This window comes from Halobacillus litoralis (assembly GCF_009856445.1).
In the GTDB taxonomy this organism is placed as follows: domain Bacteria; phylum Bacillota; class Bacilli; order Bacillales; family Halobacillaceae; genus Halobacillus; species Halobacillus litoralis.
Genome location: NZ_WMFA01000003.1, coordinates 230686 through 287125, shown reverse-complemented (window position 1 = coordinate 287125; position 56440 = coordinate 230686). Strand labels below are relative to the sequence as shown.

60 protein-coding genes and 1 pseudogene (2 of these 61 running past the window's edge) are annotated in these 56440 nt (G+C 43.8%); 21 read left to right on the top strand and 40 right to left on the bottom strand.

The annotated features are described in order from the left end of the window. The 3 genes from GLW00_RS11845 to GLW00_RS11835 all read right to left on the bottom strand — a co-directional run. Window positions 1-619 carry the 5' portion of a YfkD family protein gene (locus tag GLW00_RS11845; RefSeq protein ID WP_160914294.1) on the bottom strand. Its footprint begins 176 nt before the window's first position, so the window shows 619 of its 795 coding nt (coding positions 1-619); its start codon is at window positions 617-619; its stop codon lies beyond the left edge, outside the window. Between the two features lie 62 nt (window positions 620-681). Beyond that, window positions 682-1293 carry a YczE/YyaS/YitT family protein gene (locus GLW00_RS11840; RefSeq protein WP_160914292.1) on the bottom strand — a complete coding sequence of 204 codons (612 nt, stop codon included), beginning with the start codon at window positions 1291-1293 and terminating at the stop codon, window positions 682-684. A 720-nt stretch (window positions 1294-2013) separates the two neighbouring features. Then, a complete protein-coding gene (locus GLW00_RS11835) occupies window positions 2014-2406 on the bottom strand; it encodes an OsmC family protein (RefSeq protein WP_160914330.1) in 393 nt (130 codons plus the stop codon). 153 nt (window positions 2407-2559) lie between these two features. On the opposite strand from GLW00_RS11835, the gene GLW00_RS11830 reads away from it, so the two are divergent. Further along, window positions 2560-3732: an MFS transporter gene (locus tag GLW00_RS11830; RefSeq protein WP_160914290.1), complete on the top strand. Its 1173-nt coding sequence runs from the start codon at window positions 2560-2562 to the stop codon at window positions 3730-3732. A 69-nt stretch (window positions 3733-3801) separates the two neighbouring features. Here GLW00_RS11830 and GLW00_RS11825 read toward each other — a convergent pair whose 3' ends face one another. The 6 genes from GLW00_RS11825 to GLW00_RS11800 form a co-directional block, all read right to left on the bottom strand. Continuing rightward, window positions 3802-4854, bottom strand: a complete 1053-nt coding sequence (locus GLW00_RS11825) for a metal ABC transporter solute-binding protein, Zn/Mn family (RefSeq protein WP_160914288.1) — start codon at window positions 4852-4854, stop codon at window positions 3802-3804. 137 nt (window positions 4855-4991) lie between these two features. After that, window positions 4992-5402, bottom strand: a complete 411-nt coding sequence (locus GLW00_RS11820; protein WP_160914286.1) for a Fur family transcriptional regulator — start codon at window positions 5400-5402, stop codon at window positions 4992-4994. Further along, window positions 5402-6256, bottom strand: coding sequence for a metal ABC transporter permease (locus GLW00_RS11815; protein ID WP_160914285.1), 855 nt, complete (start codon window positions 6254-6256; stop codon window positions 5402-5404). The genes GLW00_RS11820 and GLW00_RS11815 overlap by 1 nt, the downstream gene beginning before the upstream one ends. Then, window positions 6249-7034 (bottom strand): metal ABC transporter ATP-binding protein, encoded by a 786-nt coding sequence (locus GLW00_RS11810; RefSeq protein WP_160914283.1) that lies wholly within the window; start codon window positions 7032-7034, stop codon window positions 6249-6251. The genes GLW00_RS11815 and GLW00_RS11810 overlap by 8 nt, the downstream gene beginning before the upstream one ends. A gap of 357 nt (window positions 7035-7391) precedes the next feature. Continuing rightward, window positions 7392-8084, bottom strand: a complete 693-nt coding sequence (locus GLW00_RS11805) for an amino acid ABC transporter permease (protein ID WP_160914281.1) — start codon at window positions 8082-8084, stop codon at window positions 7392-7394. 10 nt (window positions 8085-8094) lie between these two features. Continuing rightward, entirely contained in the window at window positions 8095-8976 is an 882-nt protein-coding gene (locus GLW00_RS11800) for a transporter substrate-binding domain-containing protein (protein ID WP_160914279.1), read from the bottom strand. 234 nt (window positions 8977-9210) lie between these two features. Here GLW00_RS11800 and GLW00_RS11795 point away from each other — a divergent pair, with 234 nt between their 5' ends. After that, on the top strand, window positions 9211-11121 hold the full coding sequence (locus GLW00_RS11795; protein WP_160914277.1) for a heavy metal translocating P-type ATPase: 1911 nt from the start codon (window positions 9211-9213) through the stop codon (window positions 11119-11121). A 40-nt stretch (window positions 11122-11161) separates the two neighbouring features. Here the strand turns inward: GLW00_RS11795 and GLW00_RS11790 are convergent, their stop codons facing one another. From GLW00_RS11790 to GLW00_RS11780, 3 genes are read right to left on the bottom strand one after another with little or no spacing between them, the layout of a single operon-like run. Beyond that, entirely contained in the window at window positions 11162-11992 is an 831-nt protein-coding gene (locus GLW00_RS11790; protein ID WP_160914275.1) for a YihY/virulence factor BrkB family protein, read from the bottom strand. A gap of 22 nt (window positions 11993-12014) precedes the next feature. Then, window positions 12015-12344, bottom strand: a complete 330-nt coding sequence (locus GLW00_RS11785) for a YtxH domain-containing protein (protein WP_160914274.1) — start codon at window positions 12342-12344, stop codon at window positions 12015-12017. Continuing rightward, window positions 12331-12822, bottom strand: a complete 492-nt coding sequence (locus tag GLW00_RS11780; RefSeq protein ID WP_160914272.1) for a low molecular weight protein-tyrosine-phosphatase — start codon at window positions 12820-12822, stop codon at window positions 12331-12333. Before GLW00_RS11780 ends, GLW00_RS11785 begins: the two co-directional genes overlap by 14 nt. A 225-nt stretch (window positions 12823-13047) precedes the next feature. On the opposite strand from GLW00_RS11780, the gene GLW00_RS11775 reads away from it, so the two are divergent. Next, a complete protein-coding gene (locus tag GLW00_RS11775; protein ID WP_160914270.1) occupies window positions 13048-14439 on the top strand; it encodes an alanine/glycine:cation symporter family protein in 1392 nt (463 codons plus the stop codon). 588 nt (window positions 14440-15027) lie between these two features. Here the strand turns inward: GLW00_RS11775 and GLW00_RS11770 are convergent. Genes GLW00_RS11770 through GLW00_RS11750 form a run of 5 tightly spaced genes read right to left on the bottom strand, consistent with a single transcriptional unit; the run spans window position 15028 to window position 17976 of the window. Next, entirely contained in the window at window positions 15028-15693 is a 666-nt protein-coding gene (locus GLW00_RS11770) for an SOS response-associated peptidase (RefSeq protein WP_160914268.1), read from the bottom strand. 57 nt (window positions 15694-15750) lie between these two features. After that, a complete protein-coding gene (locus tag GLW00_RS11765) occupies window positions 15751-16122 on the bottom strand; it encodes a DnaJ family domain-containing protein (RefSeq protein ID WP_160914266.1) in 372 nt (123 codons plus the stop codon). Between the two features lie 11 nt (window positions 16123-16133). Next, window positions 16134-16586, bottom strand: coding sequence for a nucleoside deaminase (locus tag GLW00_RS11760; protein ID WP_160914264.1), 453 nt, complete (start codon window positions 16584-16586; stop codon window positions 16134-16136). Window positions 16587-16601: 15 nt separating this feature from the next. Then, entirely contained in the window at window positions 16602-17243 is a 642-nt protein-coding gene (locus tag GLW00_RS11755) for an MOSC domain-containing protein (protein WP_160914262.1), read from the bottom strand. After that, window positions 17233-17976: a YkgJ family cysteine cluster protein gene (locus tag GLW00_RS11750; RefSeq protein ID WP_160914260.1), complete on the bottom strand. Its 744-nt coding sequence runs from the start codon at window positions 17974-17976 to the stop codon at window positions 17233-17235. The genes GLW00_RS11755 and GLW00_RS11750 overlap by 11 nt, the downstream gene beginning before the upstream one ends. Window positions 17977-18139: 163 nt before the next feature. Between GLW00_RS11750 and mreBH the strand changes: the two genes are divergently transcribed. The 4 genes from mreBH (at window position 18140) to GLW00_RS11730 (ending at window position 21343) form a co-directional block, all read left to right on the top strand. After that, complete coding sequence (gene mreBH / locus GLW00_RS11745; RefSeq protein WP_160914258.1) at window positions 18140-19147, top strand: rod-share determining protein MreBH; 1008 nt, start codon at window positions 18140-18142, stop codon at window positions 19145-19147. Between the two features lie 549 nt (window positions 19148-19696). Then, on the top strand, window positions 19697-20002 hold the full coding sequence (locus GLW00_RS11740) for a hypothetical protein (protein ID WP_160914256.1): 306 nt from the start codon (window positions 19697-19699) through the stop codon (window positions 20000-20002). 27 nt (window positions 20003-20029) lie between these two features. Next, on the top strand, window positions 20030-20401 hold the full coding sequence (locus GLW00_RS11735; RefSeq protein ID WP_160914255.1) for a DUF1428 family protein: 372 nt from the start codon (window positions 20030-20032) through the stop codon (window positions 20399-20401). Window positions 20402-20422: 21 nt separating this feature from the next. Beyond that, window positions 20423-21343, top strand: coding sequence for a ketopantoate reductase family protein (locus GLW00_RS11730; protein ID WP_160914253.1), 921 nt, complete (start codon window positions 20423-20425; stop codon window positions 21341-21343). 40 nt (window positions 21344-21383) lie between these two features. Here GLW00_RS11730 and GLW00_RS11725 read toward each other — a convergent pair whose 3' ends face one another. Beyond that, the gene (locus GLW00_RS11725; RefSeq protein WP_335808469.1) at window positions 21384-21965 is read right to left on the bottom strand and encodes a M15 family metallopeptidase; all 582 of its coding nucleotides are present in this window, start codon (window positions 21963-21965) and stop codon (window positions 21384-21386) included. Between the two features lie 132 nt (window positions 21966-22097). Here GLW00_RS11725 and GLW00_RS11720 point away from each other — a divergent pair, with 132 nt between their 5' ends. After that, window positions 22098-22838 carry a hypothetical protein gene (locus GLW00_RS11720; protein WP_335808468.1) on the top strand — a complete coding sequence of 247 codons (741 nt, stop codon included), beginning with the start codon at window positions 22098-22100 and terminating at the stop codon, window positions 22836-22838. 758 nt (window positions 22839-23596) lie between these two features. On the opposite strand, the gene iadA is transcribed toward GLW00_RS11720, so the two are convergent. Together iadA and yfcC are read right to left on the bottom strand one after the other, a co-directional pair. Further along, window positions 23597-24763 carry a beta-aspartyl-peptidase gene (iadA, locus tag GLW00_RS11715; RefSeq protein WP_160914251.1) on the bottom strand — a complete coding sequence of 389 codons (1167 nt, stop codon included), beginning with the start codon at window positions 24761-24763 and terminating at the stop codon, window positions 23597-23599. Between the two features lie 27 nt (window positions 24764-24790). Next, complete coding sequence (yfcC, locus tag GLW00_RS11710) at window positions 24791-26287, bottom strand: putative basic amino acid antiporter YfcC (RefSeq protein ID WP_160914249.1); 1497 nt, start codon at window positions 26285-26287, stop codon at window positions 24791-24793. Between the two features lie 163 nt (window positions 26288-26450). On the opposite strand from yfcC, the gene GLW00_RS11705 reads away from it, so the two are divergent. From GLW00_RS11705 to GLW00_RS11685, 5 genes are all read left to right on the top strand, one after another. After that, window positions 26451-28469, top strand: a complete 2019-nt coding sequence (locus GLW00_RS11705; RefSeq protein WP_160914247.1) for a sigma 54-interacting transcriptional regulator — start codon at window positions 26451-26453, stop codon at window positions 28467-28469. A gap of 60 nt (window positions 28470-28529) precedes the next feature. Then, window positions 28530-29171 (top strand): hypothetical protein, encoded by a 642-nt coding sequence (locus tag GLW00_RS11700; protein ID WP_237417488.1) that lies wholly within the window; start codon window positions 28530-28532, stop codon window positions 29169-29171. Window positions 29172-29283: 112 nt separating this feature from the next. After that, window positions 29284-29475, top strand: a complete 192-nt coding sequence (locus GLW00_RS11695; RefSeq protein WP_160914246.1) for a hypothetical protein — start codon at window positions 29284-29286, stop codon at window positions 29473-29475. A 21-nt stretch (window positions 29476-29496) separates the two neighbouring features. After that, entirely contained in the window at window positions 29497-30492 is a 996-nt protein-coding gene (locus GLW00_RS11690; RefSeq protein WP_160914244.1) for an NADPH:quinone oxidoreductase family protein, read from the top strand. A 427-nt stretch (window positions 30493-30919) separates the two neighbouring features. Beyond that, window positions 30920-31318: a hypothetical protein gene (locus tag GLW00_RS11685; RefSeq protein WP_160914242.1), complete on the top strand. Its 399-nt coding sequence runs from the start codon at window positions 30920-30922 to the stop codon at window positions 31316-31318. Window positions 31319-31396: 78 nt separating this feature from the next. Here the strand turns inward: GLW00_RS11685 and GLW00_RS11680 are convergent, their stop codons facing one another. The 3 genes from GLW00_RS11680 to GLW00_RS11670 form a co-directional block, all read right to left on the bottom strand. Further along, a complete protein-coding gene (locus GLW00_RS11680) occupies window positions 31397-31591 on the bottom strand; it encodes a YwbE family protein (RefSeq protein ID WP_160914240.1) in 195 nt (64 codons plus the stop codon). A gap of 728 nt (window positions 31592-32319) precedes the next feature. Continuing rightward, window positions 32320-32532 carry a DUF2188 domain-containing protein gene (locus GLW00_RS20680; RefSeq protein ID WP_160914238.1) on the bottom strand — a complete coding sequence of 71 codons (213 nt, stop codon included), beginning with the start codon at window positions 32530-32532 and terminating at the stop codon, window positions 32320-32322. A gap of 62 nt (window positions 32533-32594) precedes the next feature. After that, window positions 32595-33062, bottom strand: coding sequence for a DUF2188 domain-containing protein (locus tag GLW00_RS11670; protein WP_160914236.1), 468 nt, complete (start codon window positions 33060-33062; stop codon window positions 32595-32597). A gap of 255 nt (window positions 33063-33317) precedes the next feature. Here GLW00_RS11670 and pxpB point away from each other — a divergent pair, with 255 nt between their 5' ends. From pxpB to GLW00_RS11645, 5 genes and pseudogenes are all read left to right on the top strand, one after another. Next, a complete protein-coding gene (pxpB, locus tag GLW00_RS11665; RefSeq protein WP_237417487.1) occupies window positions 33318-34031 on the top strand; it encodes a 5-oxoprolinase subunit PxpB in 714 nt (237 codons plus the stop codon). Next, window positions 34028-35029: a 5-oxoprolinase subunit C family protein gene (locus tag GLW00_RS11660; protein ID WP_160914232.1), complete on the top strand. Its 1002-nt coding sequence runs from the start codon at window positions 34028-34030 to the stop codon at window positions 35027-35029. The genes pxpB and GLW00_RS11660 overlap by 4 nt, the downstream gene beginning before the upstream one ends. 12 nt (window positions 35030-35041) lie before the next feature. Beyond that, complete coding sequence (locus tag GLW00_RS11655; RefSeq protein ID WP_160914230.1) at window positions 35042-35815, top strand: LamB/YcsF family protein; 774 nt, start codon at window positions 35042-35044, stop codon at window positions 35813-35815. A gap of 51 nt (window positions 35816-35866) precedes the next feature. After that, a pseudogene (locus GLW00_RS11650) lies at window positions 35867-37057 on the top strand (NRAMP family divalent metal transporter). A 696-nt stretch (window positions 37058-37753) separates the two neighbouring features. After that, a complete protein-coding gene (locus GLW00_RS11645; protein ID WP_160914228.1) occupies window positions 37754-38416 on the top strand; it encodes an O-methyltransferase in 663 nt (220 codons plus the stop codon). Window positions 38417-38440: 24 nt separating this feature from the next. On the opposite strand, the gene GLW00_RS11640 is transcribed toward GLW00_RS11645, so the two are convergent. From GLW00_RS11640 to GLW00_RS11585, 12 genes are all read right to left on the bottom strand, one after another. After that, window positions 38441-39271 (bottom strand): protein phosphatase 2C domain-containing protein, encoded by an 831-nt coding sequence (locus GLW00_RS11640; RefSeq protein WP_160914227.1) that lies wholly within the window; start codon window positions 39269-39271, stop codon window positions 38441-38443. Beyond that, the gene (locus tag GLW00_RS11635) at window positions 39268-39825 is read right to left on the bottom strand and encodes a GNAT family N-acetyltransferase (RefSeq protein WP_160914225.1); all 558 of its coding nucleotides are present in this window, start codon (window positions 39823-39825) and stop codon (window positions 39268-39270) included. Before GLW00_RS11635 ends, GLW00_RS11640 begins: the two co-directional genes overlap by 4 nt. Before the next feature lie 103 nt (window positions 39826-39928). Next, window positions 39929-40903: a quinone oxidoreductase family protein gene (locus tag GLW00_RS11630; protein ID WP_160914223.1), complete on the bottom strand. Its 975-nt coding sequence runs from the start codon at window positions 40901-40903 to the stop codon at window positions 39929-39931. Window positions 40904-40914: 11 nt separating this feature from the next. Continuing rightward, entirely contained in the window at window positions 40915-41700 is a 786-nt protein-coding gene (locus tag GLW00_RS11625; protein ID WP_160914220.1) for an enoyl-CoA hydratase/isomerase family protein, read from the bottom strand. Window positions 41701-41717: 17 nt separating this feature from the next. Then, entirely contained in the window at window positions 41718-43478 is a 1761-nt protein-coding gene (locus tag GLW00_RS11620; protein WP_160914218.1) for an acyl-CoA dehydrogenase FadE, read from the bottom strand. Further along, window positions 43459-44202 carry a 2-phosphosulfolactate phosphatase gene (locus GLW00_RS11615; RefSeq protein WP_160914217.1) on the bottom strand — a complete coding sequence of 248 codons (744 nt, stop codon included), beginning with the start codon at window positions 44200-44202 and terminating at the stop codon, window positions 43459-43461. The genes GLW00_RS11620 and GLW00_RS11615 overlap by 20 nt, the downstream gene beginning before the upstream one ends. 1 nt (window position 44203) lies before the next feature. Next, on the bottom strand, window positions 44204-45265 hold the full coding sequence (locus GLW00_RS11610) for a phosphotransferase family protein (protein ID WP_160914215.1): 1062 nt from the start codon (window positions 45263-45265) through the stop codon (window positions 44204-44206). Between the two features lie 11 nt (window positions 45266-45276). Further along, window positions 45277-45675: an acyl-CoA thioesterase gene (locus GLW00_RS11605; protein WP_160914213.1), complete on the bottom strand. Its 399-nt coding sequence runs from the start codon at window positions 45673-45675 to the stop codon at window positions 45277-45279. Window positions 45676-45687: 12 nt separating this feature from the next. Then, on the bottom strand, window positions 45688-46560 hold the full coding sequence (locus GLW00_RS11600; protein WP_160914211.1) for a 3-hydroxyacyl-CoA dehydrogenase family protein: 873 nt from the start codon (window positions 46558-46560) through the stop codon (window positions 45688-45690). After that, window positions 46550-47128, bottom strand: a complete 579-nt coding sequence (locus tag GLW00_RS11595; RefSeq protein ID WP_160914209.1) for a TetR/AcrR family transcriptional regulator — start codon at window positions 47126-47128, stop codon at window positions 46550-46552. Before GLW00_RS11595 ends, GLW00_RS11600 begins: the two co-directional genes overlap by 11 nt. A gap of 29 nt (window positions 47129-47157) precedes the next feature. Continuing rightward, complete coding sequence (locus GLW00_RS11590) at window positions 47158-47937, bottom strand: SDR family oxidoreductase (RefSeq protein ID WP_160914207.1); 780 nt, start codon at window positions 47935-47937, stop codon at window positions 47158-47160. Window positions 47938-47941: 4 nt separating this feature from the next. After that, window positions 47942-49153 carry an acyl-CoA dehydrogenase gene (locus GLW00_RS11585; RefSeq protein ID WP_160914206.1) on the bottom strand — a complete coding sequence of 404 codons (1212 nt, stop codon included), beginning with the start codon at window positions 49151-49153 and terminating at the stop codon, window positions 47942-47944. A gap of 1052 nt (window positions 49154-50205) precedes the next feature. On the opposite strand from GLW00_RS11585, the gene GLW00_RS11580 reads away from it, so the two are divergent. Next, complete coding sequence (locus GLW00_RS11580; RefSeq protein WP_160914204.1) at window positions 50206-50766, top strand: CotY/CotZ family spore coat protein; 561 nt, start codon at window positions 50206-50208, stop codon at window positions 50764-50766. A 39-nt stretch (window positions 50767-50805) separates the two neighbouring features. On the opposite strand, the gene GLW00_RS11575 is transcribed toward GLW00_RS11580, so the two are convergent. Next, a complete protein-coding gene (locus tag GLW00_RS11575) occupies window positions 50806-51285 on the bottom strand; it encodes a hypothetical protein (protein ID WP_160914202.1) in 480 nt (159 codons plus the stop codon). A 4-nt stretch (window positions 51286-51289) separates the two neighbouring features. Beyond that, window positions 51290-51751, bottom strand: coding sequence for a DinB family protein (locus tag GLW00_RS11570; RefSeq protein WP_160914200.1), 462 nt, complete (start codon window positions 51749-51751; stop codon window positions 51290-51292). Between the two features lie 152 nt (window positions 51752-51903). Here GLW00_RS11570 and GLW00_RS11565 point away from each other — a divergent pair, with 152 nt between their 5' ends. After that, window positions 51904-52740: an STAS domain-containing protein gene (locus tag GLW00_RS11565; RefSeq protein ID WP_160914198.1), complete on the top strand. Its 837-nt coding sequence runs from the start codon at window positions 51904-51906 to the stop codon at window positions 52738-52740. Here GLW00_RS11565 and GLW00_RS11560 read toward each other — a convergent pair. After that, window positions 52737-53534 carry a nucleotidyltransferase domain-containing protein gene (locus GLW00_RS11560; RefSeq protein WP_160914196.1) on the bottom strand — a complete coding sequence of 266 codons (798 nt, stop codon included), beginning with the start codon at window positions 53532-53534 and terminating at the stop codon, window positions 52737-52739. The two genes, GLW00_RS11565 and GLW00_RS11560, sit on opposite strands and share 4 nt — an antisense overlap. Before the next feature lie 71 nt (window positions 53535-53605). Here GLW00_RS11560 and GLW00_RS11555 point away from each other — a divergent pair, with 71 nt between their 5' ends. Next, entirely contained in the window at window positions 53606-54559 is a 954-nt protein-coding gene (locus GLW00_RS11555; RefSeq protein ID WP_160914194.1) for a nuclease-related domain-containing protein, read from the top strand. Between the two features lie 171 nt (window positions 54560-54730). On the opposite strand, the gene GLW00_RS11550 is transcribed toward GLW00_RS11555, so the two are convergent. Together GLW00_RS11550 and proB are read right to left on the bottom strand one after the other, a co-directional pair. After that, window positions 54731-55990: a glutamate-5-semialdehyde dehydrogenase gene (locus GLW00_RS11550; RefSeq protein ID WP_160914192.1), complete on the bottom strand. Its 1260-nt coding sequence runs from the start codon at window positions 55988-55990 to the stop codon at window positions 54731-54733. A gap of 20 nt (window positions 55991-56010) precedes the next feature. Then, window positions 56011-56440, bottom strand: partial view of a glutamate 5-kinase gene (proB, locus tag GLW00_RS11545; protein WP_160914190.1) — the 3' portion only. It continues 701 nt past the right edge of the window; 430 of the gene's 1131 nt are visible here — the last part of the coding sequence; the start codon falls outside the window, past its right edge — the gene reads right to left on this strand; it ends in the stop codon at window positions 56011-56013.

The following is a 56440-nucleotide window of genomic DNA, read 5'->3' as shown; positions in this document are numbered from 1 at the left end:
TACCCACTTTGTTCGTTGGTACACCATAGGTATTATTTTGCTTCGTCCCTTTACCAATAACGGTATTGAATGAAAGTGGAAGCTTTGTGTTCTTTTGTGCTTCCAGAAGAATAAGCTTCATCATTTGGTCGCTGTGACTAATTCTTGAAGTTAGCCCACCTTTGATCTGCTTTTCTTCTTTTTGGACATAACTCAGCTTTTCTGTCTGCTTTCCACCATGGTTGCTGTATTCATTCGTATTGATCTCCTGGTATTCCCAATTGATATTCGTCTCTTTGGATTCATAAGCAAGCGGCCATCGGCCTAAAAAAATCTCACCTCTGTAACCAATAGCGAACGGAGATGGTTTCAATGATGTTTCATTCAACATCTCAATCAACTGCGGATTCGTCACTCGAATATCCGTATCTTCCATCAATTCTTTCGTGATTTCTTCCTCTTCCAGCAATTCTTGATCATCTGTCGAATTCGGATACGTGTTGTCCTTAGATATGTTCAGCACATGATTCGGAATCGCACTTTCTTTTTCTGCTTTCTTATTTTCAGCTGATATCGATCCAGCACTGATGAACATGAAGATCCCAATAAATATGATCAGTCCTAACCATTTTCTTTTCACATCATGGGCCACCTTTCTTTTTTTCTATTTTGTGAAAAATGGCCCGGACTATACACAGGGAATCAAGAAAGCATCTTGTTCATAACGTGATTCGCCTTCCCATCGAAAAACTGAATGAAAGGTCCGATCAGGACAATAATAATCACGGTACCGATTCCAATCGGTCCTCCCAGGACTAAAGCAAGCACAAGTGCAAAGACTTCTGTCAACGTTTTTGCCGTTCTTAAACTGAAGCCGAACCTCTTCTGCAAAGCAACCATGAAGCCATCAATAGGGTTCAGAGAAAACTTCGGCTGTAAGTATAAAGAAACTCCAAAAGCAATGATTGCAATCCCGCCAACCAGCACCGTCAATTGAATCCAAAAAGATGCGAGACCGAAAGTATCGAAAACCGATAACATCCAAAAATCAATGAATTGTCCAATGACAAAGATGGTGATAACCGCCAATAAATCCGGCTTTTCCTTGGCAATGATAGCGTTTGTAAAAATCAGCATAGCCCCGATAATAATGACCCAGCTCCCCACAGTAAAACCAATGGTCTCAGACAGGCCGACATTAACAGCATCCCAAGCGCCAGCGCCGAGATCTGATTTGATTGTTAAGGTGATCCCAAGGGAAATGATGATTAACCCGATCAAATAAAAGAAAGCTTTAACAAAAATATTCCTCATTCCATCTCTCTCCTCTTTCTTGTATGTATGGCCAGACAAAATTGTTGGCACTTCAACATTTATTTCACTATATGGCAGGTTTCTTGAGGACTCAGTTTCGAGACTTTTGTGTGGTTCTAGGAGCTCCGGGAAAAGGTTCGCTTTCCATGGGGCGGGCGGTGAGCTTCCTCAGGCTACGCCTTCCGGGGTCTCACCTGTCCCACACGTCCCATAGGAGTCTCACCGTTTCCCTCCGCCCCTTTGCCATGGAATAGATTCTCGAAACCAACACTAAAAGGGCAGCTTTTATGATTTTGATAGGTGGATTATAGAACCCCTGCACTTATAAGTAAGGTTCTAATCCTTCTCACCTAGGCAAGCGTAAAGGGCTTTGTATCAAGTATTTACGTTTTCTAAACGTCCATTGGGTAGAGTTTAGATCATCCTCTTCCCATAACCATACGAGCTGATTTTTTAAGTAGTGGTTTCGAGATACTTATATGGCAAAGGGGCGGAGGGGAATGGCGAGACTCCTGCGGGAAAAGAGTGCTTAGTGAGACCCCACAGGACGCAGTCCGAGGAGGCTCACCGCGCTCCCGCGGAAAGCGAGCTATTCCCCTCCGCCCCATCCACTCAACAAAAGTCTCGAAACTGAGTCTTCCACAAACGGGAGCTTATACGCAATAGAATAAAGCACAAAAAAAGAGCGCTTATCCAAATTCAGGATAAGGCTCTTTCATTTTACTTGCTTAATTGAATGCACTCAAGCGTTTCTTCAACTTCTATACTATTTTGAACCGATTGAACCATAGAACAATTTTTCTGGGAGATCTCCAGATTCTTTAACAACTTGTCCTGGTTCAAGTGATACCCTTTAATAACATAATGAAGATAGATCTTTTCAATACGATTGGCCTCATCAGGATTCCTCTCTACCTCAGCCGTCACTTTAATATCTTCATAATCCGTGCGTTGTTTATCTAAAATCTTCCTGAAAACTCCGATGCTGCAACCCGCAATCGATGCAACCATAAGCTGATATGGGCGGAAACCGAACGTCTCATCACCTGAAATGTTCATTTGACCGTACTCAAATGACGTGCGTACACCGTTTTCCTTTAAATAAAAGTCCATCATTCATTCACTCCTTTGACAATATGCTGCGCCTTTAGTTTTATAATAACCGTTTTCAGTAAGGAAATAACCTTCTTATGAGAAAGAAAAACTTGTCCCCTCCTATTGATTTCTTATACGATAAGGAAGTATGAAAAAAGGGGGCCGTCAGTTATGGTATCCAAACAAACACGATTCTGGATTTTGATAGGTCTTGTAACCATATCAGGATTTTCCCAGGGGATGCTCCTTCCATTGATTGCTGTTATCCTTGAACAGAACGGCATTTCTTCCTCTATTAATGGATTGCATGCTACCGGGCTTTACATAGGTATTTTACTTTCTTCTCCATTCATGGAAAGACCTCTGCAACGTATTGGTTATAAACCAATGATTATGGTAGGAGGGGCTCTGGTTGTTGTGTCTCTTGCCTTATTTCCATTCTGGCAGGCGCTATGGTTCTGGTTCATTTTAAGAGTCACCATTGGAATCGGTGACCAAATCCTTCACTTTGGAACTCAAACGTGGATCACAGCTACAGCTGAAAAACACAACCGTGGCAGAAGCATCGCTTATTACGGCCTGTTTTTTAGTGTCGGCTTTACGCTTGGACCGCTGATGACCAACTTATTGGCATTTGGTATCTATGTACCATTCATCATTTCCTCATCCTTAAGTTTTATCGTCTGGTTATTCATGATTTGGGTGAGAAATGAAACACCTGAAAAAGAACATACCACAGCCTATGGAACGAGTTCAATCAAAAGGTTTGCTAAAGCCATTCGTCTGGCCTGGGTTGCTTTTTTGCCACCTCTTGCCTATGGATTTCTGGAAGCAACCCTTCATGGAATCTTTCCTGTGTACGGGATGAGGATTGGACATGATGTTAACTTATTATCCTTAATCATTCCGTGTTTTGCTGCAGCCAGTTTATTTTCTCAAATTCCTTTGGGCGCATTAAGTGATCGGATTGGAAGAAAAAAAGTCATCTTAACCGTCGTAGCTGGGGGAATCGTCGCCTTCCTTGCGGCTGCTCTCTTTGAAAACTCTGTGGTCGCTCTCTTCGCCACTTTCGCATTAGGCGGTTTATTTGTGGGTTCCTTGTTCTCTTTAGGCATTTCATTTATGACAGACTTACTTCCAAAAAACCTTCTTCCTGCTGGAAACATATTATGCGGAATGGCATTTAGTGTCGGAAGTATTCTAGGTCCTTTCTTGTCTGGTTTTTTCTTGGATCTTTGGCCAAATCTATCGTTTTTCTACGTCATCGTCACTCTTTTGATCTTCGTTTTTACAGCTACTCTTTACAAAAAAGATCCAGGTGCACCTTCACTGCAAGAAGCTTGAGCTTTTCCTTGGAACGAAAGGATGAAGAGCAGATATAAAAAAGCTGTGGACATGTTGTCCACAGCTTTTTTATTTTGAAAGAGCTTGTGTCAGTACATCAAGGTTTTGTTCCATTAAGCTGAAGTAATCTTCATCGTTTTTAACATTTTCTTTCGTTAAAACAGACAAGTTGTGAAAACGGAGCGCTTCTGCTCCGATTTCATTTTGGATCACTTCTGAAACTTTCGGAGTGATGTTCTGTTCAAAAACCACGTATTCAAGATTGTTTGACTCGGCAACTTGAACGATATTTTCAAGGTCTTTTTGAGAGGGCTCATTTGTCGGACTTAGGCCTGAAACAGCAATCTGCTCTATGCCGTAAGCCTCTTCCCAATAACCATAGGCTGCATGGGAAACAATAATTTTACTTTTAGCTTTAGATTCTACACGCTCATGAAATGCCTGATCTAAATCCATCAGTTTCGCTTGAAGTTCTTCATAGTTTTCTTCATAAAGTCCTTCTTCTTCTGGATTCATTTCAATCAACTGATTTTTGATTCCCTCTGCCATTTGTACAGCACGTACAGGATCCAACCAAACGTGAGGGTCTTTTTCACCGTGGCCGTGGCCGTCATGGGAATCTTCTCCTTTGGCATGTTCATCTTCTTCATGACCATGTTCATCTTCTCCATGTGCATGCTCATCTTCACCGTGATGATCTTCTCCCTCGGCACCTTCTCCATGATTATGAACATGTTCTTTCAAGTCAAGGTCCCCTGCTGCTTCCAGGATTTCTACACCCTCTGGCTGAATTGATTCAGAAATTTTCTTTGCGTAACCTTCTAAACCAGCCCCATTATAAACAAAGAGATCCGCTTCTGCCATCTTCACCATTTCCTTGGTCGTCGGCTCATAAGTGTGTGCGTCTGAACCCGGAGGCAAAATGGATTGTACGTTGACTGTCTCTCCACCTATTTGTTCAGTAAAAAACTGTAAAGGATAAACCGTAGTATAAACGTTTAGTTCTCCGTTATCGTCACCTGTTTTTTCATTACCCTGCTCGGTTGCCGTCTCTTCATTTCCACAAGCAGTAATCAATAAAATGGTAAGTATAAAAGATAACATGATTGCTAGTTTCTTCATTCGTCGACCTCCTCGTCTTTCCAAACAGATTATATCGTAACCATTACACTTTGTAAACAGTAACCATTACTTTTTGATAAGCGCAAAAAAAGATACCCGCGTTAAGACGCAGGTTCTTTTTCAAACCAAGGCATAAATCAGTTACATTGCGGACATTTGCCGTATATTTCGAACTTGTGGTTTTCAACATCATATCCATTCAGGTTCTCATTAATACTATCCATCGGGCAGAATTCAATCGATTTCGTTTTTCCACATGTGGTGCAAATGAAGTGATGGTGATGGCCATGTGTATCACACCCTAAACGAAAATGCTTTTCTCCGCCAAGCTCTGTAGCTTCTAAAATATCAACGTCTGTCAGCATATAAAGATTTCGATAGATCGTATCATAACTCACACCAGGAAAATGGTTCTGTATTTCCTTAAGAATTTCTTTCGCTGCAATATACTGGTCTTGTTTCACAAAAATCTCTAAAATACGTTCTCTTTGCTTCGTTCTTTTATATCCTTTTTCCTTTAGTCTCTGCAAAGCTGTTTCTACATTCATTATGCTTCACCCTTTATCCATTGTTGAGCTCGGACTCGTTTGTAAAGAATCGACATAATTAAAATCAAAATGGCTGTCACGACAATCGTTCCACCTGGAGGTACACTAAGATGATAGGACGAAAAGAGACCGATCAGGACAGAGGTTTCCCCAAAAGCGATGGATAGACCAATCGTCTGCTTGAAACTCTTTGCAATCCGGATCGCTGAAGCCACTGGTAAAGTCATCAAAGCTGATACAAGTAAAATCCCAACTACCTGCATAGAGGACGCGATGACCAGTGCAACCATGACGATAAACAGCAAATGAATCCATCTTCCATTTACCCCAGACACAGAGGCGTGTTCCTCGTCGAACGACAGCACGAAAAGTTCCTTATAAAACAGAATGACAATAAGAATAACAATGGAAGTAATCACCAGCACGGTCCACATACTATCACGGCTGACAGCTGTTACACTTCCGAATAAATAGCTAAATAAGTCCGTATTAAATCCATCTGCAAGAGAAATGAGAATCACACCGACACCGATCCCACCGGAAAGAATAATAGGAATGGCAAGTTCTTCATAGTGTTTATACACCTTTCGAAGACGCTCAATCAATATCGCTCCGAACACGGAAAAGGCCATCCCCATGTAAATCGGATTCCATTCATTGACAGCCGTCACTCTTTTTTCAAGCAGCAAACTTGCAGCAATCCCGGTTAACGTAATGTGGGATAAGGCATCAGCAATTAACGACAGGCGTCTGACCACAATGAACACTCCCAATAAAGGAGCAACGATACCGATTAATATTCCTGTTATAGCGGCATTTTGTAAGAATTCATATTGTAGAAAACTATCAATCATTGTGGGTCACCTCATGATGTGTGTGATTATGGGTCAGCTGCTGGACGGAATGACCATAGAGCTGGTTGAGGTCCTCTTCACTAAATTCCTTATAATCTTCTGAAGCACCGTGGAAATGGACCGTTTTATTCATACAAATGACGTGCGATGCATGATCGGTAATGGTCCCGATATCATGAGTGACCATCAAGAGGGTGATTCCCTGCTCTTTATTCAGTTTACCAAGCAAATCATAAAACTCTGTGACGTGCTTCGCATCTACCCCGACCGTCGGTTCATCCAGAATTAATAAGGAGGGGTCACTCACTAAGGCCCTTGCAATAAACACCCGCTGCTGCTGCCCTCCGGACAATTCTCCGATATTAGAGTAGGCGTATTCCTCCATTTCTACGACTCTCAATGCTTCCAATGCTTTCTCTTTATGTTTTTTATTAAAGAATTTAAATGCTCCAATTCGGGAGACCAGCCCGGTCTTTACAACTTCAATCACCGTCGCAGGAAAACCAGAATTGAAACTGTTAGCTTTTTGTGAGACAAATCCAATCTCCTGCCAATCCTGATAGTGCTTCAAAGTCTGACCGAATAAGCGAATGGAACCATGATCCGGCTTAACAAGACCCAGCATCAATTTAATTAATGTGGACTTACCTGAACCATTCGGGCCGACAAGACCGAGGAACTGGCCTGATTGAATGTCCAAGTTTACGTCTTTAACGACCCATTCTCTATCATATTTAAAAGATACATTTTCTAACTTTACTATTGTTTCATTTCCCATGGTCAATCCCTCTCGAAATAATAATCATTACGAATTAAATTATAATGGATATGTACGTCAAAGTAAAAACGTCTGTATTATAGCCTTCCCTTTTTGAAACATATGTTAATCAATAATCGTTACGATTTAAATGCACAAGGACCATCATAAAGGAGGAAGCGTTCCGAATCAAGACTATTTTTCAGTTCCGTCCACGGTGGTAGATTTCTCCTTTACATTAATTAATAAGAATGGTCCCGGGCATGAGCTTACTAACGTTCTTGCCTGACACCTGTTCACGTTCCACAGCTGCCAAATATGAAAAAATACGGAAAGACAAAAAAACCAGAGCTGAATGAAAAGCTCTGGCTACATGGTTTATAGATATCGGTTGTGACGCTTCTCCAAATAATCTTGAAGAGCGGAAAAAATCATAGTAAGCGGCCAATACACAAGGGCTGCTGTAATATACATCGTCATTGAATCGACCGTACGTCCTGCTGCAATTTGTGCTTTGTTCAAAATCTCAGGAACAGAAATCATGGCAGCAAGCGATGTGGCTTTCAGCAAATCAAGAAAGACATTCCCAAGAGGCGGGATGGCAATTCTCGTTGCCTGCGGCATGATAATTCTCCTTATCGCCTGCCAATACGTAAATCCCAGAGCACGGGATGATTCCCATTGACCATTCGGAACACTGTTCAAAGAAGCTCGATTGATTTCTGCTATATAGGCTGCACTGTTTGTTCCAAATCCGATGATGGCAGCAACGGTTGCCGGCATTTTAATGCCTACAACAGGAAGACCGAAATACAAAACGAATAAATACACGAGGATCGGTGTGCCTCGCATGAAAGATATATAAAATCGGGCAGGCCATCTCAGCCAGACACGGTCCGATCCTCTCGCAAGGGCTAAAAAGAAGCCCAGAATGAGCCCTACCACCATACCACTTAAAGCAACAAGCAAGGTTAAAGGCACACCTTCAAGAATGAAAGGAAGATTCGCCCAGGCGCGCTCTGCGTTAAAAAGCTTCTCGATTTGAATTTCGTTTATTTCGATACCTAACATAAGGATCTCCTTACAGTTCTAGTCCTTCGATTTCACGGATATCCGCTTCTGGTTTTTTAGAAGCATCCTTGCCACCGAAGAACTCTTCAGAAAGCTTCGTAAGGGTTCCATCTTCATGCATTTCCTGCAATACGGCATCGATTTCTTTCTTCATTTCGGAGGCATCATTCGGCATAACAATAGCGGAGTTCGTCGGATGGAACTTCAAGTCCGGGTGTAGTTGAACTTCGATATTAGGCAGTGCTTTTAATGCAAGAGACTGTAAGTAGTAATCATTGATGATGAAGTCTGTATTTCCGTTTTCCACATCACGCAAATAAACATCATTGGTTACATTACCGTATGTTTTCGTCTCAGCACCAAAGTGTTCAGCGATTTGGGAGAACACCGTAGTCGCTCCACCACCATGTGTTTTTCCTTCGAGGTCCTCCAATTTTTCAATCCCGGATAAGTCAGACTCACGGACAATCATTGTGGAATAAGAATACTTATATGGTTCACTAAACGTAAACTGTTCTTGACGGGCTTTTGTTACTTCCATGTCGTTAATCACGGCATCTATACGGCCACTGTTGATGGCAGAAAGTAATCCATCGACTCCGTATTCTTCAAATTTCAACTCAAGACCGAGACGGTCAGCTACTTCTCTCATAATTTCTACGTCATATCCAGTCATCTCATCAGATTCTTCTGGATAATAAGAAGCTGGGAAAAGCGTACCGGAAGTACCGACAACAATCTCCCCTTTTTCCTGAATTTCGCTCCATTTGCTATCGGAAGCTTCTTCGCTCCCATTGCTATCTGAACCGCTCTCTCCGTCCTCACTGGAACCACAAGCAGCGAGGAATGCAGCAAGAATAAGCATAAGTATAAATAAAAGACCTTTGCGCATTCGTTATTTCCACCTTCCATATGTTTTTTGCACCTGTCTAATATAGCAACTTGACACCTGTAATATCAACTGCCTGAATCCTTTTTTACATATTCCATTATTTCCACTTGTATAATCACCCTTTCATGGTATGATAATAACATATATTAAATTAAAATAATTTTAAATAACTAGCCCTTTTAACCAACTGTAATTGACTTTCATTCTCAATTATAAAAAGGAGTTGAAAATTGTATGAATCAATCACGAACCTTCTCTTCCATGAAGTGGTGGAAATTACCATCGATTTCTAGCTTTAAGGAACACGCTGAATTGATCGCAGCCATAATCAGTGGATTCCTTATTTTACTGGCTTGGTATGGCGAACATCATTGGACACCTTCTGTTTTTGTGAGTATATATGTGACCGCCTTTCTCATTGGTGGTTTTGCCCAAGCGAAAGAAGGATTAGAAGAAACGGTAAAAGAAAAATCACTCAATGTAGAATTGCTCATGATTCTAGCCGCTATAGGCTCGGCTTCGATCGGGTACTGGACAGAAGGAGCCATTCTCATTTTCATATTCGCTCTCAGCGGAGCGCTGGAAACATACACCATGAACAAAAGCCATAAAGAAATCTCTTCTTTGATGAGTCTGCAGCCGGAAGAAGCTTTTCTCATTACAAACTCAGGATATGAGTGGGTGCCTGTAAAAACACTTCAAGTCGGTGATCAAATTTTAATCAAACCTGGAGAACGTGTCCCTGCCGATGGAAGTATTGTGAAAGGAAGTTCGACATTAAATGAAAGTGCCATTACTGGTGAATCACTCCCTGTAAATAAAAAAGAGACAGGAGAAGTGTTTGCAGGAACGATGAACATTGATGGAAGTCTTGTTGTCTCTGTGACTAAACCATCCAATGAAACGCTCTTTCAAAAGATCATCGCCATGGTTCAAAACGCACAAAGTGAGAAATCTCCCTCACAATTGTTTATTGAAAGATTTGAAAGTACGTATGTAAAAATCGTATTAGCGGTCGTTGGCCTTATGTTATTTCTCCCTCACTTTCTGTTTGGGTGGACGTGGATGGAAACCATCTACCGGGCCATGATTCTACTTGTCGTAGCATCTCCATGCGCCCTGGTCGCTTCCATTATGCCTGCCACTTTATCAGCTATATCGAAAGGAGCACGTCAGGGGATCTTATTTAAAGGGGGCGTTCATCTCGAACACCTTTCTCATCTAAAAGCGATCGCCTTCGATAAAACAGGTACGCTTACAAAAGGAGAGCCGGAGGTCACTGACTTTCTTCCGCTAGAAAGTGACATGGAACACTCCATCCTTTCTGTCGTCTCTTCCATTGAAAATGAATCCAATCATCCACTCGCTCAGGCGATTGTAAGCTATGCGAAAAAAAATGACTGTACATTTTCTACCGTCGAAAACGTCAAGGATCATAGCGGTATGGGTGTAAGCGGCCTTTATGAAAACGAGGAATGGAAAGTCGGTAAAGCAGATCTGGTCGGAAAAGAAAAAGCAATGGCCTATAAAGAGAACCATGCTGAAGTCCTTGCCTCAGAAGGAAAGACGGTTATTTTCGTGGCAAAGAGTGAAAAAATCGTCGCCCTTTTTGCCTTGAAAGATACCGTACGAAAAGAAGCGAAAAAAGCCATCGCAACTTTAAGAGCACATGATATTTATACCATCATGTTGACAGGTGACAATGACCGGACAGCAAAAGCGATTACCGAAGAAGTGGGGATGGATAACTATATCGCTGAATGTATGCCTGACCAAAAACTTCAGGAAATCAAAACCTTAAAAGATCATTTCTCCCATGTTGCGATGGTCGGGGATGGAATCAATGATGCGCCGGCGCTCGCAGAAGCAGATGTTGGTGTCGCGATGGGAGAAGGTACAGATGTTGCCTTAGAAACTGCTGATGTGGTCTTAATGAAGAATGATCTCCCGAAGATTGGTGAAGCGATACAAGTTTCTAGAAAAATGAACAAAATCATTAAGCAGAACATTATCTTTTCCATTACCGTAATCATGCTTTTGATCGTCAGCAATTTCCTGCAGATTCTCGATCTCCCATTAGGTGTCATTGGACACGAAGGGAGTACGATTCTTGTAATATTGAATGGACTCCGATTATTAAAATAAAGAAAGCGGGACCATCATCGGTCCCGCCTTTTTATACGTTCTATCCCCATGTCTCTCTTGTTCTACGATGGTGACTCATGGCATTGATCTCCCCTCCCAGAATAATGACGACTCCGGAAAGGTATAACCAAATCATCAGCACAATGACTGTACCTAAACTCCCATAGGTCGCAGAGAAATTCCCTAGACTACTCACATAAAAAGAAAACATCAGAGACACTAACTGCCAGCCAAATGTGGCGAACACCGCCCCCGGTACAGTATCACGATATTTCAACCGTTTGTTTGGGGCCATGACATACAAAAAAGACAAAACGATGTAAAAAATGATGGAGGATATCACCCACCTCATCCCATTCCACAACGTCAAAAAGTTTTCAGAAAGTCCGAAAACGGAAAACAGCTGTATGCCGATCGTGTGCCCGAGCACCGGGAGAAGGAAAGCGATCCCAATAACAAAAACCATCGCCACTGTCAGCACAATCGCAATCAAACGCGATACAAAAAATGACCGGTTCTCTTTGACGTTATGAGCACGATTGAATGCGCGCATAATGGCATTGACCCCGTTAGATGCGGCCCAGAGAGTCCCAACTAAACCGATGGATAGTAAACTTCCATTTTCGCTGCTTAGTAAGGACGAAACGTTTTCGGTAATCAAATCGAATGTCTCAGGCGGTGCATAGGTACTGACGAATGCAAGCACTCTTTCCTCGTCAATATGTAAATACCCGAGTAATGTAAGCAGGAATATCATAAAAGGAAACAAAGATAGTAGAAAAAAATACGACAGTTGAGCTGCCATCCCTCCGACATCATCTTCACCGAAGCGAGTAAACAGCTCTTTGCCAAAATTCTTGATGGTCTTCACAATATTCCCTCACCTCTTGTGATCAAGAAGCTTCTTTTGAATCGTCAACAGCTCTCAGCTGCTCTTTCACTTCTTGATTAATTTCCCCTACTTTATTCAGCATACTCTCCGCCTTGTCCAATAATTCCAGAAGATCTTCGACTCCTTTATTCACCTGGGCAGAAAAAGCCTCATAATTCACTCTAACTTTGTGGATCGCTTCTGAAGGCTGCTTGACGAAACTTTGACACTTCGAGCCTGTAGCCCGCGATTTTTCTCCTACATACTGGCGCGTATCTCTATCCATAAGAGCAGCGATTCCTCCTACCAAAGCCCCGACAAGTACACCTTTCCAAAGTTTACTCTGTCCCATAAACATCCTCCTTAAGATTATGATCGTTTTTTATTTTATCTAAAAGTTCAAAACATCCATCATGGACGAGATCATATACATATTCAAAATTACCTGTGAAATACGGATCAGGCACTTCGTTTTCCTTCGAATAAGGAACATAGTCCAACAATTTAGCGACTACTACCCCATTCTTTTCTCTTATTCCTTTTAAGTCCTGAATGTTTTTATCATCCATCGCAATCAAATAATCAAAGTCATCCCAGTCGGATTCCTTCACTTGCCTTGCACTCATCCCCTTATAAGAGATGCTTTTATCATCAAGGATTGCCCGTGTCCCTTCATGTGGTTCAGCTCCAATATGCCAATGACCAATCCCCGCAGAATCAACGGTTATCTCTTCGTCCAATCCTTCTTTTTTTACTAGATCCTTAAAAACGGCTTCTGCCATAGGTGAACGACAAATGTTACCAAGGCAGACAAATAATACACGAATCATAACTGTGTTCCTCCAATGTAGTATTTCTCATCTGTTTATTTTCTATGAAAGCGTCGAAAATCCTGCATATCTAAAGCAGTTCACCCAAATATCTTCCCTTTTTCTGTCGAAATCAACCGCTCTTTTTCATTTTTGTACAGAAATGACCTTGACATTTGTTTCTAATTTTCGGAATATTTAATATATGGACAAACTAATACTATCAATATAGTTAGGGGGAAGATGATGGGTGAAGGTAGTGTACTACACAGTTTTTTAAGTGAGTTAAGTGGAATCGTCTGGGGACCATTCCTCTTAGTATTATTAGTCGGAACAGGGGTTTATTTAACACTCCGTCTAGGTTTTCTTCAGTTTAAAACACTTCCGTACGCTCTAAAGCTTGCTTTCAAACCAAGCAAAGAGAAGAAAAAGAATGAAAAGGGGGATATATCCCATTACCAGGCGCTAACCACAGCCCTTGCAGCAACCATCGGTACAGGTAATATTGCTGGTGTCGCAACGGCCGTTGTCCTTGGGGGACCAGGTGCCGTTTTCTGGATGTGGGTGACCGCTGTTTTTGGTATGGCGACGAAATATGCCGAAGCGGTACTAGCCGTTAAATACAGGATTGAAGGTAAAAACGGGGAAATGTCCGGTGGTCCGATGTATTATTTGTCCCGCGGTTTGAAAACGAAGTGGCTTGGACGCCCCCTCGGTTTCCTATTCGCGATCTTCGGTGCTGTCGCTGCATTCGGAATAGGTAACATGGTCCAGTCCAACTCCGTTTCTGATGTCATGGAAGGTACGTTCAATGTTTCACCATGGGTGACAGGTATTCTGTTGACCTTGTTAGCTGGATTAGTATTGCTTGGAGGAATTAAAAGTATTGGGAAAGTCACGGCTTTCTTTGTCCCAATCATGGCTATCTTTTATGTCATTGGTGCACTAATTATACTTATTCTCAATTACAACATGGTCATCCCAGCCTTGGGAACCATCTTCAACGATGCATTTACAGCGAGCGCTCTTGGTGGCGGTCTACTCGGAACAGTCATTCGTTATGGTGTCGCACGTGGTGTGTTCTCCAATGAAGCAGGTCTCGGATCTGCGCCGATCGCTGCTGCTGCAGCCCGTACAGACTATGCCGGACGCCAAGCACTGGTTTCTATGACTCAAGTATTCATTGATACCATTATCGTATGTACGATGACAGGTTTGACAATTGTCATGGCCGGTCAATATCAAGGTGGGTTGGACGGCGCAGACTTAACTTCTACCTCCTTCCAGATTTTCCTTGGTGATGTAGGAGCTTATATTGTAACCATAGGCCTGGTCTTCTTTGCCTTCTCGACCATTGTCGGTTGGTCCTATTATGGGGAAAAGTGCTTCGGTTACTTGACGAAGCAACGATTCATCGGCGCTTACAAGATTGTTTTCGTAGCATTCGTACTTGTAGGTTCTGTTTCCCAATTGAGCACCGTATGGGTCTTCGCTGATGTGATGAATGGCTTAATGGCCTTTCCGAACTTGATCGGACTATTACTCCTATCCGGAGTCGTAGCCGCCGAGACGAACAAGTTCCTGAAAGTCGCCAAAAAAGAAAAGCAACAAGAACGCGAACAACGCCAAGCTGGTTAACCTTAAAACCAACATACCAAAAAGAGCTTACAGCCCAATTGGAGCTGTAAGCTCTTTTTTTGATACAACCTCAATTTCAGAAACGCTCCCGTTTGTTGAAGACTCAGTTTCGAGATGTTCGTGTCATTCTAGGGGCTCCGGGAAAAGGTTCGCTTTCCATGGGGCGGGCGGTGAGCCTCCTCAGGCTACGCCTTCCGGGGTCTCACCTGTCCCACACGTCCCATAGGAGTCTCACCGTTTCCCTCCGCCCCTTTACCTTATAAGAGTCTCGAAACAACTCGAGATTTGAAACCTTATTGATCAGCCTTTTCGTACTTTGGATGTGGTCTAATTATCCACTTTCCTCAACCATACAAGCTGGTTTTTTAAGTAGTAGTTTCGAGTATCTTCTTTGGGTAAGTGGGCGGAGGGGAATGGCGAGACTCCTGCGGGAAAAAAGTGCAGGGTGAGACCCCACAGGACGCAGTCCGAGGAGGCTCACCGCGCTCCCGCGGAAAGCGAGCTATTCCCCGCAGCCCCCATCCACTCAGCATAAGTCTCGAAACTGAGTCTTCAAGAAACCTGCCATATTCTTTAATAAAGAAATAGTTAAGCTATAGGGGTTATGCAGTCAGGGCCTTCGTTTTTAGCTGAGTTGACGTAGTCGCTGACTTCATAGGCACGGAGGTCGTCCATAGTCAGTTGTTCAACAAAACCCTTGGCATCAGAAGGGGACCATTTCACTGGTTGAATCCACTGATCCTGCTTTTCTTCTGGAAGGATGACAGGCATCCGATTGTGAATCGGAGCCATAAACTCATTCGCATCCTGCGTGAGAATCGTGCAGGTATAAAGAGATTCATCTTCCCCTTCCCATTGATCCCACAAACCCGCAAAGGCGAATAGAGAGCGGTTTTCAGGTTGAATTCTAACGGGCTGCTTTCCTGTTTCAGCCTTTTTCCATTCATAAAAACTATCCGCTACGATCAAGCATCGCTTTTGACTCATCAACCTTTTGTAACTTGGCTTTTCATGAGCGGTTTCACTTCTGGCGTTAATCATTTTATAGCCAATTTTAGGGTCCTTGGACCACGAAGGGACGAGCCCCCATTTCATATAACCCGCGCGCTTTTGTTTACCATCATGAATCACCGCCAGAACCTTTTGACCTGGAGCGATGTTGTACCGGGGTTCATACCCATCCATCGGCCTTTCTATCCCGAACTCTTTCAAAATTTCCGCTTCTTCTGCTAACAGGGTGTATCTTCCGCACATACCATCACCTCCTTGTTGTGAAATCATGACCACGTGAAGCCAAAAATCGAAGAAACATCAAAACCCGAAACGCCGGTCAATCTTTTTTTGATATTGCTTGTAGGCTCCTGATTGATTCATTTTTCTCTTTTCCATCATCATGTCGAAGCGAAGCTTTTTCTCTTTCCATTCTTTTTTATAGTGTGCAGACAATTTAGGATCTTTAACCTTGGCCAGGAGGTCTTCAATTTCAACCATCTCTTTTTTCAAGATCATTTCTTCAGGAAGCATGTTGGCATTTTTCAAAATCCGGTAACTGTTTCTAAGTTCTGGAGGCAGATAGGCGAATTCATCTTTAGGTAGTGGTTTTCCTTTTCCTGGAAGGTTATCGAAATCCCCCTTTTTCATGGATTGCTTAATTTTTTCCTCAATCAAATGTCCATAATCCATCTTTCTGCCTCCTATCCTTTTTCCGCATAGGCTTTCATTGCATCAAATTCTTTCTTTTGGATGGGTTCATGAATCATCTCGATTTTACGTTGTTCCTTCGTTTTTTGAAGGTCTTGATAAACGATTTTGGAAAGGGTCAGCCCAACTCGACTTGCATCTTCGATGGATTGGGAGTAAATGACCTTTTTGAGATTAGAAAAGTACATGGCTGTGAGACACATCGCACATGGTTCTCCACTCGCATACATCGTACAATCACTCAAATCAATGGCCCCTCTTGCTCGCTGGGCTTTCTTAATTGCTACCAATTCAGCATGAGCACTGACATCCGGACGTACATGCAGTTCATTCACACCTTCTGCGATAATTTCTCCGTCACAGACTAGGACTGCTCCAAAAGGGTGGCCTCCATCTTCAACATTGTCCAAAGCCAGTTGCAAGGCCCGTTCTGAAAAAAAATTCACGATCTCATCCTCCTCTCACTTTTGTAGACGCTTGCTCAGCGATTGCTTCAATCCATCGGCCAAGGGGGCAACAGATACAACCCTTCTAATTTTAGCTGTGTTATCTCGATCGTGGTAACGTACCTCGTTGACATCCTCCACTGTCACTCCATCAGGGTGAGACTCAATTAAGATCATGTAATCACCTTGAGCCACTTCTCCTTCCTGTAACACTCTCAGGTAAAATCCGGAGAACCCTTTTTCCATGACACGAGCTGGAAAATCGTCAATTCCATGGGTTCGGGCTATGATATAGCATGGTTTCCTCGGCTCAGATACTTGCAGGACTGCACCTCCGAGCTGAAAAACATCACCGATCCGGATCTGACGTTCATCAATCCCATCCACAGTCAAGTTCTCCCCAAAAGAAGGAAAAGTAAATTCTTGGTTGTAATGACTTTCCCAGTGCCTATAGTGCTGGGCGGGGTACAGACAAACAGCTTTATCACGGCCGCCATGGTTCTTTTTATCTGCTTGTTCGTCCCCGTCAAAGTTCAGATAAGTTAAATGCACAGGACCCTTGACAGGGGTTTTCCGATAAGCACTGTTCAACTCGCCTTTATCTGTTTCATAGGTTTCCGGACGACCCACATTCAAAGATAAGAGTTTATACTTCACTTAAGGTCCCCTCTCTCCATTGCTTGATCCAGGCTGGGAGGTAATCATAACTCCACGCATCCATCGGATAATCAACAAAAACATCTTCACCATTCTCATAGAGCGCCTGTATTAACTCGTTGATACTTCCGAAATAAAATTGATAGAGAAACTCATAGCTGAATGGTTCTTTTGGCATATGCTGATCGGCACAAACCTGTGGATCACTGTAGTTTAAATAGGTACGGCAAGGGATAGGCCTCACTTCATAAGCCATACATAATTGAGTTTCTGGATCCAGCATCGGGCAAGGCAGATTCAACCTTTTGTATTCTAACTTCGTTTCGGGTGCTTCAAAATCCATAGCCATAGCTTTTTGCAATTTGTCCTGTTGTTTTCCATAATAATTTTCCCAATGGGCATAGATCGCTTCTTTTCGCTCTTCTGAAAAGTGTTCGATGGAACGAAACAACATTTTCGCTTCCATTTTTGTGATAACAATTGGGAAGTAGCAGCAAAAAGCACACCCCATAAAACAGTTCGGTTTCATGGAGGTGAATTCCTCCATCCGCTCGATTTCGTGGTCGACTTCAGAGAGAAGGCGTTGAAAACCACTTAATATTACGGTTTCTGTATCCTTTTCACTATCCAATAATTCATCGACAATCCCATCAAAAAAGGAAGGGTCGATTTCATACGATTGGTTTATTTTTTCACACCGCTTTATGATTTCTTCATGTTTCAAAAAACTCATAGAAAAACTCCTCTGTCTATCGTTAGTCCCATTATACATGGGGGATGACTTATGACACCACTTTCTCCCTGACCACGAATTTCCTGTTGTTGAACCCCCAAAAAACTCCTATGATATGAGAAGGTCTATAAATAGATTATTTCACCTTTGGAGGTACGTCTACATGTTATCAAACGCAGAAATCGGTATCGATCTTGGTACTGCTAATATATTGATCTATTCAAAATCAAAAGGAATTTTACTTAACGAACCGTCTGTTGTCGCCTATAACACTGAAACGAAAAGTGTTGTAGCAGTAGGAAAAGAAGCAAAAGAAATGGTTGGAAAGACCCCGAGAAACATCATCCCTGTCCGCCCGTTGAGGGATGGTGTCATCGCTGACTATGATATGACCGCACAAATGTTGAAAGAGCTTTTGAAAAAAGTATCCAAAAAATCCGGGATCTCCATGAGAAAACCGACCGTGGTTATATGCACACCTTCCGGCTCAACATCTGTTGAACGCCGCGCCATTCACAATGCAGTGAAAAGCTATGGCGCTAAAAACGTGCACTTGATTGAAGAACCAATTGCAGCTGCCATCGGCGCCGATCTTCCAGTCGATGAGCCTATAGCAAACGTAGTCGTAGATATTGGTGGCGGGACGAGCGAAGTAGCCATCATCTCCTTCGGTGGTGTCGTATCCTGCAAATCTATTCGCACAGGTGGAGACGTTATGGATGAGGAGATCATCCAGCATGTGCGTAAAGCTTACAATGTGTTAATTGGTGAGCGCACAGCCGAGCAAATCAAAATGGAAATCGGCTACGCACTGATCGATCATCCGGAAGTAACGATGGAAGTAAGAGGTCGTGACATGGTCACAGGTCTTCCAAAAACCATCGAACTAAAATCCACGGAAATTCAAGGAGCATTGAAAGAATCCCTTGACCAGCTGCTTGAAACCATTCGCGCAACCCTTGAGGATTGCCCACCGGAACTAAGCGGCGACATCGTCGACCACGGCGTTATTCTTACCGGAGGCGGATCCTTACTCAACGGCATGCAGGATTGGCTGTCCAATGAAATTTCCGTACCCGTACACATGGCCCCAAGCCCACTTGAATCCGTAGCCATCGGAACCGGCCGCAGCCTGAAAATGATTCAGAAACTGCAAAAAGCAAGTAAGTAAAACTGAAGTGTGGAACCACCCCGGGAGACTCGACAAGCATAAGACAAGCGGCGCAGTGGAGTGGCCTTTCTCCACGGAGTCGATTGACTTATGTCTCGAGAGTCTGGGTGGTGGAACCGGACAATCCGAAATGCAGAACCACCCCGGGAGACTCGACAAGCATAAGACAAGCGGTGCAGTGGAGGGATCTTCCTCCACGGAGGCTCTCCGACTTATGTGTCCAGAACCAGTCAGTAAGAGCTCTCTAAACTAATGCGAAAAATCCATTCAATAGAAAATAAAGAAAACAAAACCTCCGGAAATCCCGGAGGTTTTGTTTTACCTTCCCGCCTGCTCATTTAGAAGAAAAATAAATCGAATTAAAAATTCGTCTAAAAAGAGAGGAAATGATAGCAACCTTGTCGAAATAACGCATAAAAGTAGAGATCAATAGGTACTTTTGGTAGAATGTTTCGAAGCAACCCAAGGAGTGGAAAGGTAGGAATAGAGGTTTATTCCCCTACTCTTGTACTTCACACAACAGAACACACAATAAGGAGCAGATTCTCAATGAAACTATCTACTTTACTCAAGTGGCTGACAGGTGGATGTGAAGCATTTCTGGCAATTCCTATAGCAGGTGGCGCATTCATATTCAGTAATGCCTGGATGCCGCTTTTGTTCATGTTTGTTTTCCACTTGATCACCCTCGTAGTCGCAGCTAGAGACAAGCGTTCCTACGCCGGAAACATTCTCGGTATGATCACAAGCGCCATTGGAGCGATCCCTTTTATCGGATGGGTTATGCACACAGTGACAGCCATCGTTCTTTTAATTGAGGCTGGACGGTCCACTAGCTTGGATAATAAATCCTGATTACCTACATCACAAGGGGGAATAGCGATGTTTACAGTCATATGTCTTTTTCGAGTAAAACTAAAAGATCTGGATGAATTCGTGGAATTGAGTAGAAAATCTGGTGATCTCTTAAAATCTCATGGAGCTCTCGACCATAATATTTATTTTTCCAATAAATTGACCGGCAGCCAGGGGTCCATGGGATTTTTGAATGTTGTTGATGTTGAGGAAGATGAAGAACTCGTACTCGGTCAATCTATATTCCATAGTGAAGATCATTACCATGAGATCATGAGAAAAGCTGGATTCGATGATATTATCCAATATTTAGATGACCATATCAAAAATGTTGTGGAAACGACCAGAATTATTACTTCAAGCTTTTCAACAGAACGCAGCAAGGAGTTAGAAGCATAAATCCCCAGGAGGTGTCGGATTATGAAAATTGTAGTTTTAGGTGCAGGGGCCCTAGGTGCCTATTTTGGTGCACGTTGGCAGGAAGCTGGTCATGAAGTCATTAACCTCGTCCGCGAAGGAAGAGCCGAGCAGATTGAGAAAAACGGATTGAAACTACATAGCGAAATGGGGGACTACCAAGTTCCAGATCCTGTAATTGCAAGGAGTCCACAGGAAATTGAAAACCCTGATCTTGTTTTTCTTGCCGTCAAAGGTTATCACCTTCACGGGACATTGGATTGGCTTAAAGCTTTGGTAAATAAAGGAGCGAAAGTGTATCCCGTTTTAAATGGCATGGAACATATCAGTATTCTTCAAAAAGAATTGGGAGAGGAAGCTGTCATTGGCGGACTTTCCTATATCATCGCAACCCTTGATGAGGCTGGGCATGTTGTTCATACGAGCCCTTTCCATGATCTCGTATTCGGACCGCTCCACACCTCTCAGCAGGCCATCTGTGAAGAGCTTGCGCTCGCGTGTAACCAGGCGAACTTAAATGGAACATTAAGCACGAATATTTTGGAGGACATGTGGAAGAAATACATGTTCATTACCGCATTTTCCGGAATTACCACAGCAGTTAATCAACCTATTGGCGTTGTACAAAGTTACCCTCAAACGATCCGAATTGCCGAAAGAATTCTTGAGGAGATGAAAGACCTTGCAAACGCCCACCGCATTGGTCTGACAGATGCACAAGTGCAGCAGGCGTTTGAACGTTTACGTGGATTGGATCCTGAAATGACGTCATCGATGCATCAGGATCGCCGAAAAGGGCTTCCTCTGGAAGTTGAACATCTACATGGAGGAGCTCTACGCCTTGGCAGTGAGGTAGGTTTGAGTATGCCTTATATTGAAACCATCCATGCCATGATTAAACCTTATGAAGAGTATCAACAATGATAAAAAGGGGGCTCCTTACACAGGAGTCCCCTTCTTCCATCTATTCTTCATCTGCGTACTCATCCACTGCCGGGCGTTTCCCTCTTTTCAACTCCCTGATTGATAATCCGAAATCCATTTGCAAATGGGGATAATCCTTAAAGTTTTCCCAGTCGCCTCCCCACTCAAAACCAAGGCCTTTAGCGGTTTCTACGATTTCAAGCCAATCGGACCGTCCGTTTCCATTTCCATCGTATTCTGTATCCCATATGACACGGCCATCTTCATGTTCCAGCGCAAAATCGATAGCCAGGCCGTAATTATGATAGGACTCCCCACCCCTCGCATAAGTGACGATTTGCCCATCAGAAGAACGCCCTTGTTCATAGAGCCTGTCCTGTCTTTGAACGGAACGGTGACCTTCCGTAATGACCATGTTAATTCCTGCTCCCTGTACCTTTTCGACCAGTTGATTTTTACGCTTTTCTACCGTCGGGTGAAGATTCGTAGGGAGCGGGACATCTTTTTTATAAAAGACACCTTGAGGAAGTTCTTTTTCTATTTGTGGAACTAAAAAGAAAATAACCAGAGCAACCACACCAGCAAAAAAGATAACGTTCATCAAGTTCGTTAAAATGCGCACTTCCGCTTCCCTTCCATTCATTTAATGATTAATATGAGAATACCACACGAAGCTGGATAGAGAAATGAATAACTTCCTTTTCATAGTTTCGTATAGTATATTGACAGAAACATCCAATTTGGAGGGAGCCTTATGAAATCTGTCTACTTATTACTATCAAACACAGGTACCATCACAAACCAGGCGATTAAAGCATTCACCCAAGCCCCCTATAACCACGCCTCTCTATCTTTAGATAAGAATATGAAACGCTTATATAGTTTCGGGAGACGCCGACCGACGAATCCTTTCTGGGGTGGTTTCGTTCAGGAGGATCTTGTTGAAGGAACATTCAGTTGGTATCCTTACGCGACTTGTGCGGTTTATGAACTAAAAATGACAAGAAGAAAATATCAAAAGCTGGAGCGTCTTCTTAAAGCGTTCGCTAAAAACTATAAAACTTACCTTTACAATTACTTAGGTCTTTTAGGGGTACCTACAAACCAGCCCATTCATGTGAAATCCAGTTACTTTTGCTCCCAATTCGTGGCTGAAGTTCTTAAGCGATCAGGCTCCAGCCTTTTCTCTAAAACGAGTGCCCTCGTCACTCCAGAAGATTTCCGCGACCACCAAGACCTTCAGTTGATTTATGAGGGCCCTCTTTATGAATATCCCTATCTTTACTCAAGACCTTATTATCATCCAAAAAAATACAAGTCCTTTCCTTTTCGAAGATACATGAAACAACAGGTAAAGTCCGAGGTTCTTGGAATACACGAAGAAAATGGGGAACTCTACCAGTTCAGGGATGGCTTCATCAAACCTAAGAAAATCTTAATCTCAAGGAAATGGTATAGAATCAGAAAGATCCTGAACTTACCAAAATTTCTATAACTTCCACAATAGCTCCCTTTAGTTGAAGACTCAGTTTCGAGATTTTTGTTGAGTGTATGGGGCTGCGGGGAATGACTCGCTTTCCGCGGGAGCGCGGTGAGCCTCCTCGGACTGCGTCCTGTGGGGTCTCACCAAGCACTTTTTTCCCGCAGGAGTCTCGCCATTCCCCTCCGCCCCTTTGCTATATAACTATCCCGAAACCACTTTCCAATCTTCAGCTTTTCAGTTTGATGGGAGTATAAGCATGAAACTCCCATGCCGGGGTGATTGAACCCTAAAAGCTTGATACAGAGCGTTTTATGCTTACAACAATCGGGATAGAGGAAGACCTTCCAACTTGGCAAAGGGGTTCGTTATCCCCTTTATCGAATGGGGTGGCTGGGAAGCTGCGAGACTCCCGTGGGAGAAAGGAGATCGGCGAGATCCCGCAGGGCGTAGCCCGAGGAAGCTCGGCACTCCCCCACAGGAAAGTGTTCAAATGCGGAATCGCCCTGGTAGACACGACTGGCATAAGCAGAACAGCAACGGAATGTGCTTTTCATTCCTTTGCTGTTCTGCTTATGACGCGAGTGTCTGGGCGATGGAGCTAGACGAGTAGCTTCCCAGCCACCCCTGACTCCAAATATGGCAAACGAAGCCCCCAAACAACTCGAAACTGAGTCTTCAAGAAACCTGCCATATAGTTTAATAAAAATGAGCAAAAATAACCCCCCCGTTCTGTGGGAACTTCAACTTCCGGAACAGGGGGGTATTTTTCGTTATTCGAATGTTCCTTTAACTAAAGGTTCTCCATTTCTAACCATTTCCCTGCCTAAAGCAATGACCCGTGAAATTTTCAGTGTCTCCGGATCCATCATGACAAGATCGGCATCTCTCCCAGTTTCTAGCTTTCCTTTGGCAGGAAGACCTAAAATAGAAGCCGGGTTAAGGGTGATGACCTTCAAGGCATCTTCCATGCTCACCTTCTGCTCAAGAACGGCATCTTGAAATGCTTCATACAACGAAGCAACCTTACCTACTTTCAAACCAATCAAGTTGCCTTTATCATCGAAGTCCGGGAGACTCCCCTGGGCGTCGGAAGTAAAGGTGATTTGCTCGACCGGCACTCCTTGATCGAGCATTCGTTTCAGGGCTTCGCTACTTTTCACTTCTCCGTCCTCTAAAAATTTCGGGATTGTACTCGTAGTGAAATCAACGAAACCTCCCTTTTTCGCATATTGGATGCCCGCTTCAAAAAGTTCTGAATTGCGGTTAATGTGTGTCGGATAAAATTGTGTTATGGGTAAATCAGTCGTCTCTATAACTCTCTCTATAAGTTTTAATTGATCAGGGCTATCTCCGACATGAACATTTACAATCCCTTTTTTCCCGGAAAGCATCCCGCCAATTCGCGCCTCGGAAGCAATCTTCGCCATTTCCTCGACCGTAGGCTGAGACGATCGGTGATCTGAGATTGCGATTTCTCCCGCTCCGATAATCAGATCAATCAAAAGGATATCGTCTTCAATCTTGCCTGTTAATGTTTTTACAGGGACTTGATAGGAACCCGTGTGACAATAGCAGGTGATCCCTTCTTCTCTCAAAGCACGCGCTTTAGCTACGAGGTTTGTCATGGTCCGGGTCGTCCCATCCGTGCCGATGACCCCAACCAGGGTCGTTACTCCGCTCAACGTCGCATCCGTCAGTGTTAACTCAGGCGTGCGGGACCGGAAACTTCCTTCTCCCCCTCCCCCTGTAATATGAACGTGGCCATCAATAAATCCAGGAGTCAGCACCTCCCCTTGTGCATCAATGATGTGCACCTGTTCCCCATTTAAGTCTATATTGTCCTGTATATCTGCAATTCGCCCATCGGCGATCAGGACATCTTGTTCTCCTAAAAACTCAGGAGCATATACGGTTGCCTGTTTAATTAAAGTGATCATTTCTCATACCTCCTGTTTGCCATTGAATTAATTGAAATTGATGAGAACAGCGACAATCATAAATACGGACGCTAGCCCGAAGAGCATCAACTGAAATTTAAAGATAAAGCGGAACCAGTTGGACCAGTCCAGTCGCGCCGCACCCAGTGTGCCCATAAGCGCCGCAGAAGTAGGTACAATAATGTTTGTTAATCCATCTCCCAATTGGAAAGCCAAGACGGCTACTTGTCTCGTCACACCTGCGATGTCAGCTAAAGGCGCCATCAATGGCATCGTCAGAGCCGCCTGCCCCGATCCTGATACGACAAAGAAGTTGAAGACCGATTGGAATAAGAACATCAACCATGCAGATATGACCTCAGGCACCCCATCAAACAATTGCCCTGCTGAATGAAGAACCGTATTCAATACAGAAGCTGAGGCCGGGTCATCTCCTCCCAGAATAATAATAATCCCTTTAGCCATCCCTACGACCAAAGCAGCTGGAAGCAGATCTTTCGCTCCTTGAGCGAACCCTTCTGCAATGTCATTGACTCTCATATGATTCAATTTGAAGATAACACCAATAATTCCTGCCACAAGACCTATGGTAAAGAACTGGCTTGCAATTTCTGGAATATAATAAGCATGTTGAATAACACCCCAGATAATCCAAGCAACTCCTAAGACCACGGTCAAGATAACCAGTACGTGACCAAACTTGAAGTTGACTTTCAAATCCTTTTGCTCAAAATCATCCCTGAAGTACTGGTCGGATTTATAAGCAAGTGACCGGGTCGGGTCTTTTTTTACGGAACTTGCATATTTCCATGTATAAATCGTACCGATAGCCGTAAAGATCAGCCACATCGTAAACCTGAATGGCGTCCCGGAAAGTACTGGCACATCCGAAACCCCTTGAGCAATGGCTACTCCAAAAGGGTTCATCCAAGATGTCGCAAACCCGATTTGTGTGGCTACATAAGTAATCATGATCCCAGTAATGGCATCGTATCCAAGCGCTACTACGAGTGGTACTAGAATCATAGCAAAAGCAATGGCTTCTTCTCCCATTCCGAAAACGGCGCCACCCAAAGAAAATAAAAAGAACATAATCGGAATGATTAGCACTTCTTTCCCCTTTGTCCGATCGATGACCGACAGAATGCCTTCTTCGACGGCCCGAGTTTTCATAATGATTCCAAAAGCCCCGCCGATAATCAGTATAAAAGCAACGACTCCGACAGCGGACCCCCACTTATCTCCTGAGACTAAACCTTCGAATACGTAATTTAACAGACCAGCTCCTCCGAATGGTTCAAATAAACTGGTCCCTTGCTGAGCAGTTTCGTCAGCCACTGAAAAACTATCCGGTACCAGGACGGTTCGCGTTTCCTCTGAGCCGGATTTGTCGTACGTCACTTCTTCTGTTTCGAATGTTCCAGCAGGTATTAAATAAGTTAATAGAGCTGCAAATAGGACAACAAAAAAGATGATGACATACGTATGAGGCATCTCAAACTTCTTCTTCCGCTTCTTATCCATGTGTTTTTTTCCCCCTTCTGATCCTTCCACTATTCTTACATGCAAGTTTTATGCCAAAAACATTTTCTGAAAATTCCGCCTTAAAGGAGGCTCTTTTTCTAAAATAGGATACAATTGGGTGTTATAATATAACCCAAGAAGAACCAAAAAGAAGGGTGATAAGATGAAAAATCAATTAACGTTGCTAACAGGAACCAAAGAAACACAAGCGACACTACACGAACAATTGGAAGACATTTTAGGAGAATTCATCCATATTGAGAGCTATGCCGTGGATGAACATGTTCCCAATCAAGTCAGTGATGACTTAATCATCTTTTCCTCTTATTTAATTGAAAAGGAAGCCGCTCCTTTCATAGCTCCTGGCTCACCCCGCAAAACAGCCATACGCACAATTAATTACCAGCACATTGAACGATTGTTGGAACTAGAAGAAGGAACCTCGGTTCTATGTGTCAATGACACATCCGAAATGGCAGAAGAAACGATTGATACATTAAAAAAGATGGGGATCGATCACCTGTCCTTCACCGCTTATTACCCAGGGCTGAAGAATACATATGACATCTCCACTGCCATCACTCCAGGCGAGGTCACCCTTGCTCCTCCTTCGGTAGAGAAGATCATTGATATCGGTGTCCGCCTTATCGATATTACGACATTAATTGAAATTCTCGATCACTTCCACTTAAAAGAAAAGCTTGGAGGAGTGATTTCAAATCGGTACACAGGAAAAATCATCGATTTAAGTAAAAAACTCTCAGAAATGAATAAACAAACCGAACTTTTAAACCAACATCTTCAGCAAGTGGTGGATGGAGTGAATGATGGAGTCATGGCAATCGACGCTGATCAAAAAGTTACCGTCTTCAATCCTTTCATAGAAGAATACAGTGGCTTATCACACACACACGCCATGGGGAAGCCAGTTCATCAATTATTCAAAGATCCGAAGCTCCTTAAGTTCATGACCACCCCTCAGGAAGAAGGATTGTACTTTACTTTAAACGGTTACAACCTCATGATTTACCGTGTCCAATGGGAAGAAAGTGACAACGTAATCTTCATTTTCAAAAACTCAGATGAAACCATCACGATGGAAAAGGCGGCGCGAAAACAATTGTTGAAAACAGGCTATATCGCAAAGTACACCTTCAAAGATATCATCGGGAAAAGCCCGACGATTGAAAAAGCGAAAGCCATCGGACATAAACTTGCGAAGACACCCCTCCCTGTTTTAATACACGGAGAAAGCGGCACCGGTAAAGAGCTGTTCGCTCATGCCATCCACCATGAGTCCGACCGCCTTTATGAACCTTTCCTCGCCGTGAACTTCAGTGCATTACCTGAAGATTTATTGGAAAGTGAACTCTTCGGCTATGAAGAGGGGGCTTTTACCGGTGCTAAGAAAGGTGGCAAAAAAGGGTTGTTTGAACAGGCGGATGGCGGCACCATCTTCCTCGATGAAATTGGAGATATCAGTTTAAAGCTTCAAGCTCGTTTATTGCGGGTGATTCAAGAGATGGAAATTCGTAAGATTGGAGGATCGAAAACCATTCCAATCAACGTAAGAATCATTGCTGCCACAAATAAGGACTTACTCCAACTGATCGAACAAGGGAAATTCAGAGAAGATCTTTACCACAGACTTAAAGTTCTCTACGTGTCCGTTCCTCCACTAAGAGAACGAAAGACAGATATTCCTGCGCTTGTGGAACAGTTTTTATTGGAAAACCACACACCTAATAAAGGGCTGGGGAAAGGATTGCTTGGAGAATTGACGCGCTATGATTGGTATGGAAACATTCGTGAATTAAAAAATACAATATCCTACCTTCTTACAGTTTCAGAGGGGGACACCATTACGATTAATGACCTTCCTGATGAAGATTTCTTCCAAAGGCCAAAGAAAAATATAAAGCGGGAAACAACTAGCCTGGTGGATGATCGATTGAATAAAAAAGTTTTAGAGATTGTCCTGTCGTTGAATGAATCGATGATCAATGCAAGCCGTAAGAAAATCTATGAAGAACTTGATCAGGAAGGTTCCATTTCTTTATCAGAACAGCAGATTCGCAGAGTGTTGGCAGATTTAAAAGAACGAGGTTTTGTGACGATCAAACGCGGCCGGGCAGGAACACAGATTACAGAGGCTGGGGCTAATTACATCCATCCTAGTTAATGTTCTCTATTTAAGAGAATGATATAATAGTGTCGAATCGACAAAATCAGGGAGAGAGACATGACGATGGGACTACAAACTAAAAAATCCAGCAAAACGTTCTATGAAATATTCATGGTCGCTCTCGCAGCCCTTTCCGTCGCCACTATATGGCAGCAAACCGGCTATAATAGTGTAATTGTGTGGACGACATGGTCCATCTTCTTTCTTGACTTTCTTTATCGTTTGTATCGCTCGGACAGCAAATGGGGATTTATAAAAAAACACCCCTTCATCGTCATCGCTGCCATTCCCCTCGATGCCATTTTTCAGTTTGCAAGATTTGCAAGAATCCTTCATCTCTTAAGATTGAAGTCCATCACAAAGTACTACACGTTGCCTTTCATCCGCTTCCTTAAAAGACAGCATCTTTCAACTGTGACCGGGGCAACCTTTATTCTGGTATTCCTTCTGATCATTCCCTTAAATTTAATTGAAAACGAATTAGACAGCTATGGAGATGCCTGGCTAAGCGCCATCCTCTCCCTCACCTTCTTCGGTAGATCTGGATTTGAACCAGAAACGATGGCAGGACATATCATTATCGTCATCTTCACTATCCTCGGGGTGATCATTCACGGCCTAGTGATCAGCACAACATTTGATTACTTAATACAGAGCTCGCTCTTCCAATCCATTAAGAGCAAATTCACCGATAGATAAAGCCGCCATCAAATGGTGGCTTTTTTTCATGCCTCTCATACCAGATCAACGTTTAATACCTTTTATAAAAAGGAATCATAACCGGGATACCCATTTTCTGGAGGTGAAAGAGATGGCTGATCGAAAACGAGACAAAATATCTGAAAACGACCAAAGCTTCCAAGAAAAATTAAAAAAAGAACAGTTGATTGACGGCATTCCAGATGAAGAAGTAAAAAAAGAAGAAAGAGAACAGGATAAAGGAAGAAAATCAAAGCAGGACTCTGTTACAGAAGAAGATTACGATGAGGACCTTCGTCCATAAAGGCAGAAATGAGGTGAAACGTTGACAAAGTTCAAAGCATATAAAATCGACCAGACGGAAGAAGGTGTGCAAGGTTCGGTGCAAGACCTTTCTTTCTCGGACCTTCCTTCCGGCGATGTTTTAATTAAAGTCCATTATTCCAGCATCAACTATAAAGACGGGATGGTTACCCAGCCGGATAATCCCCTTGTCAAAAATTATCCGATTATACCAGGCATTGATTTGGCAGGAGAAGTCGTTCGTTCTTCTAATAACCAGTTTAAAGAAGGTGACTCTGTCATTGCTACCAGTTATGAAATCGGCGTCAATCATCACGGTGGATATAGTGAATACGCAAGTATCCCCGCCGAATGGATCGTCCCCCTCCCCGATGGATTGACAACAGAAGAGGCGATGATTTACGGGACGGCTGGTTTCACCGCTGCCCTTTCCCTTCATCGACTGGAAGAAAACGGACTGACTCCCGAACAGGGACCTGTCCTTGTAACCGGAGCTTCCGGCGGCGTGGGTAGTATTGCGGTTGCCATGCTCGCTAAGAGAGGCTATACCGTAGAAGCAAGCACTGGAAGCCCTCAGCATGAAGAATACTTAAAGGACTTAGGAGCGTCTAAAATCATTTCCCGTGAAGAGGTTTATGATGGGAAGCTCCGAGCAATTTCAAGCGGACGCTGGGCTGGAGCTGTTGATCCTGTCGGAGGAGAACAGCTCGCCTCCCTTCTTAGTCAATTGAAGTATGGCGGCGCAGCATCTGTGAGTGGATTAACCGGAGGTACCAAAGTTCCCACACAGGTTTATCCATTTATCTTAAGGGGTATTAGTCTTATTGGCATTGATTCCGTCAATTGCCCGATGGATCTAAGGAAAAAAGTGTGGCACCGAATGGCTAATGACTTAAAAATTAAAGAATTTTTCGATCGGATCAAAGCCGTTCATACTCTCAATGAAATCCCTGAAACAATTGAGAATGTTCTACAAGGAAAAACACGCGGACGCTCGATCGTAAAACTTGTGAATTGATGGTAGTTCCCCAAAACGTACGCTATTGACATTTATAAATATAGAGTTTATAATGATTTGATAGTGCCTTCAAAAGAAGGTAACTCGGAAAAGAAAAGAGTGATTTGTATGAGACTGGCATTCTGCTACGTTTTGATACAACTTAATCACACTGGATCAGCTTCGGAGCTGTAAGGATGCAATAGAGGTAGGGATTGCGTCGTTTAAGTTGCCAAAAACTACCATGTAGAATTTTTGAACCGCGGCAATAACATGGACAAAGTTCCACAAAACTTGCATGAAAAGCAAGTAGGTAAAACTTGATATTTTCCGAAAGTATACAAAGCGAGAAGGGCGGCCGCCCTTCTCGCTTTTCCAATTTCCATGGGTTTAAAGAGGTGCCTTCATGGTAATATAAGCCATAGAAGTATAGAAGGAGGCTTATGAAATGTCACGCTACTTAGAACATATTGAACCGGAAGATGTCCGCTTTCTTATGGACTTATCAGAGTTCAAAACGATCGTACTAAAAATGCTCGGTGAAGCACAGAATTTGGTGAACCTACAAATTTCCTACGATTTTCTTGATGAGCCAGAGGGAGACACACTTGTCCGTCCTATGGTTGAACTCAATGAAATCAGCAAGTTCACAGAAGAAGACCGTCATACATTGCTCCAATCTGGATTTTCCATAGACGGCGAGCCCTTTGATAACGCTGACTATGCTATGGAACAAATCTTCGGGGCAGAGTACACGATTCTTGACGTCACAGAAGATGAAGACGGCGCTTTTTTTACAATTGAAATGCCATATAGAAATTTTAAAGAACAAAAAAGTCGTATGTAATTCTACTTTAATTTCCCTTTATAAATTCAAAGAGCCTATGCTTTTGCATGGGCTCTTTCTTATTTCATTGAGCTGTTTTTAGGAATGTATGTTTTTTACTCGACCGACTTGACCGTCTTCCAGACGTACTTTTATTCCGTGAGGATGGTTTGGAGACTTTGTGAGAATATCCTTCACTCTCCCGCTGGTCAATGCTCCTGTTCGTTGGTCTTTTTTCAGGACGATCTCTACTTCTGCTCCTATTTTAATGTCGCTTCTTTTTTGTCCATTCATTTTTTGGAACCTCCACATTCAGTCTCCTCCGTATTTTATCACAATTCCCCCGCACACACTTATTCCACTAAAGCTCCCTTTAGTTGAAGACTCAGTTTCGAGACTTTTGTTAGGTGGATGGGGGCTGCGGGGAATAGCTCGCTTTCCGCGGGAGCGCGGTGAGCCTCCTCGGACTGCGTCCTGTGGGGTCTCACCAAGCACTTTTTTCCCGCAGGAGTCTCGCCATTCCCCTCCGCCCCTTTGCCAAGGAAGATTCTCGAAAACACTACTTAGAAAATTAGCTTATATGTTTATAAGAAATGGATAATATGTACTCTATCCAATGGACGTTTAGAATGCGTAATCGCTTGATACAAAGCCCTTTTTGCCTGCCTATAGGTGGGAAGGATTAGAACCTTATTTTTAAGTGCAGGGGTTCTATAATCTGCCTATCAAAATCATAAGAGCTGCCTTTTAGTGTTGGTTTCGAGAATCTATTCCATGGTAAAGGGGCGGAGGGAAACGGTGAGACTCCTATGGGACGTGTGGGACAGGTGAGACCCCGGAAGGCGTAGCCTGAGGAGGCTCACCGCCCGCCCCATGGAAAGCGAACCTTTTCCCGGAGCCCTAAACTCTCACAAGAATCTCGAAACTGAGTCTTCAAGAAAACTGCCATTTAGTTGAATATTTACTTCTTCTTATAAGGAGAAGCATAAAAAAAGCACTCGTTTGAGAGTGCTTTTTTTGTCTTAACTGCTGTAGTCGTATTGATTTTGAATCTTACCTTCTTTGGTATGGATAACCGCTGAAGTCCCTTTGTTTTGAGCGATTTCTTTTGCTCGGTCAATCGCATCCTGTTTGTTTTCGTACACCTTCGTCGGTTGTTCCGCACCTTCTGCTTTTACAGCCCAACCTTCTTCATGAGAAACTACATGTTCTGCTTGATTTCTGCTTTCAGCCACTTTGAATTCCTCCTTGATAATGATTATATAGGCTATATATCCGGTCACGAAAAGGTATAAACCTAATTTTCTCCATTCATTGACATTTTTTCCTGTATACTTCCATCCTTCTTGTGGATGACTACCTGTGTACCTTTATTTTCAGCAATCTCTTTCGCTCGGTCAATGGCTTCCTGCTTTTTATCAAAGACATCGGATGCCTGCTTCGCATCTTCCGCTTTTACCGCCCATCCTTCTTCATGAGCGACTACATGCTGACCCTTCTCCAAGAGTTCCGGGCGACTCTCGCCCTGCCTTCCATCCTCGTCCCTTGTTTTCAGGTTTTTATCGCTCATTTGCTTCATCCGATTCACTTCTTTTTCATCGGCATTTTCATACCATTCTTTTGCTTGCTCTGTAGCTATAGGGATGGCCTGTCCCTCTTTATACCCTTCATCAATAATAGCGTTCGCTATATCAATTGCTTTTTTTCTAATTGGTGTATCCAGGTTTTTAAAAGAGCTTGGATAATCATCTGTATCCCATGGCATTTCAGTCGTCCTCCTCATTGGTTTATTAACATGGTTATTCCCTTCATTAACACCGTTTTAAACGAATCGGGGACCTTCGTCGAATTGAAACAGGAGAAAAAATAAGATACGATATTAACGTCGATAAGTTAGAAAAAATGACATACTTTGATATTTTCTTACCAAAATTAGACGGTTCGTTCACAAAAAGCCATGGACATCCATTCGCTATGGTTGTTGGGCACATTACTTTTTAAGTGCATAGGAGGTATTTTCTTGAATATAAGTATCCATCCTCTAGGAGATCAGGCACTTCTTATTGATTTTGGAGAAGCTATCAATGAGGAGACAAATCAACAGGTACGTCAGGCTGCCGCACATCTAGAAAAGCAAAAGCCCGACTGGATGATTGAATACATTCCGGCTTTTTCTACTCTCACCATTCTTTATAACCCCTACTACATAGCTAAACAACTGCGTTCACAAGAGCTGCTCCCTTATGAATGGGCACGTACGAAGGTCTTAGATTTATTATCTCAAACGTCTTCCCATCATTCTGAGGGGAGAACCATAGAAATACCGGTGTGTTACGGAGGAGAATGGGGACCAGATCTCTCTTTTGTCGCGTCACACAACAGTATGAGCGAAGAAGAAGTCATAGACGCCCACATGAAGGGAGATTACCTTGTGTATATGATAGGATTCGCTCCTGGTTTTCCTTATATCGGAGGGATGGATAAAAAAATTGCTGCTCCCCGTCGTGACGATCCAAGGCTTTCGATTCCTTCCGGCTCTGTAGGCATTGCAGGAGAGCAAACCGGGGTTTATCCTATTGAAACTCCCGGGGGATGGCAGCTGATCGGCCGAACCCCACTCAAACTTTTTGAACCGGATAGGGAATCCCCTTCACTCCTCCAGGCCGGAGACCGCATTCACTTCAAACGGATAAGTGAAGCAGAATATTCACGACTAAAGGAGGAGGACCAATGATATCGGTATTGAAACCAGGACTGATGACCACCATTCAAGATTTAGGAAGGTACGGCTATCAAAAGGATGGCGTCATCGTAAGTGGAGCCATGGATCACCAGGCCCACCGAATTGCAAACCTCCTAGTCGGAAATTCTGACGAGGCAGCGACCATGGAGATTACACTCATGGGGCCTGTTCTTGAATTCCAACAAGATGCTTTCATTGCTATTTGCGGAGGAAACCTTACGCCTATGATTGATGGTGACAGTGTTTCCACTTGGAAACCTTTGTACATAAAAAAAGGAAGCGAGCTCCGCTTCGGTCAACCAAAAAAAGGCTTCAGATGCTATCTATCCATTTCCGGCGGATTCCAAGTGGAGAAGGTCATGGGGAGCTCCTCGACATATCTGCGTGCAAACATGGGAGGTTTCGACGGAAGGATATTAGAAAAAGGAGACCAACTTCGTTTTGGTGTGCCTGGTTCTCAACCTCAATATTCGAATGAGCAACTCAAACCTGCGGACAAAGCTACATCTTTTAATGAGGCTTCTTGGTTCGTCGGTCCTGAGTTCACTAATTATACGAAGAATGACCAGCCGATCCGAGTCATGCAAGGCCGTGAATTTGATTTATTCACAGAACAGAGTAAAGAACATTTTCTCAAAGATGCATTTAAAATTGATTCGAAATCAGACCGCATGGGCTACCGTTTAAACGGTGCAGCCTTGAGTCTTAAAAATAAGAAAGATATCATCTCAGAAGCTGTTACGTTCGGGACCATTCAAGTGCCCCCAGATGGAAATCCGATTTTACTACTAGCGGATCACCAAACCACTGGTGGTTATCCAAAAATCGGACAAGTAGCTTCGGTCGATTTACCAAGAATCGCACAAATGCGACCGGGAGAAAAGATCAACTTCACACCAATTACTCACGAGGAAGCTCAACGCCTCCTTTTAGAAAAAGAAAACCATTTCAAACAGCTGCAAAGAGGGATTGCCACGAAATTTCGTTAAGGAGGAGATACCATGCATACCGTCGACTTAAATTGTGATATGGGAGAGAGCTTTGGTCGCTACACCATCGGCCGTGACGAAGAAATCATGAAATATGTAACATCCGCGAATATCGCTTGCGGATACCACGCCGGGGATCCAACCATTATGAAAAAAACGGTTCAGATGGCGTTGGCGCATGATGTCGGAATCGGTGCCCACCCAGGCTTGCCGGATCTAGCAGGATTCGGACGACGCCCAATGGATATTTCTGAAGAAGAAGCTTATGATATGGTTGTCTATCAAATCGGTGCCCTGAAAGGGTTTGTGGATACAGAAGGGGGACGCTTACAACACGTTAAACCTCACGGTGCTCTGTTTAACATGGCTGCAAAGAATCAACAGTTAGCACAAGCTATAGCCAAAGCCGTTTATGATGTGGACCCAGAACTAATACTCTTCGGGCTTGCTGGAAGTGAACTCGTAAAAGCTGGACATGAGCAAGGACTTAAAACAGCCAGTGAAGTATTCTCCGATCGCACCTATCAATCAGATGGATCTCTGACTTCACGAAGAGATCCAAACGCACTCATTACTGATCACGAGCAAGCCGTCGAACAAGTCATCCGCATGATAAAAGACAACAAAGTCCGGACAGTTCAGGACACGGATATCGCTATTGATGTACAAACCATTTGTATTCATGGTGATGGTGCAAGCGCTATTGATTTCGCCAATTATATTACTAAAGCATTGAAAGAATCAGAGATCACCCTTCAATCCATCGGACAATTTATCACAAAATAAGAATACACAGGAATCATACAACACAATAAACCCTAGCAAAGGAGCTACCCCATGAAGGAACAATCGACAAGAAGTCTCCTGTTAGGAGCCGCTTTCCTGATGGCAACATCCGCCATCGGTCCTGGCTTTCTGACACAAACGACTCACTTCACTCAACAACTCGCAGCAAGTTTTGGATTTGTCATCTTAATCTCCATAATTATAGATATCGGAGCTCAACTGAATATATGACGAATCATTGCGGTGTCGGAAAAACCAGCTCAGGATATCGCTAACAGTCTCCTCCCTGGTCTCGGAGTATTTTTATCAGTACTCATAGTCGCGGGTGGTTTAGCCTTTAATATTGGAAATATCGCAGGCGCCGGCCTTGGTACCAATGTCCTCTTCGGAATTTCACCTGAAATGGGAGCATTATTCAGCGGGATCGTCGCCGTTGCCGTCTTCCTCGTACGGGAAGCCGGTAAAGTCATGGACCGATTCGCACAGATTGCAGGATTTATCATGATTGCATTGACGATTTTCGTTATGTTCTCTGCTCAGCCACCTGTTGGAGAAGCAATCACGAAAACATTCGTTCCTGATACGATTGATTTTCTAGCCATCATTACCCTCGTCAGCGGAACCGTTGGCGGATACATTACCTTCGCCGGGGGCCACCGTCTTTTAGATGCAGGGGTAAAAGGAAAAGAAGCACTCCCGCAAGTCACAAAAAGTTCCGTGTCTGCGATTGGGATTGCTTCTGTCATGAGAATCTTTCTTTTCCTTGCTTCTTTAGGTGTTGTAGCCTCAGGTTTCACACTGAACCCTGAAAACCCGCCAGCTTCCGTCTTCCAGGCAGCTGCCGGAAATGTCGGATACAAAATCTTTGGTGTCATCATGTGGGCCGCTGCTGTAACTTCTGTAGTCGGAGCTGCTTATACATCCGTTTCATTTATTCGTACTTTCAATAAAACAATCAACAAGCACCACAAATGGTTCATAGTCGCGTTTATCGTCATCTCAACGACCGTCTTCGTTTCAGTTGGTGAACCTGTCAAAGTGCTGATTCTTGTTGGCTCGTTAAATGGTTTGATCCTCCCTATTGCGCTGGGTGTCATGCTGGTAGCCGCGTATAAACAAAAGATTGTCGGGGATTACAAGCACCCGCTATGGTTGACCATTTTCGGTGTATTGATTGTCATCGCCATGTCCTACATGGGCGGCATGTCACTCATCCAAGGCATTCCAAGACTATTCGGTTAACCCCCAAAGAGCTCAGGCCACCTGAGCTCTTTTTTTATCAGTAAAGCTCCCTCTTCTTGAAGACTCAGTTTCGAGACTTTTGTTGAGTGGACGGGGGCTGCGGGGAATAGCTCGCTTTCCGCGGGAGCGCGGTGAGCCTCCTCGGACTACGTCCTGTGGGGTCTCACCAAGCACTTTTTTCCCGCAGGAGTCTCGCCATTCCCCTCCGCCCCTTTGCCATATAAGTATCTCGAAACCACTTCCAGGAAAGGGAAGCTTTTACTCCTAAGGAAAGTGAAGAAACATGGATTCTCCTACAACATTTTGAATGATAAAGCCTGTTATAGAGCGCTTTCTCACTAAAGATTCAGGATCTGTGAAAGACACTCATACTGGGCAAAGGGGTTCGTTTCTCACTTTTATCGTATGGGGTGGCTGGGAAGCTGCGAGACTCCCGTGGGAGAAAGGAGATCGGCGAGATCCCGCAGGGCGTAGCCCGAGGAAGCTCGGCACTCCCCCACAGGAAAGCGAGTAGCTTCCCAGCCACCCCTGACTCCAAATATGGCAAACGAAGCCCCCAAACATCTCGAAACTGAGTCTTCAAGAAACCTGCCATTTACTTTAATAAGGAATTAGTGATATAAAGTACCTTTTTGCTCGAGTTTTTATTAGATGAGGATTACACTGGAAGAAACCTATACATAAGGAGTGGTTTGGTTGAGTAATCCGGAAACTTGGAAGCAAGTGGATCAATACTTTATCGATCAGTTAATTCCCTCAGATCCTGTCATGGAAAATGTGCTAAAGGCAAATGAAGAAGCAGGACTCCCTTCTATTGACGTGTCCGCTATCCAGGGAAAGATGCTTCAGCTGTTCGTAAAAATGAAAGCCGCAAAACATGTATTAGAAATCGGTACACTCGGTGGATACAGCACGATCTGGATGGCAAAAGCCCTACCTGAAGATGGTCATATCACCACACTCGAATTCAATCCGAAGCACGCGGAAGTGGCTTCAAACAATCTCGAAATGGCGGGTGCGAAAGATAAAGTAGAAGTGATTGTCGGCCCCGCACTAGATTCCTTGCCTACTTTGGAAGGGCGTGAACCCTTTGATTTCATTTTTATCGATGCAGATAAGAATAATAACCCCCGCTATATCAAAGAAGCCCTTACATTATCTAAGCCCGGAACAACGATTTTAGTAGACAATGTTGTTCGAGATGGAAGACTGCTTGATTCGGAAAGCAAAGATAAGAGTATTATAGGTATACGAGAGATGTTTGACTTACTAAATAACCATCCAAACCTGGATTCCACAGCCTTTCAGACAGTAGGAAACAAAGGATATGACGGTTTCGTTCTGGCCGTCGTTACTTGAGCGCCCCAACAAGAAGTGCCTCCATTATAATGGAGGCACTTCTTTTAATTTGATCCAGACTGCTGTTCTGTCATCAATATGGAGAGCATGTTTATTTAAGTGCTCCGTCAATTCCTGAACATAAGCTTCCAATCCTACTTCCCGAATTCTATGATAGATCTCTTCAAGAGAGAGTTTCGGATGGAAGAGTCCATCAGATATCAGTAAGAGGCTGCGAACCCCTCTTCTACTTATCGTTCCCTGATCAAGGCAGTCCATCACTTCGGGCATACCATTGGCAACAGTATAGCCGCCTTCCACATTTGCGAGCCGTCGGTTATAGCGGAGCTTATTCATCCGTATATCATAATAACTCTCAGGAGGGATTTCCTCCCCAGCCTTTCTTCCTTCTGCACGTTTTTGCTTGGCCCTTTCACTAATTCCTTTTACAGAGTCCGATGTGAGGACAGTAAACCTACCCTCTTCATCCTCTATGAGGATCATAGAGTCTCCCAGCTGCACATATTGAATATGGTCATTCATGATTTCAACTGCAGCCACGCATGTGGACCAGCGTTCTTCGCCGAGATCTGTTTGTACTGCGTACTTTTCCATCTCTTCCCGCAGATGGATATTCGCTTTTTCTACCGCTTGAGCTAATCCTTCCCCACCGCTTAACTGATCCAATTTAGCTTTGAAAATTTGCGCAGCAAGGTAGGCTCCATTATGGCCTGCTTCATCTTCAAAACAGACAAGGGGAGTAGCTCCATCCAAAACGCCATAAATACCAGCCTGTGAGTTTAAAACAAAGGCATCTTCACATTCCTTTTTTACCGGGCTCTTTTTTTGAATATGTTCTACAGAGGTGACATTCAATTGATCCCCTCCCTTTTCACCCAATCCTCTTTTAACATTCCATATACCACATGATCTGTATATTCTTCATAAAGTCGGGCTGCCTGCCGGATGACACCTTCCTGCTTGAAACCCAGCCTCTCCGGTACTCCCCGGCTCTTTTTATTTTTAGATGCCGCTCGAATTTCAATGCGGTTCATCCCCATCGTTTCAAACGCATAGTCGAACAACACTTCACATGATCGTGTAAGGAGCCCCTTTCCTTTGTAATCAGCTCCCATCCAGTACCCGATGCTGGTCACATTGTTTTTCTCATCGATCTCATGAAAATCAACGACACCGGCAATTTCCCCCTTGTAAAGTACACAAACAGTCAGACCGTTATTTTCCGCATAACGGCGTAAGCTCATCTTTATGTAATTTCTTGTATCTTCGACCTCTTTCGTGAAATGGATCCATGGAAGCCATGCCTGTATGTGATCCCTGGAACGATCCGATAACTCAAACAGCTCTTCCGCGTCGCGGTGGTCAACCATCTTCAGTGATAACTCGTCATCGATTCTGTGTTCAAACATTAGTCTTCTCCCCCTTTTCATCTGTGGTCATTTGTATTCGACAACATCCTTCCTTGTTCCTGCAAAAAAAGTACGACAGAACAAGTCTGTCGTACTTTTGTATTTATGGCTTTAATACCAGCTTTCCTTTTGTTTTTCTAGCTTGCATGACTTCATGCACATGAGCCGCTTCTTCTAAATGAAACACCCCGCCAACGGTTAACTTCAAATCTCCCGACTTGATCATTTTCAACAAGTGATTCAAGCTCTTTTCAAAAAGGACGGGTTTTTTCATAATCTGTGGCAGGAAGAATCCGATAACCGATAAGTTCCGGTTCATTAATCCAGAGGGGTACATTTGAGCTGGCTCTCCACTGGCTACCCCATAAACAACCACTCTTCCGAATGCTCTCATACATTTGACGGTCTCGTGAAAGATATCGCCTCCTGCCATTTCAAGAGCCACATCTACACCTCTTCCATCCGTTGCCTCCAACACTTCCTCACGCCAATTCGAATGGGTGTAATTGATCGCATGATCAGCCCCTAAATCGCGGGCAAGCTTCAATTTTTCTTCTGAGCTTGCTGTTGCGATCACTTTTCCTGCGCCGAAATGTTTGGCGAGTTGCACGGCGAGAGAACCAACCCCGCCGGCCGCTGCATGGACGAGGACGGTTTCCCCTTTTTCAAGCCTCCCCATTGTTGTAAGGATATGATAAGCGGTTAACCCTTGTAAGGGGAGAGCAACAGCCGTTTCATCTGTCACTTCTTCCGGAATAGGAATTAAAGTGCTCTCCTTCGTTTTCACATATTCCGCATAGCCTCCTGAACCAACGAGAGTCACAACACGATCTCCCTTAGAGACCCGGGTTACCCCTTCACCAACTTCTTCTACAACCCCGGCTACCTCCGCTCCGGGAATAAAAGGAAGAGGGGTAGGTACAACATACGCCCCTTCACGTCTTGCTGTGTCCGCATAGTTCACCCCGATAGCATGAACCTTGAGGAGGACTTCGCCCGCTTCAAGCTCTGGACGATCGACATCCACTTTTTCTAATACAGAAGGGCCTCCATATTCCTTGAACTGTATGGCTTTCATTGTCATCCTCCTCATTTCCCTACGAAATTAGGTTTGCGCTTTTCCTTGAATGCCTGTACGCCTTCTTTGTGATCTTCCGTTGAAACCATCATCGTCTGCGTGATTCTCTCCTGTTCAAGTATTGTAGCTAAGTCCGAGCGATCGGCCTGATCCACGATTTTTTTCATCATCCCCATGGCTCTGCCCGGTCCTTTAGAAAGAGCAAGAGCATAGTTCATGGCCTCCTCTTCTAAATCAGCTAGTGGAATCACACGATTCACAAGTCCCCATTCGGCAGCTGTTTCAACAGGGATAGGTTCTGCACGGAAGAGAAGTTCTTTCGTCCGGTAAGGGCCAAGCAACCTGGATAAAAAGTAATGTCCGCCACCGTCCGCAACAAGTCCGACTTGAGCAAAGCTTAGAACAAACTTACTTTCTTCCCCTGCCAGAATCTGATCACAGGCAAGGGCTAGGTTAAAACCAGCCCCTGCTGCATATCCATGAACCACCGCGACCACTGGTTTGGCTAAATCTTTAATTTTCAAAATCAATCGATTCAATTCCCCAACGTGGTCATATAAATGCTGCGCATCAGCTGTCCCCATGGATTTGACATCTCCACCAGCGGAAAAAGACCTCCCGGCACCTGATAGAACCACAACTTTCACATCATCATTACGTTCAGCTTCATCAAGGGCATTCTGGAGCCCGATAATCATTTGATCCGAAAAAGCATTCAAGGCATCCGGCCTGTTCAGTACACAGGATAATACGGGCCCTTTTATATCCACACTCAAGTGATCATTTCCTAGTTTCATTTCGATCATCTCCTTTTTTATGATACATACTGACCGGCTGCAATCATTCGATCGGCAAGTTGACGGTTTCTTTCCACCGCTCCTTCCCATTGGTACTCACTCAATAGCACGGGGATATGACGTAACGTTTGAACACGTTCCTCCCCTTGCAGCAAGGTGGACAAGAGTTGGGTAAGGGTGCGCTGGACGTTCAATGCGGACTGTTCAATTAACGTATAGGTCATCATTTCTTTTAGTGGAAGGCTTGGATCTTTCGCATGTTCCGCTTTTGTTGTCCTTAAGACCGCAGACTCGACACGATATATATCTATAGCAAGATCAGCGAGCTTCATTAATATTTCCTGCTCACCCTGTATGGATTTTCCATACATGCGATAAGCCGTTCCCCCGCAGACAAGGTACAGATCCTTCATGAGAGCGACAACTTCTTTACAAGGGTCCGATTGTTTATATCCGCCATTTTTAAGTGAATACTCCGCCTTTTCCATCAGGGATGCTGCGTCAAATTCCTCTTTAGCTGCTTTCTGAAAAAAGGCACCTGGAATTAACAGACGGTTGATTTCATTCGTTCCTTCAAAGATTCGATTAATTCTAGAATCACGATAGGCTTGTTCAATCGGGTATTCCTTGATGAACCCCGCTCCTCCATGCAACTGCAACGCTTCATCTACCACTTCGTCAAGCGTTTCTGAACCCGTGACCTTACAAATTGCAGCTTCAAGCTTATGCTCATTCATCACCTTAGCCGTTGCCCGTTGATCCTCTGAATCGTAGTGGCCGTGAAGAGAAGCTTCAATATGACCAGCGGTCCGGTAAAGCAGAGACTCTGTTCCATAGATTTGCGCGGCCATCGATGCGAGTTTTTCCTTGGTTGCCGGAAATTCAGCAATGCTTTTTTTAAATTGTTTCCGTTCTTTCACATGGGTAATGGCTAACTGAAAACTATATTTCGCCGCTCCCATCGTGGCAAAACCTAAATTGAAACGCCCCAAATTCAAAACGTTCAAAGCAATCAGATGTCCCTTACCAACTTCTCCTAGCAAGTTTTCAGCAGGAACCTCGCAATCTTCCATCACGACAGAACATGTCGAAGAACCTTTAATTCCCATCTTCTGTTCTTCCGGTCCGATGGAAAGGCCAGGGAAGTCTTTCTCGACAATGAAAGCGGTAAAATGCTCTCCGTCTACTTTCGCATACACGATAAACGTGTCAGAAAAAGCAGCATTGGTGATATAAATCTTGGTACCGTTCAATAGATATTGGTTACCTGTTTCATTCAGCACAGCGGTCGTTCTTGCGGAAAGAGCGTCTGACCCTGCTTCTGGCTCTGTTAGACAATAAGCCCCTATGTACTCTCCTGATGCGAGTTTAGGCAAATATTTTTCTTTTTGCTGCTTTGTTCCAAAGTAAGTGATCGGTAACGTAGCAATACACGTATGATTCGAATGGGCAACACTATATCCACTCGCATTTCCCAATGCTTCACCGACGATCCCTTTACTGACCTTATCTAACCCCAGTCCCCCATAGTTTTCGGGAATGCTGTGGCCAAGCAGCCCTAAATCTCCTGCTTTACGCATTTTTTCCGATACAAAATCAAAATCTCCGCCTTCAATTCGATTCCTATTCGGGTGTATTTCCTGGGTAATAAATTGTCGAGCAGTGGCAGCTATCATCTTATGCTCATCTGTACGATCCTCCGGTGTAAACACTGACTCCTCTGAGACTTCCGAAATCAAAAACTCCCCACCTCGAACATTATGCTGAACTGGTTGCATTTTTACCCTCCTTGATTTGTCCGCTTACACGGTCATACGTTAGTATAGATTCAAATAGACCTTCGTCAGCAACAAAATCAATCTCTTGTGGATCAAGCCCGGCATTTACGAGCAATTTCCCAATCCTGCAGGTCCTTAATAATTCCTTTGCAGCACCACTTCCCTTATAAAAACCAAGAGCTGTAACGGCTTCATCGGAAAGCCTCCACTTCCCCTTCTTTTGCATGTGATAGACTAAACTGCCGACACCATAAAAGTCTTCGACCGTAAATTTTCCGCTTGACCCTGCACAAACGAGCACGACATCATCTTCTATATGGCGTTCTGCCATATGAGCTGCCATCGCTGGATTGTTTAGTAGTGAAGAGGCATATAGAGAAGAGGCTTGTCTGGATTGATGTAACGCGATCGTTCCGTTTGTCGTCGTCAAAATCAGATGCTTATCCTTGATGATCGACTTCAAATAAGTTCTTAATGGAGGTTCGAACCCCTCAATCCTTCTTCCTTTATCTTCCCCAGCCATAACGAAAGGGTCATTGAATTGTTCCGCTTTTTTCCGAGCTTCATCCGGGCTGAATACAGGAATGACACTGGTCGCACCATCTGCAATAGCAGCCGTAATGGTCGATGTGGCGAATAAGACATCAAAGACGACAACGACTTTCCCTCTCAGTTCTTCCGGAAGGATATCTTCTTTCTTAAAAATGACTTGGACATCCCCCATGCTAAAGGCCTGCAGTTTCTTCCGCATGTCGGATCAACTGATTGACGAAGACGTGCATACCAGCAAACCTGGGATCCTCGGTTTGTCCATTTTTATAGCGATAGTAGATTTGCTGAACGATTCCTGCCAGTTTGAAATAGGCGAAGGTCAAATAGAAGTCGATATCATCTACGCCTCTACCACTTTTTTCAGCATAGCGGTGAATGAATTCATCTCTTGTAAAGAATCCTTTCTGAACGGTAAGCGGCGGTTTCCCCAGTCCCGTTTTCAAAAGTTCGGGGTCGTTTTTTTGAATCCAATAACTCATGGCAGCACCAACATCAGCCATCGGATCACCCACGGTGGTCATTTCCCAATCAAACAAACCTACCATCCGCGAAGGATCTTCCTTACTGAACATGGCATTATTCAACTTGTAATCATAATGAATGATGGAAACATCTTTGGATTCTGGAATATTTCCGACCAGCCACTTTTTCAAGCGCTCTCCGGAAACGACATCATCCGTTCTCGCTTTCTCGTACCGCTTAATCCATCCGTGCACTTGTCTATCCATAAATCCTTCAGGCTTGACCATATCTTTCAAAGGAGTGTTCCGATAATCCAGTGAATGAAGCTCTGCTAGCCGGTCGACCATGGTTTCTGATAGCTTCCTACCTAGCTCTTCTGTCGCTTGAACACCTTCAGGGTAGGTGTGATCAAATACGAGCCCCTCTCTGCGTTCCATCAGAAAAAAAGGGTGGCCAATCAGATTGCCAGATTCATAGAGATAGGGTTTCGGTGCTAAAGGATAAACGGGATGTAAAGATTGAAGAACCTTGAATTCACGTTCCATGTCATGTGCCTTTGGAGCCACCGGCCCCATAGGAGGGCGGCGTAAGACCGCTTTCCACTCTTCTCCCACTGAAAGTTCGTAGGTCAAATTGGAATGCCCCGCCCCGAACTGCCTGATTTGAATATCACCTGAAGGCATATCTAACTGTTGTCTCAAATAACGTTCAAGCTTCTTTACGTCCAATTCTTCCCCTTGACGGACAGGCCTTGTATCTTCTGTATAAACCATGTAGAACCCCCTTATTTTGGAACCATTTGATAAGATGACAAGGTTTCTTTCATATCAGAGGTCAGGGCGACACTCTGCTGTTGTTCAAAGTCGAATTGAACAATAACCGACAAGCCCTTGGCCGCAAGTTCCCCTGATTCCTTTTCAAACATGTCCTGCTCTAAATGGAAACTGGAGCGCCCAACTTTCACGACATGGCTCCGAATGATCAACGTCTGATTAAAATACACCTGCTTGATGAAATCACATTTCGTCGAAGCAAGGATAAAGTTCCAATCATCTCCTACAAGCGCAAGATCATTAAAAAATCGAATGCGCGCATCCTCCATATAGACAAAAAAGTTATTGTTATTCACATGCCCTAATAAATCGGTTTCACAAAACCTGACGTTCACTTCCATTTCATGCATTTGTTCTCCTCCTCAACTTTTAACAGGGTTCTCATAGGTATAAAAACCCTTCCCTGTTTTTCGGCCAAGCTCCCCTGCTTTCATTTTCTCTTCCAATGTTTTAGATGGCCGGTCTCTGGGGTCGCCTGTCTCCTTAAACTGTTGCTCCATCACATAATAGCCTACATCGATCCCTGACAAATCCATCAGTTCAAACGGTCCGATTGGATGGTTCAACGCCTTTTTAACGATTTTATCGATATCTTCATAATCCGCGTATCCCCCCTCATACAAGCTCATCGCTTCTTTTTGGATCGCGAATAAAATTCGATTAGCGATAAATCCTGAGATTTCTTTTTGCAATAGAACCGCGGTCCGGTTCATCTCTTCACATACCTTCATGGCCACAGCAGCCGTTTCTTCTGACGTATGTTCGCCTTTGACGACTTCCACACAGTCCATGACAAGTGGAGGGAAGAAAAAGTGCATGTTGCACACCTTATCCGGCCTTGAGGTTGCGTCAGCTATCAATGAACTGACGATGGTCGATGAGTTAGTTGCAAAAATCGTATGGGAAGGTGCATGCTCATCCAGTTTCGCGAACACTTCTCGCTTTACATCCAGCTTTTCTACGACAGCTTCAATGACAAGGTCGGCATCTGAAACCGCTTGTTCCATTTCTGTGGTGAAATGAAGGCGGGTAAAAGCTTCTTCACGCATCTCATTGGAGATTTTATCTTTTTTCACCCACTTGTCCATAATTCCTGAAAGCTTCATTTCTGCCTTTTCCAATGATTCCTGACTGATATCCTGTAGCTTTGTTTCATATCCAGCTAATGCACCAAGCATGGCAATCTGGTGCCCCATGCTGCCTGCTCCGATCACCGCTAACTTTTCAATCGTCATGAGTATCCTCCTCGATTCCTTTAAAAATCAACCGCATATATAAATCAGTCAAAGACTTTTCATCCACTTCACCATCCGGCTCGTACCAAAAATAACTCCAGTTCGCCATTCCAAGAACTGCATAAGACAACATATCTGCACGCAAGTCTTTTTTGAACTCGCCTGCCTCCATCCCTTCCCCCAGCACTTTCTGTATGTTTTCCTGGAATTGTTGCCTCTTTGGAAGAATGATGGCTGTCTTTTCTTCACTCAGGTGTCTCATTTCTTGAAAAAACACAAGGGCACTATGACCGTTTGTTCGGATATTGCTGATTAACAATTCTACAATTTGGTACAACTTTTTAGAGTTTGACAGATCTTCGTTTGTCATGATTTTCTCTTGTCCGTCCAGCAGGTGGTCAATAAACGATTGGTGGATATGAACGAGCACATCTTCTTTGTTCTTGAAATAATAATAAAATGTCCCCTTCGTCACCCCGTTCGCTTCGACAATGTCCTGAATGGAAGTGGCCTGGAACCCCTTTTTACCGAATAACTCTATAATTGTGTCCATCATTTTTTCTTTCATGTCTACCCGTCCTAACTCAACAAAATCCATCAACAGGAAGCGTGCATGCCACCGTCGACAACGAGAACGTCTCCGGTCACATAATCCGAGGCCCGACACGCCAGAAATAGAGCCGCTCCCTTCAAGTCCTCCTCCGAACCGAAGCGCCCAAGCGGCGTTCGATCGAGAATGAAATCTCCTCCGTGCTCAAGCACACCTTGCGACATTTTCGTCGGGAAGAAGCCGGGAGCAAGGGCGTTCACTTGAATGTTATGCGCTCCCCACTTCACCGCAAGATCCTTCGTAAATGTGATGACCGCCCCTTTACTGGCATTGTAACCGACGGTCTCCATAAACCTTGGATCCGCTCCACCAAGGCCAGCAACAGAAGCGATATTGATGATTTTTCCGGATTTCTGCTTAACCATGTGCTCGCCAACCTTTTGGGACATAAGGAAAGTTCCAGTTACATTAACATTCATCACCTTTTGGAAGGCTTCCAAGGGCATCTCAAGTGTCGGGGCACCCCACGTAGCCCCACTATTGTTAACAAGAATATCAATCGATCCGAATTTGGCTACCGCTTCATCCACTACACGATCAATATCATCAGGGTTTGTGACATCACATCCGAGGGCAAGAGTCTCGACACCACATTCACTTTCCAACCTGAGGGCTGTTTGTTCACATGCCTCTTGTTTACGGGAGCAAACAATTATATTTGCCCCAGCTTCTGCGAGACCTTCAGCAATTTGCTCACCGAGGCCGCGACCACCTCCCGTAACCAGGGCGGTTTTACCTTTCAAATCAAAAAGATCTTTAACATGCATGGTCTCACTCCTCATATTTAGATAATTCAAGTTTAGCGATTTGTCTCCTATGGACCTCATCCGGACCGTCAGCCAACCTCAATGTCCGTGAATTTGCCCATTGGGCTGCCAATGTAAAATCATCACTGACCCCTGCCCCTCCATGAGCTTGAATCGCCCGATCAATCACTTTTAATGCCATATTCGGGGCGACCACCTTAATCATGGCGATTTCAGTTTTCGCTTCTTTGTTACCAACAGTGTCCATCATATAAGCAGCCTTCAAAGTAAGCAGACGTGCCTGTTCAAGTTCAATCCGGGAGTCTGCGATCCACTCCCTCACCACCCCTTGGTCGGCCAATGGACGATGAAAGGCTTCTCTTTTTTGAACACGCTTACATAAATCTTCAAGTGCTCGTTCTGCCGCTCCGATTAACCGCATGCAGTGGTGGATTCTTCCAGGTCCAAGGCGCCCTTGAGCGATGGCGAACCCCTTCCCTTCTCCCCAAATTATGTTTTCCTTCGGTACACGGACATTGTTAAAATCAATTTCTGCATGGCCATGAGGAGCATGGTCATACCCAAACACAGGCAACATACGTTTTATGTGAACCCCTTCTGTATCCAAAGGGACAAGAATCATCGACTGTTGTTCATGACGCTTCGCATTTGGATCCGTCTTCCCCATAAAAATGGCTATTTTACACCTTGGATCCCCCGCGCCCGAAGACCACCATTTCCGACCATTGATGATATAATCGTCCCCGTCCTGCGTAATGATAGACTTAATATTTGTCGCATCAGAAGAAGCTACATCCGGCTCAGTCATAGAAAAGCAGGACCTGATCTCCCCTTTCAATAGAGGTTTCAGCCATTCGTTTTTTTGAGCTTCACTTCCATAGCGCGCAAGCACCTCCATATTTCCTGTATCTGGTGCATTGCAATTGAAAACTTCTGGGCCGATGAGCGAACGTCCCATCATCTCACAGAGCGGAGCATATTCAAGGTTTGAGAGACCCGCCCCATATGTATCGTCAGGTAAAAACAAATTCCAAAGACCTTCCTCTTTCGCCTTCAATTTCAGCTCTTCCATAATAGGAGGAACTTCCGAAAAGCGATCATCTTGTGCATTTAATTGGTTCTCATACACCGACTCATTCGGATAAATGTATTCATCCATAAACCGTCCCAGCTTTTCAAGGTAGCCTTTAACCTTATCGGAATAATCAAAGTTCACCCTTTTTCCTCCTCCTTCGCAAAAACATACCAAACGGTTAGTATGCATCCATTTTATACCTACTATTCTGAAAATTCAACAAAAAGTGAATGATTATTCATATTTAAGATCGAATCCTCCCTCTTCCAGGAAAGCTCCCTATTCTTGAAGACTCAGTTTCGAGATGTTTGTGCGGTGTGTTGGGGCTACGGAGGATGACTCGCTTTCCGCGGGAGCGCGGTGAGCGTCCTGTGGGGTCTCATCCTGCATTTTTTCCCGCAGGAGTCTCGCCATCCCCCTCCGCCCCTTTGCCATATAAGTATCTCGAAACCACTTCCGGAAAAGGAAGCTTTTACTCCTAAAGAAAGTGAAGCAATGTGGATTAACCACCGCTATTCTCAATGATTAAGCCTGTTATAGAGCTCTTTATCACTATAGATTCAGGATTTGTGAAAAACACTCACACTCGGCAAAGGGAGTCGTTTATCACTTTAATCGTATGGGGTGGTTGGGAAGCTGCGAGACTCCCGTGGGAGAAAGGAGATCGGCGAGATCCCGCAGGGCGTAGCTCGAGGAAGCTCGGCACTCCCCCACAGGAAAGTGTTCAAATGCGGAATCGACCTGGTAGACACGACTGGCATAAGCAGCACAGCAAAGGAATGTGCCCTTTCATTCCTTTGCTGTGCTGCTTATGACGCGAGTGTCTGGGCGATGGAGCTAGATGAGTAGCTTCCCAGCCACCCCTAACGCTAAGCTAAGCAAACGACCCCCGAAAAGTCTGGAACTGAGTCTTCAAGAATCCTGCCATTTACTTTAATAAGGAGAAATAAAAAAAGATGCCAGTGTACGCTGGCATCAGACCGTAGGGAAATTTTCCATGGCGTGGTAAACCATGTACCTCGAGCTTTCGTGAACTCTCAGTACTATAAAGTATGCCTGTGTCCTCTCATTGCCTTGGCATTTACCTAGTATTTTTACAAACTATGAAGATTCTTAGAATAATAGGCAACTATACAAGCACTCTCTATGAATAGCCATAGAATGTATAGAAAAACAAAGAAGGAGATGTTTTAATGAGTTGTAAAGGAAAAGATAACAGCTGCGTTCGCGATGTGATCAAAGAAATCATCAAAGCTCAAGATGAAGTGGCTGCTTTGATGGATAATGGGTGTTGTGATGTCAGCTGTGAGCGTTCCATCCGTGATTTGCTTTCACCTGCTGATGAAACTCCACGTAACACTACTGTTCCATTCATTTTGTACTGCAAAGACTGCAAGCCATTCGTCGGAAGTGGTGTCATTCGCAAGCAACTGGGAATGTCTGAAAACACATTTCTTGATTGCCTAAGCTCTCCAATTTTCAGAGCTAAAAAATTCACGAATGATGGAAAATGCGTGAAGCTGGAGCTTTTGATCCCTGTGACAATGGGAGGATCACAACCAGAGAGATCCTGTAACGGAAAACATGTGTGTGACTATTTCCCAGGAAACTCTATCCGTAATCTTCGTGCGACAGGAGTCTGCATTACTGTAGACCTTGATTGCTTCTGCAGCATCACATGTCTAGAGCCTACTACTCCATTGATGGCGACACGCCAGGAAATGGACGACGCTATGTCTCAATTCGAAGATTAATTAAAAAACGTGCATGGAACCTTGTTCCTGCACGTTTTTTTACATAATAGATACACGGATCGGATAATAAGCGCGCGTAACTTCTCCATCTGTGTCCTCCCACTGGACCCCGATACGGTAAACCTTTTCTGAATCATCCAATCCATAGACTTCAAAACTGGTACCCTCTACAGAGGTGGTAGTAACGGAGTTGGTATCCATTTTATCGTAGAAGATCATATCTGGGTCTCTTGTAGAGAAACTCAATGTTATTTCTGTGGACCTTTGCAACTCATAATCTTTTATCTTCAGTTCTTTCTCCAATTGAGAAATGGACCGCTGCTCTTCAGAAACAGAACAATTTTTCTCGTGTAGGCAAACAACTTTACCCTTTAAAGAATACGACTCTCCTTTTACTTCTAAAGTAATTTCCTGGATTGCATCTTTGTTGAGCGCTTCCTGCTTATCATTTCCATTACTAAAGTAACTCACACTCAGAATGAATATTAATAGTGCGACAACCATGCTGTATTTTTTCATATGATTAACCTTTCACCACTGGATTCATCCCCCACCATCCGTTTCGCTTTCGAATGGTTACAATCTGTCCAATATGGTAAGCATTGTGCATGAATAAATTCGACAGGGTCTCTGCCCACATTTCAAGTTTTTCTTGACTACATGATAGAACCTCTTGTTTAAACATCGTCATGACCAGTTGGAAGTCAGCCACTCTTGTATGCCACTGCACTTGTCCGTGATTTTGAAACGTATCATAGTGGCGCGGGCGTTCAGCGACCTCCTCTCCGCGGAATCGACTTAAGTAACGTTCATTGTAAAAATAAAGATGATGCACAATTTCAGCAATAGAATGGTGCTGGTCATGCAGTTTCTCCACCGCTTGTGGTTCTTCCAATTCTCTTACGGCATAATTAAAACAGACAAACCAGCTGTTTTCATCATGAACAGATCTCAACTGTTCCAATAACACTTCTCTAAGAGCCATGTGAAACACCTCCTTGTTTGGATATTCCCTTTTTTAATAACCTTAAGTCAATCCTATTGGAAAGATTAGTTCTTCCATTTATAATGAAGATAAAGGATGATCCTCTCACATTCACACCTATAGAGGCTCATTTTATAGAGAGGAGCTTGCGAATGGAAACGAACCAAGCTTTACACGACTTTCTTCTCCATAAAGCGAAAGTTTTAACAGAAGAATGGTACAATTCATTAAATCAACATGATGTGTCAGGAGTATATGCATCCAAAGATTCGGAAACCGTCAAAAATCTAAAAGCACAAAATTATGAATTTCATAAATATATGCGTCAGCTTTTTATCCTTGACCGCGATGAATTCTTCAGCCAAATCAATGGGTGGATTATTGAAATTGGCAGAGACCCCAACCATTTAAATACACCAACACATGAAATCATCCGGGAATTCATGCGTGTTCGTGAACAATATCTGGATTTTCTGGAAGAGTTTATCCTCCAGCATGAAACCCCTGTTTCCCGAGATCTGGAAAATGAATGGAAACGTTTGTTAATTGAAGTCTTTGATGAAATCATGTTCAAGGTGTCAGAAGAAAAGTCCAACCAGCTGAATAAAAAGATTGATCACCAACGCACGGTGATCAACGAATTAAGTTCACCTCTTATACAATTATCAAACGACCGTGCCCTTCTCCCGCTGGTCGGTAATATCGATACCGAACGTGCTACATCGATTCAGGAGAACACCTTGAAAAATTGTACAGAAGAGAACATCGATGTTCTCTATATCGATCTATCAGGTGTTTATCTCGTCGACACCATGGTGGCTCAGCAGATTTTTCAATTGATTGATAGTTTACAATTGATCGGTGTTTCATCGACCGTTGTCGGTATTCGACCGGAAATTGCTCAAACAGCTGTGCAGCTCGGTGTCGATTTCAAAAATGTCACAACTACCGCGACGCTTTCCCAAGCGATGGCCGGTCAATCCTTTTAATCACCAGAGCTCCCTGCCAAGGGAGTTCTATTTTTTATTACTTCAATCATTCTCTTTAAAAAAGGAAGGGTATAGGTTTCATATCCCAGACACTCCTCGAGCCACTCCAAATGTTTTTCCATCATAACAGCCATTTGGCCTACAGCCTTATCATGTTCCTCTAATGAAACCGAGCGATAAACGTTCTCCATTTCCTGAACGTGAGCAGATGGAAGTGCATATGGGACAGTCTTCAAGCCAAGCTGCGCTCGATCCGGTGCGTATTTTTGTAAAAGAAGCTTCCCCACATTCACACCTATATCGTTAGCTACCTTTACAGCCCAAATGTCATTCCCACGATCAGCCGCTTTCTTGTATTGCAGGAAGAAGAAAGCAATGTCATCGACCGCATATAAAAAATCCTTTTCAGATAAATAGAGATTCTGATGAGATGTATGCTTTTCCATACGTTGTTCCGGATCATAGAGAACACGGAAAAAATCTTTATGTACGAGCGTTTCCTCAGTAACTGTAAAAAGGTCGACGTGCAGGAGATTTTCATATACAACAATAATTTGAGGAGCGATAATAAAAATATCATCATAGAAAATGATAGGCTGATAGCTTTGAAGGTGCTTTTTTCTATTATTCAAAAATGCTTCTTTGTCGGCCTCGTCAACCAGCACATACAAATCCACATCTGAGTGCTCATCTTCCTCTTCTCGGCCCATCGAACCCTTTAGAAAAACAGCCTTCACAAGATTATCTTTCTGCAAACTTTTCGTTATCGTATCTACTGCTTCTCTCTGTCTCATCCTACCCCTCCTAAAGATAAAGATTACATCATCATATAATAGAATGAATTTTTTGTAAAAGGAGTTTGAATATGCCTCGAGAAAAATCACTAGAACTTTTAAAGCTTGAATCTCTTCTTAATCGAATTTCCACCCATCATCCTCTCAGAGAAGAAATAGCAAACCGTCACGGCCGCTTGTCTGCCGGGCATTTTGGTGAAACAACTGCTGATCACTACATGGAGTACTTGCCAAGGAGATGTCTGCAGGATGTCAGGCTTCACGATGGGATCCAACCTTTACAGATAGACACTCTGCTTATTTCCAAGAAATGCTTGGTTATTTTAGAAGTAAAAAACTACAAAGGGGGACTCCATTTCGATCTTGACCAACAGAAACTCATAAGAACAATAGAAGGAAAAAGTGAAATATTTCAAGATCCCTTTATACAGGTAGAACTACAGAAATTTCAGTTGAACCGCTGGATCAAGAGGTCCGGCTTCCCCTCCATCCCTATCTACTCTTTCATAGTCATCGCAAACTCCAATGCCTCCCTTACCTTTCAAGGAGAAGACCTTAGTAAAAGAAAAAGAGTCATCTTCGTGAAACAACTACCGACTCACCTAACAACATTCATAGAAAGTTTTAAAGGAGAAAATGTGTGGACGGACGATCACTTGAATGAATTCTCATCACGGACTAAAGCAGAATATATCCCCTATGATTTGAATGTCATGAAACAATATGGCATTTCAAAAGATGAGCTTAATAGGGGAGCGCCGTGTCCCTCTTGCCGCATACTGGGTATGATCCGCCGCCGCGATCATTGGCTTTGTGGACAGTGTGGAACGAAATCTAAGGATGCGCATTTACATTTGTTAAGAGATCATCAATTACTGATTGGAGACACGATTACAAATGCAGAATTCCGTGCTTCTGCGGGGATCTGTTCCGTTAAGGTTGCGCGCACTCTCTTAAACCAATGTTGCTCCCACAACAACCGCCACTCCAAAGCAAGAATATATACGATAGATTTAATTAGGTAACTTTCAAGAGTCGTTAAGTCACTTTCGTTACTAGTTAGGTCACTTTAAATTCAGTTAGGTCACTTTGCGATCGCGTTAAGTCACTTTCGACCCACGTTAGGGCACTTTCCTCCCGTCCTCAGCACAAAAAAAGAAGGGAAACTCCTGAGAGTCTCCCTTCCGCTAAACATCTTACCTAATTTGGCCGGTACCCTTCATCAAGAACTTCACTGTCGTCAGTGCAGGAAGCCCCATCGGGCCACGGGCATGTAGTTTTTGTGTGGAAATACCGATTTCAGCTCCAAAGCCTAGCGCACCACCGTCTGTGAAACGTGTGGACGCATTGTGATAAAGTGCGGCAGCATCCACTAGTGCAAAGAATGTCTCTGCTGCTTCTGCATCTTCGGTCACAATCGCTTCTGAGTGTTTCGTACCGTAAGTTTCAATGTGTGCAATCGCATCGGTTAGATCATCCACAGCTTTCACGGCAATATCTGTGCTCAAATATTCGTTCGCCCAGTCGTCTTCACCGGCGAGTACAGAACCCGGAATAATATCCAGGATATACTCATCGCCGTGCACAGCAATGTTGTTTTCTTTCAAGGCAGCGATAAGTGCGTCTTTATTGTCGTTCAACCATTCTTTGTGGACAACGAGTGTTTCAGCAGCGTTACATACCGCCGGACGATCTGTTTTCGCGTTCACGAGAATGTTGATCGCTTTCTCAACATCGGCATGTTTATCCACATAGATGTGGCAGTTCCCAACACCTGTTTCGAGTACTGGTACTGTTGCATTCTCAACAACAGCCTGGATTAGCTTGCCGCCACCACGTGGAATGAGTACGTCAATGTGTTCTTTCATTTTGAAAAGTTCATTTGTTGCGGAACGGTCTGTAGATGCGATGAATTGTACCGCTTCTTTCGGAATCTTCGTTTCTTCAAGACCACGGTGCATGACTTCAACGATGGCCTGGTTTGAGTTGATCGCAGAAGATCCGCCTTTCAGTACAATCGCATTACCGGATTTCAAAGCCAGACCAGTTGCATCAACGGTTACGTTCGGGCGCGCTTCATAAATCATACCGATGACACCTAGGGGTACAGTTACCTTTTCAACTTGCAAGCCATTTTCAAGCGTCCAATCCGTCACCACTTGACCTGTTGGATCTTCAAGTTTGGAAACATCGCGTAAACCCTGAGCAAACTCAGCGACACGCTCTTGAGAAAGAGAAAGACGGTCCATAAATGCATCAGTGAAGCCTTTTTCACGACCGTTGGCCAAATCTTTCTCATTAGCAGCTAGAATCGTCTCGTATTCGCGTTCAAGTACATCAGCTAAGTGATTAAGCGCCTGGTTTTTCTCTTCTTCAGAAAGAATCATCAATTTTTTCGAAGCTTTCTTCGCTTCAATTGCTTGTGCTTCAACGTTCACATTCGTTGTTAGTGTCATCAAAGACCTCCTTGATTATTTTAAACACCTACGGGCAGGGCAACTTCTAAGTGGCAGACGAAATCTTTGCGTTCGATGGCTGCCTGTTCATATGATTCAAGTTCAGGTTCCGTCAGGCTGATCATTTTTTCCATCTCTTCAGAAGAGTAGTTGACAACGCCTAGTCCGATCTCATCTCCATCAAGTCCGTGAATGCGGACAACGGCACCTTTTTCAAAACGTCCTTTCACATGATGAACGTTCATAGGAAGAAGACTCTTCTTCATTTCAACGATCGATTCTTTGGCACGATGGTCGATAATAACTTCACCTTCAGGTCCAGAGTTGAAGGCAATCCACTGCTTCTTCTGGTCAAGGTTTTCAGAGTCTGTCGTTGTTTCAAAATACGTTCCTGTTGCATCTCCGTACACAGCATCATAAACGATGTTCGGTGTATTTGCCTTTCCTAAG

Excerpts from the sequence above, each read along its gene's own strand:
- GLW00_RS11580 (WP_160914204.1), top strand. The coding sequence starts at position 50,206 with ATGAGTTGTAAAGGAAAAGATAACAGCTGCGTTCGCGATGTGATCAAA.
- GLW00_RS11670 (WP_160914236.1), bottom strand. The coding sequence starts at position 33,062 with ATGCCATGGGATACAGATGATTATCCAAGCTCTTTTAAAAACCTGGAT.
- iadA (WP_160914251.1), bottom strand. The coding sequence starts at position 24,763 with ATGATCACTTTAATTAAACAGGCAACCGTATATGCTCCTGAGTTTTTA.
- GLW00_RS11615 (WP_160914217.1), bottom strand. The coding sequence starts at position 44,202 with ATGGGGGATGTCCAAGTCATTTTTAAGAAAGAAGATATCCTTCCGGAA.
- GLW00_RS11830 (WP_160914290.1), top strand. The coding sequence starts at position 2,560 with ATGGTATCCAAACAAACACGATTCTGGATTTTGATAGGTCTTGTAACC.
- yfcC (WP_160914249.1), bottom strand. The coding sequence starts at position 26,287 with ATGGATAAGAAGCGGAAGAAGAAGTTTGAGATGCCTCATACGTATGTC.
- GLW00_RS11720 (WP_335808468.1), top strand. The coding sequence starts at position 22,098 with ATGAAATCTGTCTACTTATTACTATCAAACACAGGTACCATCACAAAC.
- GLW00_RS11620 (WP_160914218.1), bottom strand. The coding sequence starts at position 43,478 with ATGCAACCAGTTCAGCATAATGTTCGAGGTGGGGAGTTTTTGATTTCG.
- mreBH (WP_160914258.1), top strand. The coding sequence starts at position 18,140 with ATGTTATCAAACGCAGAAATCGGTATCGATCTTGGTACTGCTAATATA.
- GLW00_RS11630 (WP_160914223.1), bottom strand. The coding sequence starts at position 40,903 with ATGAAAGCCATACAGTTCAAGGAATATGGAGGCCCTTCTGTATTAGAA.
- GLW00_RS11570 (WP_160914200.1), bottom strand. The coding sequence starts at position 51,751 with ATGGCTCTTAGAGAAGTGTTATTGGAACAGTTGAGATCTGTTCATGAT.
- GLW00_RS11555 (WP_160914194.1), top strand. The coding sequence starts at position 53,606 with ATGCCTCGAGAAAAATCACTAGAACTTTTAAAGCTTGAATCTCTTCTT.
- GLW00_RS11775 (WP_160914270.1), top strand. The coding sequence starts at position 13,048 with ATGGGTGAAGGTAGTGTACTACACAGTTTTTTAAGTGAGTTAAGTGGA.
- GLW00_RS11800 (WP_160914279.1), bottom strand. The coding sequence starts at position 8,976 with ATGCGCAAAGGTCTTTTATTTATACTTATGCTTATTCTTGCTGCATTC.
- GLW00_RS11575 (WP_160914202.1), bottom strand. The coding sequence starts at position 51,285 with ATGAAAAAATACAGCATGGTTGTCGCACTATTAATATTCATTCTGAGT.
- GLW00_RS11705 (WP_160914247.1), top strand. The coding sequence starts at position 26,451 with ATGAAAAATCAATTAACGTTGCTAACAGGAACCAAAGAAACACAAGCG.
- GLW00_RS11780 (WP_160914272.1), bottom strand. The coding sequence starts at position 12,822 with ATGATTCGTGTATTATTTGTCTGCCTTGGTAACATTTGTCGTTCACCT.
- GLW00_RS11820 (WP_160914286.1), bottom strand. The coding sequence starts at position 5,402 with ATGAATGTAGAAACAGCTTTGCAGAGACTAAAGGAAAAAGGATATAAA.
- GLW00_RS11565 (WP_160914198.1), top strand. The coding sequence starts at position 51,904 with ATGGAAACGAACCAAGCTTTACACGACTTTCTTCTCCATAAAGCGAAA.
- GLW00_RS11635 (WP_160914225.1), bottom strand. The coding sequence starts at position 39,825 with ATGTTTGAACACAGAATCGATGACGAGTTATCACTGAAGATGGTTGAC.
- GLW00_RS11840 (WP_160914292.1), bottom strand. The coding sequence starts at position 1,293 with ATGAGGAATATTTTTGTTAAAGCTTTCTTTTATTTGATCGGGTTAATC.
- GLW00_RS11605 (WP_160914213.1), bottom strand. The coding sequence starts at position 45,675 with ATGCATGAAATGGAAGTGAACGTCAGGTTTTGTGAAACCGATTTATTA.
- GLW00_RS11700 (WP_237417488.1), top strand. The coding sequence starts at position 28,530 with ATGACGATGGGACTACAAACTAAAAAATCCAGCAAAACGTTCTATGAA.
- GLW00_RS11785 (WP_160914274.1), bottom strand. The coding sequence starts at position 12,344 with ATGGGACAGAGTAAACTTTGGAAAGGTGTACTTGTCGGGGCTTTGGTA.
- GLW00_RS11810 (WP_160914283.1), bottom strand. The coding sequence starts at position 7,034 with ATGGGAAATGAAACAATAGTAAAGTTAGAAAATGTATCTTTTAAATAT.
- GLW00_RS11695 (WP_160914246.1), top strand. The coding sequence starts at position 29,284 with ATGGCTGATCGAAAACGAGACAAAATATCTGAAAACGACCAAAGCTTC.
- GLW00_RS11590 (WP_160914207.1), bottom strand. The coding sequence starts at position 47,937 with ATGCATGTTAAAGATCTTTTTGATTTGAAAGGTAAAACCGCCCTGGTT.
- GLW00_RS11730 (WP_160914253.1), top strand. The coding sequence starts at position 20,423 with ATGAAAATTGTAGTTTTAGGTGCAGGGGCCCTAGGTGCCTATTTTGGT.
- GLW00_RS11740 (WP_160914256.1), top strand. The coding sequence starts at position 19,697 with ATGAAACTATCTACTTTACTCAAGTGGCTGACAGGTGGATGTGAAGCA.
- GLW00_RS11765 (WP_160914266.1), bottom strand. The coding sequence starts at position 16,122 with ATGGATTATGGACATTTGATTGAGGAAAAAATTAAGCAATCCATGAAA.
- GLW00_RS11770 (WP_160914268.1), bottom strand. The coding sequence starts at position 15,693 with ATGTGCGGAAGATACACCCTGTTAGCAGAAGAAGCGGAAATTTTGAAA.
- GLW00_RS11735 (WP_160914255.1), top strand. The coding sequence starts at position 20,030 with ATGTTTACAGTCATATGTCTTTTTCGAGTAAAACTAAAAGATCTGGAT.
- GLW00_RS11560 (WP_160914196.1), bottom strand. The coding sequence starts at position 53,534 with ATGAGACAGAGAGAAGCAGTAGATACGATAACGAAAAGTTTGCAGAAA.
- GLW00_RS11600 (WP_160914211.1), bottom strand. The coding sequence starts at position 46,560 with ATGACGATTGAAAAGTTAGCGGTGATCGGAGCAGGCAGCATGGGGCAC.
- GLW00_RS11750 (WP_160914260.1), bottom strand. The coding sequence starts at position 17,976 with ATGAGTTTTTTGAAACATGAAGAAATCATAAAGCGGTGTGAAAAAATA.
- GLW00_RS11625 (WP_160914220.1), bottom strand. The coding sequence starts at position 41,700 with ATGAAACTAGGAAATGATCACTTGAGTGTGGATATAAAAGGGCCCGTA.
- GLW00_RS11815 (WP_160914285.1), bottom strand. The coding sequence starts at position 6,256 with ATGATTGATAGTTTTCTACAATATGAATTCTTACAAAATGCCGCTATA.
- GLW00_RS11660 (WP_160914232.1), top strand. The coding sequence starts at position 34,028 with ATGATATCGGTATTGAAACCAGGACTGATGACCACCATTCAAGATTTA.
- GLW00_RS11610 (WP_160914215.1), bottom strand. The coding sequence starts at position 45,265 with ATGGTTTATACAGAAGATACAAGGCCTGTCCGTCAAGGGGAAGAATTG.
- GLW00_RS11795 (WP_160914277.1), top strand. The coding sequence starts at position 9,211 with ATGAATCAATCACGAACCTTCTCTTCCATGAAGTGGTGGAAATTACCA.
- GLW00_RS11805 (WP_160914281.1), bottom strand. The coding sequence starts at position 8,084 with ATGTTAGGTATCGAAATAAACGAAATTCAAATCGAGAAGCTTTTTAAC.
- GLW00_RS11655 (WP_160914230.1), top strand. The coding sequence starts at position 35,042 with ATGCATACCGTCGACTTAAATTGTGATATGGGAGAGAGCTTTGGTCGC.
- GLW00_RS11825 (WP_160914288.1), bottom strand. The coding sequence starts at position 4,854 with ATGAAGAAACTAGCAATCATGTTATCTTTTATACTTACCATTTTATTG.
- GLW00_RS11835 (WP_160914330.1), bottom strand. The coding sequence starts at position 2,406 with ATGGACTTTTATTTAAAGGAAAACGGTGTACGCACGTCATTTGAGTAC.
- GLW00_RS11595 (WP_160914209.1), bottom strand. The coding sequence starts at position 47,128 with ATGAAAGAAAAAATGATGGACACAATTATAGAGTTATTCGGTAAAAAG.
- GLW00_RS11685 (WP_160914242.1), top strand. The coding sequence starts at position 30,920 with ATGTCACGCTACTTAGAACATATTGAACCGGAAGATGTCCGCTTTCTT.
- GLW00_RS11550 (WP_160914192.1), bottom strand. The coding sequence starts at position 55,990 with ATGACACTAACAACGAATGTGAACGTTGAAGCACAAGCAATTGAAGCG.
- GLW00_RS11680 (WP_160914240.1), bottom strand. The coding sequence starts at position 31,591 with ATGAATGGACAAAAAAGAAGCGACATTAAAATAGGAGCAGAAGTAGAG.